Annotated in this window: 51 protein-coding genes and 2 pseudogenes (1 of these 53 running past the window's edge); 30 read left to right on the top strand and 23 right to left on the bottom strand. The window is 59.3% G+C overall.

The annotated features are described in order from the left end of the window. From ASD52_RS20250 to ASD52_RS20200, 11 genes are all read left to right on the top strand, one after another. A protein-coding gene (locus ASD52_RS20250) for a hypothetical protein (RefSeq protein WP_057221034.1) crosses the window boundary here: on the top strand, positions 1 to 1199 show its 3' portion. The gene continues 538 nt to the left of window position 1, outside the view; only the last 1199 of its 1737 coding nucleotides appear in the window; the start codon falls outside the window, past its left edge; its stop codon occupies positions 1197 to 1199. Further along, positions 1196 to 1906 (top strand): hypothetical protein, encoded by a 711-nt coding sequence (locus ASD52_RS20245; protein WP_057208252.1) that lies wholly within the window; start codon positions 1196 to 1198, stop codon positions 1904 to 1906. The genes ASD52_RS20250 and ASD52_RS20245 overlap by 4 nt, the downstream gene beginning before the upstream one ends. Before the next feature lie 11 nt (positions 1907 to 1917). After that, complete coding sequence (locus ASD52_RS20240; RefSeq protein ID WP_057208295.1) at positions 1918 to 2889, top strand: dipeptidase; 972 nt, start codon at positions 1918 to 1920, stop codon at positions 2887 to 2889. 101 nt (positions 2890 to 2990) lie between these two features. Then, complete coding sequence (locus ASD52_RS20235) at positions 2991 to 4064, top strand: extracellular solute-binding protein (protein ID WP_057208250.1); 1074 nt, start codon at positions 2991 to 2993, stop codon at positions 4062 to 4064. Between the two features lie 103 nt (positions 4065 to 4167). Continuing rightward, positions 4168 to 5019 (top strand): ABC transporter permease, encoded by an 852-nt coding sequence (locus ASD52_RS20230; RefSeq protein WP_057208248.1) that lies wholly within the window; start codon positions 4168 to 4170, stop codon positions 5017 to 5019. Then, positions 5016 to 5846, top strand: coding sequence for an ABC transporter permease (locus ASD52_RS20225; RefSeq protein WP_057208246.1), 831 nt, complete (start codon positions 5016 to 5018; stop codon positions 5844 to 5846). Before ASD52_RS20230 ends, ASD52_RS20225 begins: the two co-directional genes overlap by 4 nt. A 15-nt stretch (positions 5847 to 5861) precedes the next feature. Beyond that, positions 5862 to 6911, top strand: coding sequence for an ABC transporter ATP-binding protein (locus tag ASD52_RS20220; protein ID WP_057208244.1), 1050 nt, complete (start codon positions 5862 to 5864; stop codon positions 6909 to 6911). Between the two features lie 38 nt (positions 6912 to 6949). Next, a complete protein-coding gene (locus ASD52_RS20215) occupies positions 6950 to 8335 on the top strand; it encodes an aspartate aminotransferase family protein (RefSeq protein WP_057208242.1) in 1386 nt (461 codons plus the stop codon). Next, on the top strand, positions 8335 to 9810 hold the full coding sequence (locus ASD52_RS20210; RefSeq protein ID WP_057213565.1) for an NAD-dependent succinate-semialdehyde dehydrogenase: 1476 nt from the start codon (positions 8335 to 8337) through the stop codon (positions 9808 to 9810). Before ASD52_RS20215 ends, ASD52_RS20210 begins: the two co-directional genes overlap by 1 nt. Before the next feature lie 26 nt (positions 9811 to 9836). Then, on the top strand, positions 9837 to 10223 hold the full coding sequence (locus ASD52_RS20205; protein WP_057208238.1) for a RidA family protein: 387 nt from the start codon (positions 9837 to 9839) through the stop codon (positions 10221 to 10223). An 11-nt stretch (positions 10224 to 10234) separates the two neighbouring features. Then, a complete protein-coding gene (locus ASD52_RS20200) occupies positions 10235 to 10618 on the top strand; it encodes a RidA family protein (RefSeq protein WP_057208236.1) in 384 nt (127 codons plus the stop codon). Between the two features lie 179 nt (positions 10619 to 10797). Here ASD52_RS20200 and ASD52_RS40625 read toward each other — a convergent pair whose 3' ends face one another. Then, complete coding sequence (locus tag ASD52_RS40625; RefSeq protein ID WP_107028010.1) at positions 10798 to 10995, bottom strand: winged helix-turn-helix transcriptional regulator; 198 nt, start codon at positions 10993 to 10995, stop codon at positions 10798 to 10800. A 251-nt stretch (positions 10996 to 11246) separates the two neighbouring features. Here ASD52_RS40625 and ASD52_RS20195 point away from each other — a divergent pair, with 251 nt between their 5' ends. The 10 genes and pseudogenes from ASD52_RS20195 to ASD52_RS20140 all read left to right on the top strand — a co-directional run bounded on the left by ASD52_RS20195 (position 11247) and on the right by ASD52_RS20140 (position 26646). Continuing rightward, complete coding sequence (locus ASD52_RS20195) at positions 11247 to 11492, top strand: hypothetical protein (protein WP_057208234.1); 246 nt, start codon at positions 11247 to 11249, stop codon at positions 11490 to 11492. A 970-nt stretch (positions 11493 to 12462) separates the two neighbouring features. Then, positions 12463 to 14781, top strand: coding sequence for a rhodanese-like domain-containing protein (locus tag ASD52_RS20180; RefSeq protein WP_057208228.1), 2319 nt, complete (start codon positions 12463 to 12465; stop codon positions 14779 to 14781). 271 nt (positions 14782 to 15052) lie between these two features. Next, positions 15053 to 15521 (top strand): annotated as a pseudogene (locus ASD52_RS20175) (Lrp/AsnC family transcriptional regulator). A gap of 242 nt (positions 15522 to 15763) precedes the next feature. Then, a complete protein-coding gene (locus ASD52_RS20170) occupies positions 15764 to 16789 on the top strand; it encodes a helix-turn-helix domain-containing protein (protein ID WP_057208226.1) in 1026 nt (341 codons plus the stop codon). 284 nt (positions 16790 to 17073) lie between these two features. After that, complete coding sequence (locus tag ASD52_RS20165) at positions 17074 to 17703, top strand: outer membrane protein (protein ID WP_057208224.1); 630 nt, start codon at positions 17074 to 17076, stop codon at positions 17701 to 17703. A 238-nt stretch (positions 17704 to 17941) separates the two neighbouring features. Continuing rightward, entirely contained in the window at positions 17942 to 22237 is a 4296-nt protein-coding gene (locus ASD52_RS20160; RefSeq protein ID WP_082571851.1) for a putative Ig domain-containing protein, read from the top strand. A 491-nt stretch (positions 22238 to 22728) separates the two neighbouring features. Next, positions 22729 to 22923 (top strand): hypothetical protein, encoded by a 195-nt coding sequence (locus ASD52_RS20155; RefSeq protein WP_146160917.1) that lies wholly within the window; start codon positions 22729 to 22731, stop codon positions 22921 to 22923. Between the two features lie 215 nt (positions 22924 to 23138). Continuing rightward, entirely contained in the window at positions 23139 to 23264 is a 126-nt protein-coding gene (locus tag ASD52_RS38615; protein ID WP_107028007.1) for an exopeptide, read from the top strand. Between the two features lie 872 nt (positions 23265 to 24136). Further along, the gene (locus ASD52_RS20150; RefSeq protein ID WP_057208218.1) at positions 24137 to 24439 is read left to right on the top strand and encodes a DUF982 domain-containing protein; all 303 of its coding nucleotides are present in this window, start codon (positions 24137 to 24139) and stop codon (positions 24437 to 24439) included. A 1277-nt stretch (positions 24440 to 25716) separates the two neighbouring features. Next, positions 25717 to 26646: an MBL fold metallo-hydrolase gene (locus ASD52_RS20140; RefSeq protein ID WP_057208214.1), complete on the top strand. Its 930-nt coding sequence runs from the start codon at positions 25717 to 25719 to the stop codon at positions 26644 to 26646. A gap of 351 nt (positions 26647 to 26997) precedes the next feature. Here the strand turns inward: ASD52_RS20140 and ASD52_RS20135 are convergent, their stop codons facing one another. From ASD52_RS20135 to ASD52_RS20080, 12 genes are all read right to left on the bottom strand, one after another. After that, on the bottom strand, positions 26998 to 27645 hold the full coding sequence (locus ASD52_RS20135; RefSeq protein WP_057208212.1) for a hypothetical protein: 648 nt from the start codon (positions 27643 to 27645) through the stop codon (positions 26998 to 27000). Between the two features lie 144 nt (positions 27646 to 27789). Further along, positions 27790 to 28707 (bottom strand): MBL fold metallo-hydrolase, encoded by a 918-nt coding sequence (locus tag ASD52_RS20130; RefSeq protein WP_225906472.1) that lies wholly within the window; start codon positions 28705 to 28707, stop codon positions 27790 to 27792. Positions 28708 to 29135: 428 nt separating this feature from the next. Then, complete coding sequence (locus ASD52_RS20125; protein WP_057208208.1) at positions 29136 to 29501, bottom strand: response regulator; 366 nt, start codon at positions 29499 to 29501, stop codon at positions 29136 to 29138. Between the two features lie 29 nt (positions 29502 to 29530). Next, on the bottom strand, positions 29531 to 32134 hold the full coding sequence (locus ASD52_RS20120) for a PAS domain-containing protein (protein ID WP_244497494.1): 2604 nt from the start codon (positions 32132 to 32134) through the stop codon (positions 29531 to 29533). A 281-nt stretch (positions 32135 to 32415) separates the two neighbouring features. Further along, positions 32416 to 33009, bottom strand: coding sequence for a glutathione S-transferase C-terminal domain-containing protein (locus ASD52_RS20115; protein ID WP_244496087.1), 594 nt, complete (start codon positions 33007 to 33009; stop codon positions 32416 to 32418). Between the two features lie 51 nt (positions 33010 to 33060). Further along, the gene (locus ASD52_RS20110; protein WP_057208204.1) at positions 33061 to 34545 is read right to left on the bottom strand and encodes a mechanosensitive ion channel family protein; all 1485 of its coding nucleotides are present in this window, start codon (positions 34543 to 34545) and stop codon (positions 33061 to 33063) included. A 24-nt stretch (positions 34546 to 34569) separates the two neighbouring features. Further along, positions 34570 to 34959 carry a CBS domain-containing protein gene (locus ASD52_RS20105; RefSeq protein WP_244497493.1) on the bottom strand — a complete coding sequence of 130 codons (390 nt, stop codon included), beginning with the start codon at positions 34957 to 34959 and terminating at the stop codon, positions 34570 to 34572. 175 nt (positions 34960 to 35134) lie between these two features. Further along, a complete protein-coding gene (locus tag ASD52_RS20100; RefSeq protein WP_057225327.1) occupies positions 35135 to 35893 on the bottom strand; it encodes an SDR family oxidoreductase in 759 nt (252 codons plus the stop codon). A 290-nt stretch (positions 35894 to 36183) separates the two neighbouring features. Next, positions 36184 to 36579 carry a hypothetical protein gene (locus ASD52_RS40785; protein WP_057225325.1) on the bottom strand — a complete coding sequence of 132 codons (396 nt, stop codon included), beginning with the start codon at positions 36577 to 36579 and terminating at the stop codon, positions 36184 to 36186. Between the two features lie 341 nt (positions 36580 to 36920). Then, entirely contained in the window at positions 36921 to 37571 is a 651-nt protein-coding gene (locus tag ASD52_RS20090) for a response regulator transcription factor (protein ID WP_057225322.1), read from the bottom strand. 216 nt (positions 37572 to 37787) lie between these two features. Continuing rightward, entirely contained in the window at positions 37788 to 38327 is a 540-nt protein-coding gene (locus tag ASD52_RS20085; protein ID WP_057208198.1) for an Rrf2 family transcriptional regulator, read from the bottom strand. Positions 38328 to 38621: 294 nt separating this feature from the next. Next, positions 38622 to 39389, bottom strand: coding sequence for an alpha/beta hydrolase (locus ASD52_RS20080; RefSeq protein ID WP_057225321.1), 768 nt, complete (start codon positions 39387 to 39389; stop codon positions 38622 to 38624). Between the two features lie 151 nt (positions 39390 to 39540). Here ASD52_RS20080 and ASD52_RS20075 point away from each other — a divergent pair, with 151 nt between their 5' ends. Next, complete coding sequence (locus ASD52_RS20075; protein ID WP_057225319.1) at positions 39541 to 39987, top strand: MarR family transcriptional regulator; 447 nt, start codon at positions 39541 to 39543, stop codon at positions 39985 to 39987. Positions 39988 to 39996: 9 nt separating this feature from the next. Continuing rightward, on the top strand, positions 39997 to 40392 hold the full coding sequence (locus ASD52_RS20070) for a DUF2442 domain-containing protein (RefSeq protein WP_057221019.1): 396 nt from the start codon (positions 39997 to 39999) through the stop codon (positions 40390 to 40392). Between the two features lie 321 nt (positions 40393 to 40713). Here ASD52_RS20070 and ASD52_RS20065 read toward each other — a convergent pair whose 3' ends face one another. From ASD52_RS20065 to ASD52_RS20020, 10 genes are all read right to left on the bottom strand, one after another. Continuing rightward, entirely contained in the window at positions 40714 to 41457 is a 744-nt protein-coding gene (locus tag ASD52_RS20065; RefSeq protein ID WP_057225317.1) for an amino acid ABC transporter ATP-binding protein, read from the bottom strand. Continuing rightward, positions 41454 to 42428, bottom strand: a complete 975-nt coding sequence (locus ASD52_RS20060) for an amino acid ABC transporter permease (RefSeq protein WP_057225316.1) — start codon at positions 42426 to 42428, stop codon at positions 41454 to 41456. Before ASD52_RS20060 ends, ASD52_RS20065 begins: the two co-directional genes overlap by 4 nt. Before the next feature lie 61 nt (positions 42429 to 42489). After that, complete coding sequence (locus ASD52_RS20055) at positions 42490 to 43323, bottom strand: transporter substrate-binding domain-containing protein (protein ID WP_057225314.1); 834 nt, start codon at positions 43321 to 43323, stop codon at positions 42490 to 42492. Between the two features lie 139 nt (positions 43324 to 43462). Beyond that, entirely contained in the window at positions 43463 to 43852 is a 390-nt protein-coding gene (locus ASD52_RS20050) for a carboxymuconolactone decarboxylase family protein (protein WP_057225312.1), read from the bottom strand. After that, positions 43845 to 44654 carry an alpha/beta fold hydrolase gene (locus ASD52_RS20045; RefSeq protein ID WP_057225310.1) on the bottom strand — a complete coding sequence of 270 codons (810 nt, stop codon included), beginning with the start codon at positions 44652 to 44654 and terminating at the stop codon, positions 43845 to 43847. Before ASD52_RS20045 ends, ASD52_RS20050 begins: the two co-directional genes overlap by 8 nt. A 2-nt stretch (positions 44655 to 44656) precedes the next feature. Beyond that, the gene (locus ASD52_RS20040) at positions 44657 to 45733 is read right to left on the bottom strand and encodes an LLM class flavin-dependent oxidoreductase (RefSeq protein ID WP_057225308.1); all 1077 of its coding nucleotides are present in this window, start codon (positions 45731 to 45733) and stop codon (positions 44657 to 44659) included. Positions 45734 to 45768: 35 nt separating this feature from the next. Next, positions 45769 to 47283 (bottom strand): aldehyde dehydrogenase, encoded by a 1515-nt coding sequence (locus ASD52_RS20035; protein WP_057208175.1) that lies wholly within the window; start codon positions 47281 to 47283, stop codon positions 45769 to 45771. Between the two features lies 1 nt (position 47284). Beyond that, positions 47285 to 48271 (bottom strand): flavin reductase, encoded by a 987-nt coding sequence (locus ASD52_RS20030; protein ID WP_057208173.1) that lies wholly within the window; start codon positions 48269 to 48271, stop codon positions 47285 to 47287. Between the two features lie 178 nt (positions 48272 to 48449). Then, complete coding sequence (locus tag ASD52_RS20025) at positions 48450 to 50255, bottom strand: helix-turn-helix domain-containing protein (protein WP_057225307.1); 1806 nt, start codon at positions 50253 to 50255, stop codon at positions 48450 to 48452. A gap of 257 nt (positions 50256 to 50512) precedes the next feature. Continuing rightward, positions 50513 to 51853, bottom strand: coding sequence for an amidohydrolase (locus ASD52_RS20020; protein WP_057221018.1), 1341 nt, complete (start codon positions 51851 to 51853; stop codon positions 50513 to 50515). Positions 51854 to 52217: 364 nt separating this feature from the next. Here ASD52_RS20020 and ASD52_RS20015 point away from each other — a divergent pair, with 364 nt between their 5' ends. The 7 genes and pseudogenes from ASD52_RS20015 to ASD52_RS19990 form a co-directional block, all read left to right on the top strand. Further along, positions 52218 to 52820, top strand: coding sequence for an amino acid synthesis family protein (locus ASD52_RS20015; protein ID WP_057213534.1), 603 nt, complete (start codon positions 52218 to 52220; stop codon positions 52818 to 52820). 38 nt (positions 52821 to 52858) lie between these two features. Continuing rightward, positions 52859 to 53341 carry an Lrp/AsnC family transcriptional regulator gene (locus ASD52_RS20010; RefSeq protein WP_057221017.1) on the top strand — a complete coding sequence of 161 codons (483 nt, stop codon included), beginning with the start codon at positions 52859 to 52861 and terminating at the stop codon, positions 53339 to 53341. Positions 53342 to 53545: 204 nt separating this feature from the next. Continuing rightward, a complete protein-coding gene (locus ASD52_RS20005) occupies positions 53546 to 53986 on the top strand; it encodes a hypothetical protein (RefSeq protein ID WP_057213530.1) in 441 nt (146 codons plus the stop codon). A gap of 616 nt (positions 53987 to 54602) precedes the next feature. Beyond that, entirely contained in the window at positions 54603 to 56267 is a 1665-nt protein-coding gene (locus ASD52_RS20000; RefSeq protein ID WP_057225305.1) for an N-6 DNA methylase, read from the top strand. Further along, positions 56257 to 56580, top strand: coding sequence for a hypothetical protein (locus tag ASD52_RS40175; protein ID WP_244497492.1), 324 nt, complete (start codon positions 56257 to 56259; stop codon positions 56578 to 56580). The genes ASD52_RS20000 and ASD52_RS40175 overlap by 11 nt, the downstream gene beginning before the upstream one ends. Positions 56581 to 56756: 176 nt before the next feature. Continuing rightward, on the top strand, positions 56757 to 57287 hold the full coding sequence (locus ASD52_RS40170) for a hypothetical protein (RefSeq protein WP_234908014.1): 531 nt from the start codon (positions 56757 to 56759) through the stop codon (positions 57285 to 57287). A 135-nt stretch (positions 57288 to 57422) separates the two neighbouring features. Further along, positions 57423 to 57671 (top strand): annotated as a pseudogene (locus tag ASD52_RS19990) (helix-turn-helix domain-containing protein); the annotation flags it as partial.

Below are 57671 nucleotides of genomic sequence, written 5' to 3'. Positions count from 1 at the left end.
GCAACACCGGTCTCGACGGCAACGGCACGTTTGGAACGAAGAGTTTCCTTGCCTATGAAGCGGACCACCCACTGCGCTGGTCGCTCGCTGCGCAGATGCTGTGCGCCTACATGATGCGTGTCTTCGCTCAGGACCTGTTGCAGCATCTTGTCCGCCTCGGTTCGCCGCAGGCGCCGGACATGGCCAAGGACCTTCGCCGCTTCCTCGGCGTCGGCAACGGCTCGGCACTCGGCCTGATGCTATTCGTCAACAACCACCCGCGGCTGATCGAACGCTGGCTTTTCATTCGCGAAGAGGCCATTGCGCGCGCTAAGGCTGTACTCCCCGACGACGCGGGCTCACAGATCACCAAGCTGCTGACCCTCGTCGACAAGGCAATCACCTTCCGCACGCAGGATCGTGCTGCCTACGAAAACTTCACGCGTTCCGACGTGCTTGCGGAAGAATTGCAGATCATCCGGCGCGCTGTCGCCGACCTTCTGCAACGCTGGCAGGCGGGCAACCGCTTTGAGGCCGAGCCCTTCGCAGAACTTGCGGCCTCGCTTGAGGGGCGCGTCCATGCGGAAGCCATGGAAACTCTTCATTCGCTCCTGATCGAATTGGTGCCCGACGAGGCCGATGCCCTGGTCGACGGCCTGGTCATCGACGAGGAGTTGACGGGGCGACCGGAAATGCCGGTTCACCGACTGCGCGACCTGATACGCAACGATTACGCCTGGGCCTTCAAGCTTAATCTGGAGGTTCCGGCCTCCGAGCGCTACGTCTGGTACAAGTCCGTGACCGCCGAAGAACCGCGCCGCGGCCTTGCAACGGAGGTCGGTCAGAATGTCGTCAATCTCGGCCTCGACCTGCCACGTCTCGTCGTAGCCCTTGACCGCGACCTCTCGGCGGCCGACCCGAACCTCAGCACAGCCCGCTTCCTGTTCGCCCATCCACAGCACAGGGCCATCGTCACCCGTGTCCAGGCCCTTGCCGGCACCAGCCTGCATTCGCCCCATGCAGACATCATGAGCGGCTCCTTCACGCCAGCTCATATCACCCGCCTTCTCAATGTCGGTATCCACGGCATCGACAAGACACGCGACTTCCTCGATCGCAACTTGCGTGGCGTTCTGTTCCATGGCGCGCCCATTCCCGAAGACATTGCTTCTGGGAGCGCCGACGAGTTGTGGTTTTATCCTGCGGAGCCAAACCTGTGAGCACGTGCCAGTCTAATCTTGCGACCTCCATGACTGTCAGCCTGCGCGAGATGCGCATGGTGTTTGAGCGCCTGCTCCAGGTCACGCGCATCGAAAGCGGGCTCGTTCCGGCCCTTCGCGATTGCGCAGTCTACTCGGCCGCCCTCGGCGGCTTTGCCCGCTTGCCCGCAACGCTTGAGACGATCAGCAAGGCCACCCCCAGCGCACTTTCACTCGAGGGATCGGATGACCCTGTCATTCACTGCGGCGGCCAACATGCCTGGCTTGCCGCCGATGCCGCCCTTGAGCTGGCGGTCGAGATCCTGAAGACCGGCGGCCGTGGCATCGTCACCGTGCGCAACGCTGCGGACATCGGCGAATTGCGGGTCATCGAGGCGCTGGCGCAGCGCTTCGGCTTGAAGGCAATAGTCGCTGTTGGCGCCGATCGCGCGACGATCGCCGTCACGCCCGCAACTGATGCCGATGAAATCGCCCTGCTCGACAAGATCCGCCGCGACGGGGTCGATGTCGACGCCGCGCTCTGGTGGGAACTCTACCATCGCTCCGCAGAGGCGCTCGCACCCGACTCCTATCTTTCACGCCGCCATGCCGGACCGATCATCGTTGAGGCCGACGGCAAGGTCATCGGCCGCCAGGACGAGGACGAGACGGACTTTTCGTTGCTTCTCGCTGACGCGCCCAATAGCGCCGTTTCCGCCAACCATTGAACGGAATGACCATGATTATCGATGCTCTGCAATGCGGCCATTTCAACCGCGAATCCTTCGAAGCCCTGAAACGTGGCGGCTACAGCGCCGTCACGCCGACACTTGGCTTTTGGGAGGGGACGATGGAGTCGCTCGATTCCCTTGCTCGCTGGCGCGACATGGAACGTGAAAACGCCGACATCATCCTGATTGCCCGCACAGCCGCCGATATCGAGCGCGCCGGGCGCGAGAACAAGGTTGCGATCGTGCTCGGTTATCAGAACTCCAACCTCTTCGAAGACCGCATCGCCTATGTGGAATTCTTCGCCGAGCTCGGCGTGCGTGTCGTACAGCTCACCTATAACAACCAGAACGAACTTGGCGGCTCCTGCTACGAGGAGAATGACAGCGGTCTCGCCCGATTTGGCAGGGACGTTGTACGCGAGATGAACCGCGTCGGCATGCTCGTCGATCTTTCTCATGTCGGCGACCGCACGACGCTTGACGCCATCGAATGGTCCGAAAAACCGGTCGCCATCACCCATGCCAACGCGGACTCGCTCTTTGCGCACAAGCGCAACAAGTCCGACAAGGTGATCAAGGCACTCGCGGAACGCAGAGGCGTCATCGGCTGCGTCGCCTACCGCAACATTACGCCCGAAAGTGCCTGCGCGAGCGTTGATGGTTGGTGCGAGATGGTGGCGCGAACGGTCGACATTGCCGGCATCGATCATGTCGGCATCGGTACCGACATTTCCCACAACCACAGCCAGCGCGACTACGACTGGATGCGCAAGGGCCGCTGGACACGCTCCGTCCAGTACGGCGCGGGTTCGGCTTCAACTCCCGGCGCCGTGCCGAAGCCGGAATGGCTCTTGAAGCCGGAAAACCTTCAGGACGTGGCGCCCGCACTCAAGCGCGTCGGGTTCAACCAGCAAGAGGCAAACAAGATCCTCAGAGACAACTGGCTGCGCCTCTATGGCGAGGTCTTCCGCGCCGACTGATCGATCCGGAAACGGACTCCAACAAAAGAAGGGCCGCCGCCGGCAGGCGAGCGGCCACGAGGAACAGCAATCAACGACCGTTCGACTAAGGAGAACAACGAATGGACACGTTCAAGAAAGCATCGGCAATGCCGGTCTCGCGACGCGCAGTACTCGGTGCAGGCCTATTAGGGGCCGCAATGCTCGCATTACCTTTCGTGCGCCGTGCAAGCGCTGAAGAAAATGTACTCTATGTCAACACCTGGGGCGGCGACTGGGAAGCCTCCGTCAAGAAGTTCCTCTTCGATCCCTTTACAGCCGATACCGGTATCGAGATCCGCACGGTCTCGCCGATCTCGTTTGCCAAGCTCGCAGCACAGAAGACGACTGGCGTCTTTGAGTTCGACGTCACCACGCTCGGCGTTGCAGACGTCGCTCGTGCAAATGCCGCCGGCCTCTTGGAAACGCTCGGTGACCACGTCGACACCTCGAAACTGTGGCAGGGCGCGATCTATGAAAACGGCCTGTCGACCCACGGCTTCGCCACGCAGCTGGCTTACAACAAGGCGAAGTACCCGGACGGCCTGAGGAGTTGGACCGATTTCTTCAATGTCGAAAAGTTCCCGGGAAACCGCAGTTTGCAGCGCCATGCCGCCCGCATTCTCGCCATCGCGCTCCTCGCCGATGGTGTCTCCCCCGACCAACTCTTCCCCTATGATCTCGACCGCGCCTTCGCCTCGCTTGACAAGGTCAAGGACAACGTTCGCGTCTGGTGGACGGCAGGCCCGCAGGCCCGCCAGATCCTGACCGACGGCGAGGTCGACATGGCGGGCCTCTGGGACAGCGATGCTGCCGGCGCCAAGAAGGCTTCCAAGGATCCGATCGAGATCGTTTGGGATCAGGCGATCGTCGACCAGGCGTGCTGGATCGTCGCCAAGGACAGTCCGAGGTCCGAAAACGGCTTCAAGCTGATCAGCCATATCGGCCAGAATGCCGAGGGCCTCGCGAAGTTCTGCATCGCCGACCAGAATGGCCCGATGAACCCGAAGTCGTTCGATTTCATTCCGGCTGACGTGGCCAAGACCATGCCGACCTATCCAGATCACCTCGCCCGCGCTGTCATGCTCGACGGCGCCAAGCTGACGGCCCAGATCGACGAGCTGAGCAGCCGCTTCGAGAGCTGGGTCGGTCTTTGATCCAAACCTCCCGGTTCAGCAACAAGCGGAACCGGGAGGATCTGAAAACAGGTACGGCATGAGGATCGGGTTTTCCCGATTAGGGTACTGAGGGAGCAGTGACATGAAACAGAGATCGTTTTCGCCCATTGCGGAGGGGCCGATACCGCTGATGGCCCCGGCAGCGGTTTTCCTTGCGGGGTTGTTCCTGGTACCGCTTGCCTATGTGGGCTGGATGAGCGTCTCGCAGCCCGCTCTTGGCCTGCAGAACTTCGGCCGTCTCCTGCATTCGGGCCTGTTTGCGTCCGTCATTTACCAGACCTTCAGGACCGCCTTCCTTGTCACGGCCATTGCGCTTCTCTTCGCCTATCCTCTGGCTTATGCCGCCGCGAACGGATCGAAACGCTTCGCAACCTTCCTGCTGACCGTGGTCGCTCTGTCATTCTGGACGAGTTATCTCGTGCGCACCTATGCCTGGATGGTCATCCTCGGCAACCAGGGACCGGTCACAGCACTCCTTACCTGGCTCGGTTGGGATCCGGCGCCCAAGCTGCTCTTCACCACCTTTAGTGCAACGCTTGCCATGACCCATGCGCTCATCCCTTTTATGACCATGTCGCTTTTCTCGGTCATGAAGCGCATCGATCCTCTCCATGTCCGCGCTGCCGAAAGCCTCGGTGCGAGCCCACTTCGGGCCTTCGTTGCGGTCTACCTACCGCTCTCGGCACCTGGCATCGTCAACGGCTGCACGCTTGTCTTTATCACCTGCCTCGGCTTCTATGTGATGCCTGTCCTGCTCGGCAGCCCGCGCGACCAGATGATCGCCGGTATCATCGGCGACCAGATCGAGCAGACGCTCGATTTCGGTCTCGGCTCGGCGATCTCCATCGTCTTGCTCGGCCTCACGCTTGCCGTCTACGCGCTTTACAACCGTTTCTTCGGTCTCGACCGGCTTTGGGCAGGAGGCGGCCGATGAACCCGTTCCTCCGCGCCCTTGCGCTCCTCATCGCCGTCTTCGTTGCCGCGCCGATGTTCATCGTCATTCCTATGTCGTTCAGCTCGGCAGCCTCGCTGACTTTCCCGCCGCCGGGTTATACGCTCGCGAACTACATCAATTTCTTCTCCGACCCGAACTGGACAGAGCCGCTGGTCAACAGCGTCATCATCGGCATCGGTACGGTCTTCGTGACGCTCAGCCTTGCGATCCCCGCGTCTTTTGCTCTCGTGCGGCACATTTTCCTCGGACGTGGATTGTTCAATCTCTTGATCATGCTGCCAATGATCGTGCCAACCATCGTCATGGCGCTCGGGTACTACATGTATTTCGGTCAATTGCGCCTCGTGCAGAGCTACCTGGGCGTCATCCTGGCCCATAGCTGCATCGCCATGCCCATGGCGACGTTGATCCTGACCGCAGCGCTCAAAGGATTCGACCAATCCGTCGAACGGGCCGCCATGAGCCTGGGTGCATCGCCTTTCACGACGTTCCGGCTGGTCACCTTTCCGATCTTGCGTCCCGCCTTCACGGTTGCCGGCCTCTTTGCCTTTATCGCATCCTTCGATGAAGCCGTTATCGCGCTCTTCATCTCCGGCCGCGACAAGGCAACCCTGCCGCGCCAGATGTTCAATGCCGTCCGCCAGGAGGCGGATCCGACGATCTCGGCAGCCTCTTCATTCCTTTTCCTGCTTGTTCTGGCTGGCATCTCAATCTGGCTTGCACCGCAATTCCTGCGCCGCCGGTCCGGTTTCACGCGTCAGCCGCTCGAAAACGGCGCCACCAACACCGCTCCCGCGGCATCCTGATCAAGGAGCAAAGCCATGAACGCCCGTTCCCTCACACTCCGCAGTGTCAACAAGAGCTACGACGGCAAGCATATGGCGGCCGACGACGTGTCGCTCGACATCAAGGCCGGCGAATTTGTCTCCTTCCTTGGACCCTCAGGCTCCGGCAAAACAACCACACTGATGATGATTGCCGGTTTCCAGCATCCGACGAGCGGCGAAATCCGGCTCGGCGAGCGTGCCATCGACAAACTACCGCCGCACAAGCGCAACATCGGTATGGTCTTCCAGAACTACGCGCTCTTCCCGCACATGACGATTGCCGACAACGTCGCCTTCCCCTTGCGCATGCGGGGCGTGGAGAGGGCGGAGAAGGACCGCCGGTCGCGCGAGGCGCTGGCGAAGGTCGGCCTGCAGGGTTTCGAGAAACGTGTCCCCTCCGAGCTATCCGGGGGCCAGCAACAACGCGTAGCCCTTGCACGGGCGCTCGTCTTCCAGCCAGATGTCATTCTGCTCGACGAACCGCTCGGCGCACTCGACAAGGCGCTGCGCGAGCACATGCAGGTGGAGTTGAAGCGCATCCACCGCGATCTCGGCGTCACCATGGTCTATGTCACCCACGATCAGTCCGAGGCCATGACCATGTCGGACCGGATCGCCGTTTTCAAAGGGGGACGCATCGAGCAGGTCGGCACTCCGAACGAGATCTATTTCGCGCCGAAGAGCCGCTTCGTCGCCTCCTTCATCGGCGACAGCAACATCATTGCCGCCACTTCGCTTGGCGGTGGCCGTTTCGAGACGCCAGTCGGCGTCGTCGACACGAAGGCTGCAGGTGGCGACCGAAACACCAAGGCCGAGCTGCTGCTGCGTCCGGAAATGATCCGTCTCGCTGTCCGGGCGGAGGCTGGGCGCCAGGCGATGAAGATCGACAGCACCATCAACTACGGCGACAACCTTCTGGTCGTCGGCAAGCTCGGCACCCAAGCGATCCGCATGCGCGTGCCCGGCGTCGATGCACGAAGACTCGACGGCGCCTCGGAGTGCCACGTCACCTGGCGTAGCGAAGACGTGCACGTCATCGCCTGACAATCGCCAAGCAATTCAAGCATACCCTGGAGCTTGCCATGAACGACCGCCCCAATTCCCTCCACGCCCTGGACCGGCAAAACCTCGTCCATCCCTACACCAACCTTGCGGTTCACCAGGAGGTGGGGCCGCATCTAATCACTGGCGGCGAAGGGATCTACGTGATCGATGATGAAGGCAAGCGCTACATCGAAGGTCTCGCGGGCCTCTTCTGCGCCGGTCTCGGTTTCAGTGAGCAGCGACTGGTGGAAGCGGCGACGCGGCAATTGAAGACGATGCCATTTTACCATTCCTTCGCCCACAAATCGACGGAACCGGGCATCCGTCTCGCCGAGAAGCTGCTTGAAATGGCCCCAGTTGCGATGTCGAAGGTCTTCTTCGCCGGCTCCGGCTCCGAGGCAAACGACACGGCGATCAAGCTTGTCTGGTACTATAACAATGCGGTCGGACGACCTGAGAAGAAGAAGATCATTTCGCGCCGCAAGGCTTACCATGGCGTAACGGTCGCCACCGCCAGCCTCACGGGCCTGCCGTTCAATCATCGCGATTTCGATCTGCCGATCGCCAATATCCTGCACACTGACTGCCCGCACTACTGGCGGTTTGCCGAACCCGGCGAGAGCGAGGAGGACTTTGCGACCCGGCTAGTCGGCAACCTTGAGGCAATGATACTTGAAGAGGGCCCGCAAACGGTGGCGGCGTTCTTTGCCGAACCGGTCATGGTGTCTGGGGGAGTGATCACACCGCCGAAGACCTATTTCGAAAAGCTCCAGGCGGTCCTGAAGAAGTACGATATCCTTCTGGTCGCAGACGAAGTCATTTGCGGTTTCGGGCGTACCGGCAACATGTTCGGGTCAGAAACCTACGGACTGAACCCGGACATGATCAGTTGCGCAAAACAGCTTTCGGCCGCCTACATGCCGATCTCTGCGCTGATGATCAACGCGAAGATCGCGGACGTCCTCGTCGACCAGAGCCGCAAGATCGGCACCTTTTCGCACGGCTTCACCTATGGCGGTCATCCAGTCGCGGCCGCCGTCGCGCTGGAGGCACTGACGATTTACCAGGAAACCGACATAGTCTCCCACGTCCGCGCCGTCAGCTCGCGCTTCCAGCAGGGCATTCGCAAGCTTGGCGAACACCCGCTGATCGGTGAGGCCCGCGGTGTTGGTCTTGTGGCCGGCCTCGAATTCGTCAAGGACAAGGGAACGAAGGAGAACTTTCCGCCCGCCTGGCAGGTCGCCAACCATGCCGGCAAGTTCGCAACCGAGCGCGGCGTCCTTACTCGCGGTCTTGGCGACATGGTGAGCCTATGCCCGGCCATGATCATCTCTAAGATGCAGATCGACGATCTCATGACCCGCATGCAGCTGGCCCTCGACGACACGCTTTCGTGGGCGCGCAGCCAAGGCTACATCGCGTGATGCCGCAGATCGCCATCTCCAACCGTCCGCCACATTGTTATGAACGGCTCGGCATGCTGATCGACGGCCGCTGGATCTATGAGACCGAGCGGCGGGACGCGGTCATCGAACCTGCCAGCGGTACGCTCATCGGCCATTTGCCCCATGCTACTGACGTCGATCTCGCGGCGGCCGTCGCCTCCGCGCAGCGTGCATTCGATAGCTGGAAAGACCGCTCGCCGCTTGACCGCGGACAGGTTCTGCGCCGCTTCGCCGAACTCGCCCGCAAGCATGTCGAAGACATCGGCCGAAGCATGGTGATGGACCAGGGAAAACCGCTTGCAGAAGCAATCGGAGAGATTCGATTCGCGGCCGACCATGCCGATTGGCACGCGGAGGAGGCGCGACGCATTTACGGTCGCCTTGTCCCTTCGCGCGATCCGCGTGTGCAACAGGTGGTCACCCGCGAGCCCGTCGGCGTCTGCATTGCCTTTACCCCCTGGAACTTCCCTTTCAGCCAGGCGCTACGCAAGGTCGTGGCGGCCCTGGCTAGCGGCTGCACGATCATCCTGAAAGGCCCGGCGGAATCGCCCTCCTCCACGGTCGCGATCGGCCGGCTCATGCAGGAGGCGGGACTGCCGGACGGTTGCCTCAACATTGTCTGGGGATCGTCTTCGCATATTTCCGAGACGCTGCTGGCGGCCCCTGAGGTGAAGAAGATTTCGTTTACGGGCTCTGTCGAGGTCGGCAAGCTGCTCGCTTCGCTCGCCGGCCGGCACATGAAGCGGTCGACGATGGAGCTTGGCGGCCACGCTCCCGTAATCGTCTTCGACGACGCCGACATTGAAGCTTCTGCCGACGCGCTTGCCGTCCAAAAGGTCCGCAATGCCGGACAGGTCTGCGTCTCGCCGACCCGCTTCTACGTTCAGGCAACAGCGTATGACCGTTTCCTTGCACGCTTCGCCGACAAGGTGGCCGCAACGAAGGTTGGCAATGGCTTTGACGAAGGGGTGCAGATGGGACCGCTCTGCCACGCCCGCCGGGTGACGGCCATGGAAGGCTTCGTACAGGATGCTCGCGACCGGGGGGCCGAGATCGTGACCGGCGGCAGTCGCATCGGCAATACCGGCTTCTTCTATGCACCAACGGTCGTCGCCGGCGGCTGTGAGGCTCTGCAACTGATGAACGAGGAGCCCTTCGGTCCAATTGCGATCGTCACACCGTTTTCTGGTTTTGAAGACGTGATCCGCCGCGCCAACAGCCTTTCTTTTGGCCTGGCTTCGTACGTGTTCACCGCTTCGAGCAGTCGAGCCCGGCACACAGCGCAAGCGCTTGCCGCCGGGATGGTCAGCATCAATCACTTCGGTCTGGCGTTACCCGAAACGCCTTTCGGTGGCATCAACGACAGCGGCTATGGTAGCGAAGGCGGAGTTGAAACCTTCGACGGCTATCTCAACACGAAGTTCGTGACCCACTTCGAAGCGCGACCCGAATGAGGAGCCTTACTTCCTTGGAGAACAAAATGTTTGAAGCCATCGATACCGGATCAGACCCTTGCGACGTGCCAATCAGCGAAGTCGTGCGTGCCGGCAATCTCGTCTGGTCGGTCCACATATCGGAGGACCCGGTGAACGGCGACCTCGTCACCGGCGACATTGAAACCCAGACGCGCCGAACACTGGGAAATCTCGACATCGCGATCCGTGCCGCAGGCGGCACACTGGCCGATGTGGTGCAGGTTCAGGTTTTCCTCATTGAAAGATCGGATGCATCCGGCATGAACAAAGTTTACGCCGAGTTCTTCAGGGAGCCCTATCCGGTACGTGCGACCGTGGTGGTGAAGGAGCTACTTTCTGAAGGCCTTCGCATCGAAATCCTCGCCCACGCCGTTCTCAGCAACAAGACATAAGGGAGCGGATTGTGTTTGAGAAAGTCGAAACCGGCATCGCTGCGTCAAAGGCGCCTTTGAGCGCCACGGTCAAGTCGGGCCCTATCGTGCGCTCCGCCCATATTGCGAAAAACCCGACGACGGGCGAACTGATCACCGGCGACATCGAAACGCAGGCGCGCCAGGTGTTCCTCAATCTGCAGCAGGCGCTCGAGGCGGCCGGGGGCACGCTTGCCGATGTCGTGCAGATCCAGGCCTATCTCACAGACAAGGCCGACGCAGCCGGCATGAATCGGGTCTATCGGCAGTTTTTCTCAGCGCCCTACCCGATCCGTGCCACCGTCGTCGTCGATCTTCTTTCCGACGGAATACGTCTGGAGGTACTCGCCACCGCTGTCCTTTCCACCTCGGCGTGACGATCTATCTCCGTGTTTACTTCTGGCTGTCCAAACGGGCCAGCACGAGGGCCGAAGCGGTTCGCTACGTCTGACAGCCTACTCCCAGATTGCTGCACTGGGCGTCGACAAGCACTCGTGCCCGATGGTTCATGGCGTGGAGATACACGCCCACAGCGAGAAAGCTGCCCGCAAGCGGGTTAACTACTTGGTATCGTCGTAAGCGCGACGGAATCCTGGATGGTGTGCAGATTATCACGAACCCAAAAGTTGAACCTTTCAAGGGCGCGCAAAGCCCCGCGGCCAATCTCGGTCAGCTCATATTCGACACGCGGCGGCACTTCGGGAAAATAATGGACGAAGCCGTTACGCTCCAGATTGCGCAGTGTAAGTTTCAACGTTCGCTGGGTGACGCATCAATTTCTTTCTTAAGGGCTGAGAAGCGGAGCCGACGAGGGAAACAACTTTTGATTGCGCGCTGTAGAATCCGAAGGCGCCGCGGTGAGCGACAAAACGTCCAAGTGGCAACGAGCGGTGCGGCCAGGCTGCCAGAGCATCAGCCTGCCTTATCGTGAATTCGTGGCGGCAGTCGACAACCTGTCATTGTTTTGCTTTAATCTGACTTCCTCAGCCGGAGGTTTGCAACACGATGAATGGTTGGAACAAGGACGGGCGCGGCAGCGTCAGAGTATCACCGGTCGTCGGCTGGAAGGCCGCAACGCTGATCAACAACGAAGCCGACATCTTCCTTAGGCTCGAGTTCAGCGTCAATCCTGATAACACAGACGTATCTGCACTCCAATTTGCACTGACTGAGCATCAGGCTCGCGAAATCAGTGCCAAACTGAGAGCCCTTGCAGATACGATATCGTCTTACGCTCTCCAGCCCACTTGATGGCCGATCGTGTTCGGCTACCTCGATCCGAGCGAACGACGAATGCCCGATGATATTGCCGACCTGCACCGATACTTGTTCCTGGCGATCATCGATCAGCAAAGCGGATGGGCGGGTAGCTTCGCGTCGAGTCCGTGCTTACTCCCATTGGCGGCCCTTGGCCGCCGAAGGCGTGGTGATGTATTCTCAAGACCGAAGAAAACTGTCTTGAAACGATCAAATGGGGATGACAGTGATCAACATATCAAGATCCGCCATGGGAATAATGCTCACCGTTTTGATACTTGGTGCCGCCCAGGCGCAAACGACGTTCTGCTATGGAACGGAGTGCACGGTCGAGAACAGGGATGGGACATCTGAGACGTTATCCGTCAATCAAGTGAATGAACGAGCAAGGGCAGAAGCCCTTAGGCACATTCGAGAAATCGACTGTGCGTTTGCAGATAGTGCCTCGCAATGCCTCGAAGCGAAGCTCGTTTTGCGCCGACTCTTCTATTGAAAGAAGGGCTTGGAGATTTCTTCGGGTTGATGGCACAAGCCAACATCCAAATGTCAGATCATCGCACTGACAGCTGAACTTCCAGATATCGCGGAAAGCGCACGACGGGCCCCGATCGCGCCGTAGGACACGAGCGGATGCAGGCGCTTGCGTTTCCATTCGTCGCTGGAACTCAGGCCTTCGCGCCGTCGCTCCACGCCTCTGCGCCCGCCGACCAGCTTCCCGTCCGGCCGAAGAATGACGACCCGGGTCGCGCACTCCATGGCCAGCTGTCGAGGGTACCGATCTTGATGAATCGCGACTTCACAATCGGCCGGACGCGCAGACATGTCCCCGGCCCCGCGGCAGGCAATGGCTATCGCACGAACGATGAATCGGGAGTAGACTTCGCTCGACTGGGAGGCTGAGAAGTTTCCGTCTGGGACCAGACCCAACAGCGGGGCTTTCTTCGTCTTTCTGGAGAGAGTGGCCATGGGAGCAGATCATGCCGAGCGGCGGCTGGTCGCAATTCTCGCCGTCGATATTGTTGGTTATTCGCGCCTTATCGAAGCTAGCGAGGCCAGTACGCTGGCCGCGATGAAAGCGTTGCGCGCCGAAGTATTCGACCCGTTGCTGGCGGAATATCACGGACGGATCGTGAAGCTCATGGGCGATGGGGCGATCGCGGAATTTGGTTCGGTCGTGGATGCTGTCCTTTGTGCCGTGGATTTCCAGAGGCAAGTCGCAGCACGCCAAGCGGATATCCCGGGCGACCACCGCCTGCTCTTCCGCATGGGCGTTAATCTCGGCGACGTCGTGGTGGATGCGGATGATCTGCTGGGCGATGGCGTAAACATCGCTGCTCGCCTGGAGCAACTATGTGAGCCAGGAGGGCTTTTTGTATCCGGCACGGCTTTCGATCACTTGCAAGGCAAGCTCGAGCTGCCACTGGAATTTATGGGCGAGCAGCATGTGAAAAACATTGCGCGACCCGTGCGTGTCTATCGCGTCAAATTTGATGGAAATACGCGCAGTTGGTGGTTCAAGAACCAGCGCCATCGCAATCGGGGCATTACCGCCGCGGTTGCCCTGGTTCTTTTAGTGGCGACCCCTGTTTTATGGATAAGCCCCTGGAAGACCAGTGTCGGAACTGCGTCAGTCGCTCGGATGGCGCTTCCCCTCCCCGACAAGCCGTCGATAGCGGTCCTTCCGTTCGATAATCTCAGCTCCGATCCCGAGCAGGCCTATTTCGCAGACGGAATGACGGAAGACTTGATCACAGACCTATCGAAGCTGTCCGGCATCTTCGTCATCTCGCGGAACACCACCTTCGCCTATAAAGGCAAACCCGCGAACGTGCAGCAGGTAGCCGAAGATCTGGGCGTCAGATACGTCTTGGAGGGCAGCGTACGTCGCGACGGAAATCAGGTTCGAGTCAATGCCCAACTGATCGATGCCGTCGGCGGACATCACCTTTGGGCCGATCGCTACGATGGTGAAATAAAGGGGGTCTTCGGGCTGCAGGACAAGGTCATCAGCCAGATCGTGGCCGCGCTCGCGGTGAAGCTGACGAGTGCGGAACAGGTCACGGCGCGCGAAGCGGAAACCAGCAACCCGCAAGCCTACGATGCATTGCTCCGAGGATGGGATCATCTTCGCCATGACAACGAAGAAGAGACCCTGAAGGCGATTGCTCTCTTCGAGAAGGCGATAGAGCTCGATCCGGACTATAGCCGCGCCTACGCATCGCTCGCCGCAGCCAACTGGAGAATTAGCCTCTCGTTCTGGTTTTCTTCCGCAGGTGCTGGCTGGGAGCACGCCTACGAGAGCCTGAACAGAAACCTGGCAAAAGCAATGGAGAAGCCGACGTCGCTTGCCTACGCGATTTCATCCCAATTGCTTGCGCAGCAGGGAAGCTATGACGAGGCGTTCGTCGCCATCGATCGTGCGATGGAGCTTGCCCCGAACGATCCGGACAACCACATCAGCAAGGCGCGGATTCTCAACGCGACCGGGCACGCCGACGAGGCCGAACAGCAAGCGCGCCTGGCTATGCGCCTCGACCCCCGTTTTGCACCCGGAACGCTTCGCATGCTGGCTATCTCACTCTTCTGTCAAGAAAAATACGAAGATGCGGTCAACACGCTGAAGCGGGTGATGGAACAAGAGTCGGCCGTCCACGCGGACTACGCGACGCTGGTATCTAGTCTTGGGCACCTCGGCCGCACCGACGGCGTTGAGGCCGCAATCGCCAAATACAACGAGATCGCCCTGTCCGCCGCATACGATCCGCTCACGGTCCAAGAAAGCGCGTGGGACTGGTACGGCATCGCGTTCAACTATCATAGACCGTACATTGCACGGGTGCAGGAGGGCCTACGGAAAGCAGGAGTGCCCGAGGGCGCAGGGACCGATCTCGCTCTGGACGACTACGTCCAGTTCATGAGGATGACCCACGGCGAAGTAACTGTGGACGGCACAACGAAAGTTGACGCTGCGAAAGCCAAGGTGTTGCGTGACAGCGGGGTGCCTTTCGTCGACGTACGGGCCCCGCCAGACTACGCCAACGGCCATGTTCCTGGGGCCATCAATCTGTCCCTTGTCACTGATCTATCGAAGGAGAGCCTTGCCAAGGTGGCGGGCAAGCAGTCAGACGTTGCCTTCTATTGTCACGGCAAACATTGTCCCTATTCCGCATATGCATCCGCAAAGGCCGTTGCTTGGGGCTACACGCACATCTTCCATTTCGCTGGCGGGTTTCCGGAATGGCAGGACGCCGGTTATGCGGTCGCGGCTGCTCCCAAGCAGTAAAATGCCGTAGGAATGGCCATGAGGCACCGCGTCTCGCACCACAAGCAGCCTGCGATTTTCGCTGACGCTGCTGGAAGAGTTGGAAAACTCGTAACTTCAGGCGCTGCAGCTCTTTTTACGATTTCAGTTTCGATGAGCATGTGCCATGCCGACCATCGTCTACGCCACCGCTTGGATCTCGGTGGCATCCATCTGATCGAGAACTCTTCAAGAACCGTGTGCGGAGCGCCGCGGACACGGACACCAGCGCACGAGAAGACAACTGTAGGCACTGTGTAATCAGCCTAAAACTTGCTCCAACAATCGAAACAGCCTACCCAAATCGGGTTCAAGGGTACTTTGCGCCTTGCAATCCCACGGGCGTGCCTCTCATGCGGAACTGTCAGGTAAAGTCAATCTGTCGCGAAATGCTGTTCGCGTTCGGATAGAACGGCTTGAACGCGAAGGCTTCATCAAGGATTATACAATCGTCACTAACGGTGGCGGAAACGACAGCCACATCACCACCGCATTGATTTTTGTCTACCGCCAGGATCGCATGAAGGGTGGCGAGGTCATCCACGCTTTGCGAAAAATTCCGGTGGTCGTCGGTTGCGATGTGATGGCGGTCGATTTTGATCTGCTGGTACGGGTAGAGTCCCGCCGATCGTATCCGCCAGAGCTGGCAACTGATCTCTGAACTTCCGGGCGTAAGGGATACCTTTACGGCATTCGCACTCTCCTCTGTCGTTAGGAAATAAGCGGATGAGTTGGCACTTCATAACCAAAATGAAAAATTGGCAACAGAGCCATATAATCATCCGTGCCAAATGCTGACGGGGAAACTCGGCAATCGACAGGACTTGTAAGATGATCGATCTGCGACCTACAAATGGTTCTTTCCAAGACCCGTGAGACACTTGTAGGGCAATGCCGCGCAGATACCCTAGGATGTTGATGAAGACGTATTCTGATGCTGCTGTGGAGAGAAACTGGAAGAGCGATGACCAAAAAAGAGCATCCCACGCTTTTGTTCAAAACGGATACGCGCGCGATCCCTCTAAAGAAAGCTCTCGCATTCTGGGAAGAATCAGCCGGTTCGCTCTACGATTTCAACATTTTCCAGGCAAATGAATTTCATACCGCACATTGTACATTTCGCCTCGGAGACCTGTTGCTTACACACTGTGTTAGCGTGGCCCAAAAACTTAGTCGTTCCAACTATCGCATCGGCGCGGACGGTTACGACCACTTCGAAATACAGTTCTTCATCGATGGTCATTGGCGACGCCATGACGGACGAGAAGAAGCTTACGCCGGGCCGGGAGACATGATCGTTCATGACGCGGCGCAGGCCCATGCGGGATCAGCAAGCGATTTCTGCAATCTTACTCTCTTCGTCCCCCGCCCACTGCTGGCGCGATTGTTGATCAACCCCGATGACCACAATATGCGAGTCCTCGCGGCTCATGAGCCGATGGTCGGGTTGCTCCGCAACCACATCGACAGCCTTTTCCGGCTATTGCCGCAACTCGACGAGAAGCAGGCGGCGACGCTGGTAGCGCCGACGCTCGAACTTGTCGCCGCCACCCTCAATGGTGTCCCGAGAGAAGATACGATGCGCGGAATAGCCGGGGCGCAACTGGCAACGATCCGCCGTTATATCGATGCTCATGCACTGGATCCTGATCTGTCGCCCTTTCAGATTGCAGCACACTTCACGATGTCATTGCGCAAGCTCGCCTATCTCTTTTCAAAAGATGGCGGCGTTGCCTCCTATATTCAGGAGCGGCGCCTGGAAATGGCGCGCCGGGCCCTTCGCGATCCCGCTCAGGCACACAGATCCATTGGAGAAATCGGTCTCGAACACGGTTTTACCTACGCTCACAATTTCACGCGCGCTTTTCAGCGCCTTTACGGCATCACGCCGCGCGAGGCGCGGGCGGCCGTAGCGCAAAGATATCGGATGGCCGGGATCAGCGAATCGCAAAACTGGTTCGACCGAGCTTCCCAATGGGGACGTTGGTAGTTGCCGCATGCGCTCGCAGGCAGCCAGCTGACTTTTGCGTAATGTGATTATTTTGAACGGTGCCGTTTGCGCGCTGGGATAGATTTACGCGGCCGCTCTTTTTCATACTTACCATCAGCTCCGGAATATTGATTGTCTGGGCGCAATTGGCGCGGGCTGGAAGCCTTCACGCTGCCATCACCACGGGACGTCGCTCCTCGGCGACGTTAATTCACGATGGCTGCCTGCCAGTCCGGCGGGCCGTCAATTCAACGATAGTTTCGCACGGAATCGGAGCCGACCACATGAGAACATTCCTTCTACCTGCCATTCTTGTGCTCACCGCATCTACGGCAATGGCTGCTGATGTAGCTCCCGAAAATAGCGCACGGTCTGTTGCTGTCGATGCGTCGACTTTTGTGTGGTCGGGAGCATATCTCGGTGTTCAGGGCGGCGGCGGTTGGGCCAATGGTGAATTCTCCGGCTTCGGCATCGCCGGATCCGAAGATGCCAATGGCGGCCTCTTTGGTGGGTTCGCCGGCTATAATTATCAATTCGACAATAGGCTCATCATCGGCGTTGAAGGCGATCTCGAATACAACTGGAACGAACAGAAAATCTTCGGCGCAGATTTCGGCACCGATTGGGCAGGCTCGGTGCGGGGACGCGTTGGCTATGCCTTAGATCACGCGCTCATCTATGCCACAGCCGGTTGGGCGGCGACGCGTGGCTATGTCGATGTGCCGGGATTGGGCAAAGAGGAAGCAACGTTCAACGGCTACACGGTCGGCGCCGGTTTGGATTACGCCTTCACCAGCAACATCTTCGGCCGCGCCGAATACAGGTACAGCGACTACGGGGATAAAGACCTGCAGGGCATCAACGTCGATGTCGACCAGCAGACCGTCAAGATTGGTCTGGGCGTAAAATTCTAGTGGCGACGGACGGAGATGACGAAGGCGACGGAGGTTGAAAGAACGCCCCCTCGTAGGCTTGCGAGCATTATCAGGCTTTCAAGGCCGTCGGGTCTTGCCGGGTTGACGATCGCCGGCCGGCGGCAGGCCCCTGCCATGGTGGCGATCGTTGGTGGCGCCGGTTCGTTCCGCGGGGGCCACTCAAGTGCATCAATGAAGGCTGCGCTTCTTCTTATTTCCCACTGAGCTTCTTATTCGTATGATCCCGACTGAGACCTTTTTCTTTAAAAATCAAAGCCTCCATGGAGCGCGCTGGGATTCGGCACAGGCGTGGAAGACTCTGAGACGCGGCTGGTCAGTATTTCTGCTGGTAACGCTCATGCTATTGTGCGGCTCGCCAGCGCAAGCCGCCCCTCCTGCTATCACGCAGCAACCCCAGGACCTGACGGTAGCGGCCGGGCAAATCGTCACGTTTTCCGTCGCGACCAGCGCTAGCGATGCGACTTATCAATGGCAGGTCAGTACCAACGGGCATGATTTCTCGACAATTCCAGGTGCCATCGAGAGTACATACACCTTCAAGCCCGTCCGCGTCAGCGAAACCGGCACACGATATCGCGTTGTCGTCAGCAAGGACGGTGAGAGCGCCTATTCAAGGCCGGCGACGCTGACAATCACAAAGGCAATTTCGATCGTCTTGGTGGACGAACTGCCGAAAGGCAGAGTTTACGGCCAGACGGTGGAAATTAAGGCGCTCGTCATAAGGACGAGCGGCAAACCGAACGGCGAAATTGCCTTCATGGATGGAAATACAAGGATTGGCACAGTTTCGTTCGATACCAGCAATGGGGCCAGTCTAACGATCACCACCAATGAGCTTGGCGCTGGCCAGCATATCATCACCGCTGTTTACTCCGGGGACGAGAACCATGAGCCCGGCATCAGCAGTGGCGTTGTCATCGATATCGCCAAGGCCGACCAAAGCATCTATTTCGACACAATTCCACCTAGGCAGGCAATTGTCGGTCAGACATATGATGTGACCGCTCACGCGATGCGCGTAAGCCAGAGCGTGCCTGTCGAGGTCAAGGTGGAAAGCGGCGACATATGCACTGTTTCCAACGGTGTTGTCACTTTTCTGAATGCTGGTGATTGCGTGGTGAGCGCCCAACATATGGGAGACGCCAACTTCAACGACTCGCAAAAGGCTACACAGACAGTCCGGGTGATTGCGGCGCCCGCCCAGGACCACACGGTTTCCTGGTCATCCAACGGCCCGGGCCGTGTTATCAATGTCACCTTCAATGACGATCCCCAGACGACGATCAGTAGTCCTGTGGAAGTTTCCGAAGAGCGGATAATAGCATTCTGGAACGTCTCACCGGATGCGGCCGCGACATATCGTGAGCCCAGCGGATGCGGTATTCATGCTGTGGGCGCTGCATGGTACACCAATCCCATCACGTCGGATTGCTCGATTTCTTTCAGCTTTGAGGAAATTACCATTTCGCCTGCGACGTTGGTCAACGCAACAATCGGCGTCGCCTTCAATCAGACGATCGCCGCAACGGGCGGCAATCTGGATTTTGTCTATACGCTGACCAGTGGCACGTTGCCCGCAGGTGTGACGCTGGCCGATACCGGTGAACTGTCGGGAACGCCGACGGAAACGGGTAGTTTCACCTTCACCGTTCAGGCGGCTAACGCGCGTGCCCATTCGAAAGCGATGACCTATACGCTTATAGTCGAAGCAGCAGCTATGCGACCTGAGGTTATTTCAACCGGGGTGATCGGCGACCCTGCGTCCGGCGCCGTCAGCGTGACGTTTGATGTCACGTTCTCCGAAGCCGTCACGGGTTTTACCGGCTCCGACCTGGTGCTGACATCGACCGGCACCGCTATCGGGAGGCTGGCGTTAATCCAGACCTCGGACAACGTTCATTATACCGTCCGGGTCGACGATATATCCGGATCAGGCACCCTTCGCCTTGATGTTCTGGCAAATGCCATCAGCAACATAGCAGGAAATAGCAATCTGGCTTTTACCCGTGGAACACCTTGGAACGTTGCTCCCTCGATGATCCTCACGCCGCCCGACGGCTCGAACCTGTCGAATGGCTTGGTCGGTGCCGCGTACAACGATCGTTCGATTTCCGCGACCGGTGGTGCCGGAACCATTACGTACAGTGCCACCGGTCTGCCCTCCGGTCTGTCCATTGATCCTGCGACCGGTGCGATCACGGGAACGCCGACGGCCGATGGAACGTTCACCGTTGCTGTTACCGCAACCGGAGCAACCTCCGGCACGGCCAGCGTGAGTTATACCATCGTCGTCGCGGCGGCCCCACCGCCTGTATCCCTGACACCGGCCGACGGCTCTGCGTTGACCGCGGGCGTGGTCGGCACCGCGTACAACGATGGTTCGATCTCCGCGTCTGGTGGTGCCGGCACTATCACCTACGGTGCCACCGGTCTGCCATCAGGCCTGTCCATTCATCCTGAGACCGGTGAGATTACCGGAACGCCGACGGCCGCTGGGACGTTCACCCTTGCTGTTACTGCAACTGGAGCAACCTCGGGGGTCGCCGTCGCGAGCTATATCATCGTGATCGCGGCGGCCCCACTCCCTGTATCCCTGACACCGGCTGAAGGCTCTGCCTTGACCGCGGGTGTGGTCGGTGCCGCGTACAACGATGGTTCGATTTCCGCGGCCGGCGGTGTCGGCACCATCACGTTCAGCGCTACCGGGCTGCCAGCTGGCCTCATCATCGACGAGGCTTCCGGTAAGGTCACTGGAACACCAACCGCAGATGGTGCCTTCACCATCAACGTTACCGCGACCGCTGTAACCTCAGGCTCGGCTTCGGCCAGCTACACAATTGTTGTCGCTCCTGCTCCACCAAGCCTGACGGGGATTTCTCCTGCAACCGGTTCCACGAGGGGTGGAACAGCCCTCACGATCACCGGCAATCATCTCATTGGCACGACTAGCGTGATGCTCGGCAGCGTGGCAGCAGCCAGCATTGTGGTTGTCAGCAATTCCCAGATCACCGCCATCGCACCGGCCAATGCCGCGGGTTCAACCGATGTTTCAGTGACGGCGCCAGGCGGTACGGCCACTTTGCCTGCCGCTTTTACCTATATCGCACCCACCCTCACCTTCTCGCCGGCGTCAGGCTCAATTCCAGGAGGGGTCGCCGGCGTCGAATACACCCGGGCTGTTTCCGTATCAGGCGGCACGGCACCCTACAGCTACTCGGCAACCGGACTGCCGGAAGGGATGGACATCGAAGCGCGCACGGGCACGATCCACGGCTTGCCGACTACACCGGGGAACTACACCCTCGTCCTCACGGCTCGCGACCAGAACGGGCTGACCGGAACGGCGACCTACAGTCTGGCGCTTGGCGGCATTTATCGCCCCGATCCGTCGCAGGATGCGGAGGTGATCGGCCTCATCAACGCACAGGCACAGGCTGCTCAGCGTTTTGCCACCACCCAGATCAGCAATTTCAACGATCGCCTGGAGCGGCTGCACGGCGACGAGAGCCGACATGCGCAATCGCTCAATATTCGCATGGGCGTCACGCAAGACGCCGACCGGGCCGAACCTATGAGAGCTGAGGAGGAAAGACCAGGCAATGATCGCGTTGGTCGCACCATGGGAGGGCCGCAGAAAGAACCAGATGCGGAAGCTGGGAACGCAGTGGAGCCGATAAACGCCATGTTTGGCGACACGGCCTTCTGGACTGGCGGGGTCGTCAATTTCGGGACCAGTGAACGCGGGAACATCGATCTCGGGCACACCCTCGTCGGCGTCAGCGGCGGCGTCGATCATCGGTTTGCGCCGGACATGGTCGCCGGATTCGGTTTCGGTTACGGTCGCGACAGGACCGACATCGGTTCAAGCGCCACAACAAGCACCGGACAGGCATTCAGCGCCGCGCTCTATGGCAGCTATCATCCCACACCGTTCTATCTCGACGGTCTGCTGGGGGTGAGCCGTCTCGACTTCGACAGCACGCGCTATGTGACCTCGACTGGCGACTTCGCCACCGGAAGCCGGGATGGTACACAATTCTTTGGATCACTGTCTGCCGGCTATGAACACAGAAACAACGGTCTGATGTTCTCACCCTACGGGAGGATCGAGGCCGCCCATACCCGCCTCGATGGCTTTACCGAGACGGGGGCAGGACCGCATAGCCTGTCCTTTGGTGATCAGACGTTCGATTTGCTGGCGGGGGTTATCGGCATGCGCGCCGAACACGCAAATCCGATGGAGTGGGGTGTGCTCAACACGCGCGGGCGGCTGGAGTACACCCACGACTTTTCTGGATCGAGCCAGGCCAGCATGGGATATTCTGATCTCGGCACCATGCCTTACGCGCTCGAGCTAGACCGTTACATGCGCGATTACCTGACGGTCGGGCTTGGCATCGACGCCAAGTTCAACAACGACATGACGCTCAGTTTCGACTATCGCACTGCTTTCGGCTTCGACGGCAATGCGCAGAACCACACATTCGGCGTTCGTATCGGCGGCAACTTCTAGGCCACGACCTGACGGGCGGCGACGGGCTACGGCGTCAATCAGTTCGGTTTCCCTTGGTCCTACTGATTTTGCTGTGATCGCTGCCGCGATTGGTGAGCCTACGGTGCTCGCAAGGCATTTGAGAAGGCTCTTCCTTCGAGGCAATCCGCGACGGCGCTTCGGCATAGACGGCAGTCTCGGCGCGGACGACTCGACTACCTGAAGAGTGCAAAAATGCTCTTCGACTCATCGTTGGCGATGTTGAGTGCCTGACTCGCCAACTGTTCCTGGACCGGAGCGCTTTCCAGCGCGCGGAGACATCGTTCATGTCAGGATCGACCAGACGGCCGACGCCTTGATGATAGTTTTCATCATAGCCGCCACGAAATCAGTCTGCGGTTCGACCTGTGATCCAAGTTGAAGCTTCCAATACTGATTTCGAGAAAATTGAAAGTTTGCACGCTCCCGAGATTGTCGCTGGATCGGAAGGCCAGCGCTTAATGGAGGCACCAATGGCCGACGATGATGAGCGCCTGCTGGCGGAGCTAAACGCCCAGGCGCAAGCAGCCGACGAGCACCGAGACATTCTCGCAAACCTCCGGGCTCTCGCGCTGGCCCTTGCCGCAAAGTACCGCACCGCTCCCCCGATGAAATTGAACGTCAGGCAAAAATCATGTGGCGCGCGCCGCCTGCACTGGAGAGAATGAGGACTGGTTGCAGGCCTGGGCATGGACCCGGTTCTTCGTGGTCATGGGCCACGCGACTTACCGTTTGTCCTGCCTGCGGAAATTGTTACGGGATTCATCCACCTCTCGGCGCGAGGCAAAGGTCACCACTACCATGGCGCTGGATCTGGAAGCGGACGCCCTGCTCTGATCACGCTCTGCCACGAATTGCTCGCATTCTGAGCCTGAAGTGAGCGATGGACAAATCCGGCCTCATCTTCATCGTGCTGCTCTGCATTCTCGTGGGGATCGTGCTTGGCATCATGGCGTTTGAACCGGAATTCGGATCAGAAACAGCGCCGACACCACCAATCACCCGCTAAACTAGGTGGTGCGCCTTCAAGCTAAATCTAAAACGCGAGAACGAGCAGCGAACATCCACAGGACATACCGCGCATGTCTAAGCTCAATTAGCTCGTCCGGAGTAGGAACAAATTGAGATCAATTCCCATGAAAAAAGGCCGGGGCGAAACCGCACCGACCTTCCTCATCATCGCTTGCCAACCAGTGCCAGTACATCCGTGGTCAAAAGTCTAAAGCGACGAGGCATTTGCGAGCGGCGAATCATTCAGCGCTCATAGCAATGCCAACGACGAGGTATAGGAGGCCAATGTGTTCGAAACAAGTCGCTAACCACCTGGAGGCGTCGCGGATCGCGGAACGGTCGAAATACGACACCTGCCTTATGTCGCCGTCTCCGCAATAGTCCTAGGCCAAAGTCTCCCGCAATCCTTGGCGGGAGGTTCGAACCTAGGAGACTACCGATGAAGATCATGATTACAGCTGTGGCATCCCTCGCTTTTGCCTCAGGCCCGGCGAGTTTTCCCTCTAATCTACGTCCGCAATAAACTTGCTAGTATAGTTTTCCGTTCGGCCGTCTCGTCGAAGCCGGCGAACGGGGCGGGCTTTCGAGGAGCGCTCGCCGCGGACCGCTGGCAAACGGGTGGGCCGAGGCGATCATGGTCCATCTTCATGTTGATGAGGCACGTCTTCCTTGATGTTCAAAGCGTCAGGGATGGTGATTGCGTCGGGACCGTATTTGGCGTAGGCGCCAAGGAGGGTCTGGCGGCACTGATGGCGAGATTTGGCGAAAAAACGCGCTAGACCTCTTGAACTGGCGCGGCGTCGAAAATAAATTTTCGTCGAGCGCAAAGCGCTTTCCTTGTTGAAAAACAATCAGTTCAGTGAGGTAGAAATGCAAACGAAGATGTTTGATCGACCAGTTTACCTGAGTGAAAGGAAGGACCTGGTCATCGAGATTACCAACCTGGCCGACGCGATCGACTTCCTTGAGGAGTGGTCCGAAGGAGATCAGGATGTTATCCACGATGCGACCTTGAAGACGTGCTACCTGGCTCACGACGGGCTGAAGCCCATCAGTGTCGCGCGCGATACGCTCTGTGCGTTTGCGAAGAAGAAGGGGATTCTTGTTGAAGCGCCCGCGGTTCTGCCGTGGATGCTCAAGGGAACGTCTGGGGGTGGCCGCGTATCTCCGTGACATGACCATAAAGAGGGGCTGCGATGGCGGCCTCTCTGGTCCCACCGGCACGGATGGGAAAGATTTCTCATGCTGGTTCTTCGTCAGGTTTATGGGCGCGCTTTCGCTACGCGCGAACCGCGACATCCGCGTAATCCGGGTTGAGCTCGACTAGGATACTGCGCAAGATGCTTGCCGAGCGTATGGCGGTGGACGACGCAATATGAGCCCGACGGCACCTTGGCATGGCCTCAATGCGAGCCCGACGCACATGGTGTGGCCATCGAGCATGAAGCGGGGTCGGCGCTCATGCCTCGCCTCCCTGCTTGCGGAACAAAAACGGCGCGGTATCAGTTGCCCTCCTGAGGAGGAGTCCATCGTGAGCACGAAACCTACTGAACCAATTCCGATGCCCGGCCCGGCAGGCCTGACGCCCTCGGAGCCCCAGGTTGTTACCGTCCCAGGCCCCAGAGACCCGAAAAGGCCCGAGGAAGTTCCACCAGATACTCCGCCCGATTCGCTGCCCGACCCAGATCGCCCAATTGAGGAGCCGGGACCTGATGATGTCCCGGAAGAAGCGCCCGACATTACCCCAGTACCGGGCGAGGAAATTCCGGCGAAGATGAGCGATTGAACTGATCATGCCAGTATCTCCGCGGTTTGGCAGCGCGGTCAGGGACCGATTGCAGCGGTCACGAAGACGGGTGATCACTGCGGCTGTGTAGCTTCAGCCGTTGTCCGACATGTTCATGCTAGACTTGAGACAGAAGACTTCGAGTTCGGCTATCGCTTCGCGCAGGGGTCGATGACCGTGATTTGGGTTGCCTCGCGACTCGACGAGTTGCTGGCAGTTCGCCGCGACGGTGGCTGCCGGAAACAGGGGGAATAGAGTTGCCCACGCCGAAGACCTGAACGAGAACGGGCATCCGTCGGCATTGAGCCGCCGCGTTATCTCCGGAGCAGTCCTTCCGCGCCGACGATTGATCGTCCGTATCGATCCTCAAAAAACGAATCTTCCTAGGTCCGTTTTCCTACATCGCTGGTCACCCGCGTTCTCGTATCGACATCCATCAACATGCACGAGGAGGCGAGACTACGCCGCGGTTCCGCTCCGGTTCCGGTCGGAAGATTATGAGATTTCGGACGCAAACCAGGAGACCTGGCTGTGTTCCTTGAGTCCGGGCGGGATGAGCGTGACCGCCCCATACTCATGTGTAGGTCGACTGCTAAAACGCTCCAAACTAGATTCCCTGATGTAGCCCGACCGGCACGTATGAATTGCGAAAACAGGAGCGCATATGTCGAAAGCAGAAATCAGCCCCCGAAAAATCATCCAGCAGGAAAGACCGACGCCGGACGAACTGGTTCCGTCACGCTACGCGGTTCAGGTGGGTGAGATCGAAGTGGTGGTTATCAGCGATGGGATGCTGACACCTCCAGCCGAGTCAATGGCCACCAATGCCAACCCAGCCGAACGTGGAGCGTGGCTAGACGAAAGGTTTCTATCGAAGGAAGCCTTTGACTGGGCGTTGAACGCCGTGGTGGTACGTAGCGGCGACCAGACGATTCTCATCGACAGCGGTATCGGCGAAGAGTACCCCGACTTCCCCCGAGCCGGACAGTTTGGCCATCGTCTGGAAGCCGCCGGCGTCGATCTTGAATCCGTGACCGACGTTGTATTGACGCACATGCACTTCGACCATGTTGGCGGGCTGCTCGTCGAAGGCGTGAAAGAGAGGATGCGTGCAGATCTGCGCGTCCATGTGTCCGCGGCAGAAGCCAAATTCTGGAAGTCACCCGATTTCTCGCTTACGGCCATGCCACCGGCACTTGCGGATCTGGCACGCAAGGCGTCGCTCGAGTTCATGGACATGTTCGGCAGTCATTTGCGCACCTTTGATGAGCAGTCCGAGGTGGCGCCGGGGGTGGTTGTCGCACGCACCGGCGGCCACACCCCAGGGCATAGCGTGGTCCGGATCTCGTCTCGCGGCGAACGGCTTATGTTCGGGGGCGACGCCCTATTCCCGGTTTCCTTCGACCATCCTGAGTGGCATAACGGCTTTGAACACGACCCAGAGGAAGCAACCCGCGTCCGGCTCCGTCTTATGAAAGAGCTGGCGGAAACCGGATCTTGGCTGGTGTCGACGCACATGCCGTTCCCGTCGGTCGGTCGTGTGGCAGCCGCCGGCGACCTTTATCGCTGGGTCCCGGCTTGGTGGGACTACTGATCCCTACGGCGATTAGGATCCGACCTAAGGCGTTGGGTTGACTGACCGGTGGATCCTAGGGCGGTATGGCCCTCGATCCACCGGTCAATCGAAACGAGAACATTTGGAGCCTATCCTGCGCGACCCTTCACGCTAAACGGCTGTGCACGAAGGATGAAGGTGGCCACGCCGCTTTGCCCCGTAAAGCCGACGCACTCCAAGATTTTCCTGTCGTCCGATCTGTGGTGGCGACTACTCAAACGTGCGGAGAAGCAGGAGACGAGAGGCCACATCAACTCTGGGCCTTTGAGGCGCCTGCTACGCCCCTGCCGGTTTTTAGCATCGGCATCAATGATAGCCGATATCGCTGCATCATTCAGCGAAGGGGGCTTCGGCGATGAGATCGACCGAGGAAGGGACACTGTAACCGGGAACCAGGCGCTCGCCGAAATCCCGGACAAAATTGTCGTAGGTGGTTTCGGGCTGCGTTTTGGCGATGTGGCAAAAACATGCGGTCATTTTTTTCTTCATCCCAAGCCGGGGAAACTCGGCAATGATCGCCCGCACTTCGGACGAGGGAATGAGGCTGTATTTGAGGCCCACAACATCAAAGCAGATTCCTGCCGTGCAAAGTGCGATCTCCGCTTCCTTGTAGAGCCCGATCGAGGGGGTCGAGTTGAGGGCGACGCTGTCCCAGATCAGCTGGGCACGCCGTCCATCGAGTCCGGCTTCCGTCGCGAACTTTCGAGCCAGATCGGCGGCTTCCACTTCGAAACGGCGGGGCCCTGCAAATCGCTCATTCAGGGTGATATCATGCAACAGCGTGCCGACTGCGAGCACCTCGGCGTCGTGCGTTATGTTCTGCAGCTCGGCGATCTTTGCGGCAAACAGCCAGGATCGCATGACGTGATTGAAGAGATAGGGCTCACAAGCCTCCCGCGCATAATCGATCGCTCGGCCGACGAGCGGCGTTCCCGGAACCGAAGTGCCGGCGACGATGCGTGCTTCCATGGCAATCATGTCACAACCTCTTCCTGACTGCTGCAGGGCAAAAAATTGGGGAGAGCGCGGCGCATCAGCACCGTGCCGCGAAGAACCGCACGCGATCTCCAAGGATGTCCGATCGCATGCGGTCGCTTGATTGGCGGCTAGGTCAATATTCGGTTAATAGTCCCAGAAAACCGGCACCCAACGAAAGGCGTCGCCGTCAACCGCAACGTGCCCGACCGACGGGAACGGCATATGAGTAGCTACCAGCAGTTCCCCAGTCGCCGCCAGCTCTCGCAAAAGCCGGACCCTAACACGGGCAGCTTCCTCAGGATCGTGCTCGAAGCCGTTGAACCAGTCGGGGTGCTCGAAGCCAACCGCGAACACGGCGTCGCCGGCGAACATCAGCCGGTCGTTCCCGGACGCAACGCGGACCACGCTGTGCCCGGGGGTATGGCCGCCGGTGCGAGAGACGACGACGCCCGGAGCCACCTGGTGTTCCTCATCGAACAGCCGCAGCTGGTCATGGTATTCCTTGGCGAACCGTTTGGCGGCCGCACGAAGTGCATCCGGAAAGCCGGCAGGCATGTTGACATGCGTGAAATCGGGCGCCTCCCAGAACTTAACCTCGGCGGCGGCAACGTGAATGCGCAGGTCCGGACGCAACCGATCCTTGACGCCTTCGACGAGCAGCCCGCCAACGTGGTCCATATGCATGTGGGTCAGTACGACATCGGTCACGGACCCGAGGTCGATGCCGGCACTCTCAAGTCTCTTCACCAATTGCCCGGCCCGCGGCAGGTTCAATTCCGGATCCAGCCCCAGACCGGCGTCGATAAGGATCACCTGCACGCCGCTGCGCACCACCACCGCGTTCAGCGCCCAGTCGAAAGCTTCCTGCGGCAGGAACATATTGTCCAGCCATGCGGCGCGTTCCGTCGGGTCGGCATTGTGTCCCAACATCGCGGTTGGAAGGGGTAGCACTCCATCGCTGATCACCAGCACTTCAATTTCGCCGACCTTCACCGCGTAGCGCGATGGAACCAATTCTTCGGTTGCCGATCGGCCGCCACGTAGGGTGTTATCCAAGCTCATGATTGTCTCCTCCTGCCCCATCGTACGGGGATTTGCTTCTGCCTGCGTCATGATGCGCTCCTGTTCTGCGGGGTTGGAACGTGCCGGGCACGGCCCATGCGGCTGAGTGTATTGGGGGGCATCTGAGCAGTCGATTGGGGTCAAGGGAGAGGATAGGCTACACTAGAGAATAGGGTAGGCTGGCTTGTTCGTTTACGAACGCGAGGATTCAGTGTTGCTTGAGCTGGCATTTAAAAGGGCGTCCCGAAAATAGGGCGTGATTGCGATTGATCAAAACAGACGGCCGCGTTGAGCGTGTTGCGCTCCCACGCGAAACTCTGCGACCGGCGTTGTAAACAGACATTTGCGCCCCCTCCACCCGGTTGGTTGTTTGATAAGACAGTCGCGATGCCCGGGCGGACGGAGCTATGCCAAAGCGTGGATTCTGATCAGCACTGTCGATCGTCCAGGGCATCGCGAACGGCCGCAAGCAGGGTGTGCCCTGCAAAAGGCTTTCGCAAAAACCCGTCAATGCAGCGTGCGCGGTCCTGATCGGCGATTTCATGGCGCCCCGTGATCAGGAATACCGGCAGTTGCGGGTTCTGCTGCCGGGCAAGATCTCGGAGTTCGAATCCATCAGTACCGGGCATCCCGATATCGGTAATCAACACGTCAACGCCCTTAAGCCCGGAAGCGAGCAACGCCTCGCCCGAGAGGAAGCTGCGGGTTTCGTATCCCGCCGATTCCAGGAGTTCCGCCAATGAAGCAAGCACGCTCGGGTCGTCGTCGACGAGCGCTACCACAGACTTGTTCATACCGTTCCTCCCTATGGCAGGCTATTGGTTCATGGCATCTTCGCCACGTCGAGCGGCAGGGTGAACACGAAATTCGCGCCGCTCGGTTCATTCTTTTCTGCCCATAACTGACCGCCATGCGATTCTACGATCGAGCGGGAAATTGCGAGGCCCATGCCCATGCCCTGATCTTTGGTTGTAAAAAACGGCTCGAAAATCTTGTCGGGGAACTGGACGCCTCGCCCCCTGTCCTTGACCTCAACGCGCACCATATCCCCCGCCCGGAAGGCGCGGATCTGGACAACACGGTCGTTCGAAACGGAAGCCATCGCATCCATGCCGTTGCGCATGAGATTGACCAACACTTGCTGAATCTGCACCCGGTCGAATGGGACGAGCCGGAGACCGCTCTCGCCTTCGATATCCATCCTGATGCGTCGCCGACCCGCCTCCTCTGCAAGCAGGTCACGCGCCTGCCTGACGACGGCGCCAAGCTCGGAACTGTCACGCTTATCCGTCGACTGCTTGAAGAGGGCGCGAATGCGGCTGACGACATCTGCTGCGGAATTGGCGCTATGAACTATGCGATCGAGCGTTTTCTGGGCGCGTTCGATATTGGGCGGCTCGGCGGTGAGCCAGCGCTGGCAGGCGCTGGAATAGTTCATCACTGCCGAAAGCGGCTGGTTCACCTCATGCGCGATTGAGGCTGATAATTCTGCCAGGCTGGCGGCCTGACTTGAGCGGGCGAGATTTTCCTGGGCACGGCTCAACTCCTCTTGGGTCTGGACCTGATCGTCGATATCCAGGCAGATGCCGTTCCACTGAACGATTTCGCCGTCACCATTGCGCATTGCCGAAGCACGGGTCTCCACCCAACGGTACACGCCGTCAAAGCGCCTTAGGCGATGTCGTAGCAAATAGGGCTCGCCGGTCGCTAGCGAATGGGCATACCGTTCCTTCACGGCAGCTAGATCGTGCGGATGGATCACGGCGTCGAGCGTGCCTTCCAGTCGGGATTTTCCGAGACCATCCGTTTCCTCGAGATTGAAACCGAGATATTGGCGGAGCCGCTGGCTGCGATATATCGGCTTGCCATCCGGCAAGGCGCAGTAGACCAACGCGGGCAGCGTTTCGACGAGTTGCTGGAGGTGTTGCTCGCTCTCGCGTAGCGCTTCCTGGGTGGTTATGAGGTCGTGGATGTCGGAGCTCACGCCACACCATTGGACGATCGTGCCCAATTCATCCCGCAGCGGTTCGGCCCGCGTCTCGGTCCAGCGATAGTCACCGCCGGCACGGTGTTGACGGTATCTTTGAATATACGGGATGCCTGTCGCGACCGAATGTAGGAAAGCCTCTCGCGCCGCCGCCCTGTCCTCGGGGTGAACGACGCCGAGCGAAGCCGATTGATCCGGCGCGATCATATCTTCGAGCGTGGCCCCGGTGACTTCCGTGAAGGGTTTGTTGACATAGGTCGGAGCTCCGTTGGCCATCGCGCTCCAGATCAGCGCCGGCACGGTGTCGATAAGCTGCTGCAGTTGCCGTTCGCGCTCGCGGAGTGCAGCCTCGGTTCTCTTATACACGTCGATGTCCAATGCAGTTCCATACCACCCGGTAACACGTCCCTGCCTATCACGCGTCGGGCGGGCTGCAGCCCAGTGCCAGACATAAGCGCCGTTGGCACGCAGGATCCTGCATTCGAAGTTCCAATGCTCGCCTGTCCTGAGCGCGTGTCGTACTGTCTCTCCCATTCTTTCGCTATCGTCGGGATGCGTGCCGCGCTGCCAGCCCTGACGCCCGCCTTCCAGGAAGGATTTGCCATCCAGCAGAAGGTTGAGATCCTCAAGCGTCATCGCGATAGAGGTCTGCACCGCTGGAGTTGCATAGGTAAATTGTCCGGTGACGTCGATCGCCCAAGCGCCGCCATAGAGCTTTTCGATGGCAAGAGCGGCCTGGACCGCATCAGCCGTCTCACCGAACGAGCTTGCGGTCATCCAGGACTCGGCCTGGCGTGCCACAGCCGGATCGACTTCGATGCTGATCCCGTGATCCGGCTCCACACGAAACGCAACCCGCTCGTAGCTGCTATCCGCCTGAAGCTGGCGGTAGCTTCTGATCTGGGGGATGCCGTGAAAGAAGGCTCGCGCAGCCGCCTGCTCGTCGGTTAGCCTGTCGTGCGGATGTACCGTGTCCATCGACAAAAGGGGGTCCCGAGCGGGTCGACCGGCATGCGGGCTATCGGTGTCTTCGGGGAGGGCGATGTCGCTTAGCGTGCCGTACCATCCGGCGATTGCGCCCTCCCCGTCACGGATCGGCTGCCCGGTGCTGCGCACCCAGCCATAGATTCCGGTCGCACGCAGCGTTCGGTGCTCGACAGTGTATTGCTCGCCCGTCTGCAAGCACCGGCGCCATGCGACAGCGGCTGCATCGTAATCTTCCGGGTGGATGACCCGTCTCCAGTCGAACGTATTCTTATCCGGCTGCGAATTGAGGCTTTCCGGGCTTGCGCCGAAAAAGGCGAGCGCGGCCGGTGTCACATAGATAAGTTTGCCCGCGGCATCGGCGGCCCAGGCATTGCCGGTGATCCGCTCGACCAGCTTCGCCGCCTGTACGGCATCGATATCGGGTGGGCCTTGCGATCCACCACTACTATCCATCCCCGACGTTCCGGCGGAGTTCGACATGCCTCAACCCGACCCCATTGCACTAGGAATTGCCATGGTGCGTCTTAGAGCGAGACAGCACTACGGCCTATTTTATGAGAAAGGTATATGGGAGCTTGCGACAAAAACACCTGTTCCGAAGGATAGGGCGAAGATTCGCAAGGCAATTTTGGCCTTAAACGCGGCTGAGGCGTACCCACTATGAGCGCCGGACAGACGTCCGCCGCTGACGCGGAGGAGCCTAAAAGGCCTGTCTGGAGAGACGCGGGCGGTTGTCAGGTGGCGAGCCCTTCACTCCTCAACGCGGCCTGGACCGAAGGCCGCGCCAGCAGGCGCCTATCGAGCGCAAGCAGCGGCGCCGGGATTTCGACGCCGAAGATCTTGGCCCAGCTCATCATCACGAACAGATAGAAATCGGCCACGCTCGGATGATCGCCGAACAGGTATTCGTCACGCATATGGTCGGCGAGATACTGAAGGCGATAGGTGATGGAGGCGCTAGTTTTGGCGTGTTCCTTCGTGTTGGCACCCAGAAATAAGGATTCGAAGCTCTTGTGGATTTCCGTGGAGAGATAGGCTAGCACCTCGATAAGCCGGGTACGGCCCAACTCGCCGCTGACGTCGAGCGCCGGCAGTTCTCCCGCTAGATAAGCCAACACCGCAACATTTTCGGTGACGACTTCGCCACTGTCGAGCATCAGCGCCGGCACATATCCCTTGGCGGTCACCGCGCGAAAATCATCCCCCGACGCGGTAATCTTCGTTTTCAAATCGACACGTTCGGCTTCGAACTGCATGTTTCCCTCGATCAGGCAGATGTGGCTCGCCAGGCTGCAGGCGCCCGGCGCGTAAAAGAGTTTCACGCCCATGGTCTCGTCCTTCTTTGGTGTTTTCGATGGTTTTCGGCCTGCGGCCGACATTCAGGTGCTGAAGATCGTCCGGATCGACTTCAAGAAAGCGGAGGCGCTCCGTTCGTGTTTTGCCGCTGCCATCGGAAGCTGGCTGTTGTCGCCGGAACATGCGGATAGCATCGCCGCGACCTCCTCGGCAATCGCCGGACGGTCGGCGATCAGGCGCGCGAAACTCTTCTGGTCGATCTCGTAGGCGGCGATCCGCGTCAGCGCTTGCAGCGTGTAAGCTTCGTGCATTCCCGCGAGGAGCCCGGTTTCACCAAAGAAGTCGCCCGCCGAAAGGCGCCGCTTTTCCTGCTGGTCATGCTGCATCGATACGACGCCGGTGCGGATAATCGTCATCGAGGGCAGCGACTGTCCTTGGGAGACGATGACATCCCCCTTGCGATATTCACGCTCTATGCCCGATTGGGCCAATTTTTCTCTTTCGGATCGCGTCAGTCCGGAGAAGATTGGATTTTCATCGATGACCTCCTGCAGCGTCACATCAGGTGGCCTGGCTGTTTCATTCGACGGGGTTCCATTGATGGTGGCCATGGGCGGCATCGCAAGCTGGATACCGGCGGATCGGCAATGTCGGTAGAAGCGGTCGATCACCTCGTTTTGCGCCTTCATCCTCAGCATCGGATTGCTCACCCGGAAAAACAGATGAATTTCCAGCGCGGTTGCATCCACGCCGCTCAGCGAAACCAAGGGCGGCGGCTCCCGCATGATGGAATTGCAGCCCGCCAGAACCGTCAGCATGGCCTCCTCGATAATCGAAGGAGCGTGCGTCGGTACCACCCGCACCGTCATCTTGAGAAGATGCGTCTCATCCGGCCGGCTGACATTAGTCAGCTTTAGCTTCGCAAGGACGCTGTTGGGCAGGACCACGATATTGTTGGCGCCCGTTAGAATCTGCGTCGAGCGCCAGGTACTTGCAATGACGCGTCCTTCCGTGCCGTCCTCAAGGAGGATCCAGTCGCCCAGCACATAGGTGTGCCCGAGATTGAGAGCGACACCGGAAAATACGTCGCCGAGTGTGTTCTGAAGAGCAAGGCCGAGCGCAATGGCTATGACGCCGGAAGTCGCAATCAGCGTTCCAACAGGGGCGCCGAAAACGAAAGCGAGGGCGGCGAGCGTGACGCACATGTAAACCGCGCCGACGACGATATCCTGCAGCAAACGGGCCTCGCGTGGCCTACCTTCCAGAACCAGATAGATCCGCACGAACCCGATGACGGCCCAAGAGAGATGGAGCCACCACAGTAACTGGGCGAAGACGATGAAAGCCGCCTGCTCGTCGCCAATACCCAGGCCTTGCGATTGACCAAGCGGAATATCTGCGAGAACGATGACGGAAGTCATGGCCGTAAAGAAGATGATCTGCACCACAAGCCGCAGATTGGAGCGCGTCGGACCGATGAATTTCCACACGGCTATTCCGGTCAGGCCAAGAATGATCAGCCATGCCAGCGGCGCAGCGGCGATTTCAATCAGATATGCTTGAAACATGACGATCGTCCCAAGATCCGGCGATTAGTAACCAATGCCAGCGATGTAGTTCGCCAACATATGTTCCTGCAGTTGTTCCTGCTCGAAGAGCAGCACTCTCAGCGCGTCGCGGATATCCAGGACACCGAGCGGTTTCGCATCGTTGCCGAGGACCGGCATGTTCTGGATGCGGTTTTCCATCATGACCTGCCATGCGGCCTGCAAATCGTCGCCCGAGCTGCAGGAAATGATGTTGCGACTCATCAGCGAATGAGATCGGATTTGCTGAGCACCCCCGCCGCCTTGCCGCCTTCCTCGCTGACGACGGCCAATTCGATCCCCGGATTGGAAAGCGTCAGGGCAGCAGCCTGCAGCGTCGCGGCGACATCGATCAACATCAGCCGACGTCATGGGATAGAGTTTTTCAATGCGCATGGATTCCTCCTGACAGCGCTCGTCGGCACAGCCGGGTATCTCGGTGTTGGTTAGAACCGCTATGGCGCCGGCCACCGGTGCCATAGCGTTGTCGATGCCAGACAAGGGCTGCGGTTAGGGTCGGTGAGCAGAGGTCTGCCGGGACGGCGAACCCAAATGGAATATGCGCGGGCGCTTACTTCTTCTGGGCGGCGGGGGACTGTAGCCAATCCTCGAAGTGGATCGCGCCGAGGCGGGCGCTGTCGTCCGGAACCAGTGTCCGGTCATTGATCTCGATCTCGAAATAACAGGCGTTAGGGTCAGCGACGAGGGTGCGCGGATCGTTGGTAGCCTTGAGGTAACGCGCGATGAACTCGTTCATAGGGGCTAGCTCCGGACCGGCGATCTCGATTACGCCGTTTACCGGCTCGGCCAGAGCGGCATCGGCCATGGCATCGGCGACATTGTCTGCTGCTATCGGCTGGAAAGCGCCCGTGGGCGCGCGAACATTCGTTCCCTCGGTCGCCGATTGAGCGATGGCCCCCACGAACTCGAAGAACTGCGTCGCGTGGACGATCGTGTAGGGAATGCCGGAATTCCGGATGTGCTCCTCCTGGCGCAGCTTGGCGCGGAAATACCCCATCGCCTGCATGCGGTCGGTACCGACGACCGACAGCGCTACGTGATGGCGAACGCCTGCAGTCTTTTCTGCAGCGAAGAGGTTGCGGCCGGCCGCTTCGAAGAATTCCATGGCGACCTTTTCTTCGAAGCTTGGCGAGTTCGCCAGGTCGATCACGACCTGCGCACCGGCCAACGCTTCGACGAGGCCTTCTCCGGTAACTGTGTTTACACCCGAATTCGGAGAGGCAGCCAACACCTCGTGGCCACGCTTGCGAAGCCGTTCAACGGTCTTCGAACCAATGAGGCCTGTGCCTCCGATGACGACGATTTTCATGTTCAATCTCCTGGTTTAGCTTGATGTCGGGTTTGCGGGTTGCTCGCCGGCGTTACTTCGCGGAGGCTGCTTCCTCGATAGCGAGGCGATGGATGCGAGACCGTCAGGGCATGTGACCCGCCCTGAATGCTAAGGGTCTTCAAGGTAAGCGCACACTTCGCCATAAATCTCATTGCCGCCGGCGGGATGTTGCGATCTGCGGAACCGCAAATTGCGTGGAAGGCAGCGTCTTCACGAGGCGACGCCCGACGGTTCGGCGACCTGTGCCACGGGACGTTGAGGAACTGCCATCAGCCGCGCCGCGCATTCGGGCACATCGGCGGCAAACTGATCGTGGAACCGGTCCGGCCGAATGTAGAGATCTTGCCGCCCTCCGGCAGCGTAGTCGTCGTTAACGCGTCGGCCAGCGTGCTGCCGGGAAATTCTCCCGAAAGGCTTACGCTGGATTCACCTGCCTCCGGAGCGACGGCGGCGAGGTCGACCGAGGCCGTCACGTTCGCATTTCCGCTGGCTGTTTCGGTGTTGACCGCCAGTGCACCGATCACGTCGTTCGCGCTCGACTCCGCAAACGCGCCATGCACCAGCACGATCGTCGGCTTGTCCTGGGAATCGGCTGCTTGTGCGAACGCGGTAGCTATGGTGCCCACCGCTGCGGCGAGCGCGAGAGCTTTGATGATATCGCGCATCTTCCGTCTCCAGTTAGAGCCTTTTCGGCCGGTCAGGAGAATGCATCACGGCGGCCCGCCGGCCTATCGAACACATGCATCGGCCATCTAGTCCCAGAGTACAGGTATGATAGATCGGGTGATTAGGATGCGCCCTGACTGAGTTCACCGCAATCGCAGTTCGTTAAGAGCAACGGCTTCAGCTCATGATCGGCTGCACAAAGTTTTGTAGCGAATTCGCAGTCTTCACGTATCTGGCGAAACAGTGAAGTACGACATCGCGCGGCGCTGTGCGCCGCGACTAAACATTTTTTTAAGAAATGAGAATGGACGTAAAGCGGCGCGACGCCGCCGCCGTAAGCTCACGCTTGCGGCTTCTCGCGCAGGCTGGAAGGCAGTGAATCCCATGCACGGATGAGTTCTCCGACGGAAATAGTTCGCATCTTGCGCATCATATTGCTGCGGTGGAGCTTCACGGTGATCTCGCTGATGCCGAGTTCGAAAGCGATCTGCTTGTTGAGGCGCCCGCGCGCCACTTCTCGAAGAACTTGCCGCTCGCGTGGGGTAAGGGTCGCAAATCGGGTGGAATGCTGGTGGATGTTTTCTGCCTGTGCCCTTTGCTCCACGTCCCGCCGAATACCGGCAATCACGGCGTCGAGCAGCGTCTGGTCGCGCACGGGTTTCGTCAGGAAATCGACGGCCCCGGCTTTCATGGCCTGCACGGTCATCGGTATGTCCCCGTATCCCGTGAGGAAGATGATGGGTTTCGTTACCCCACGCGTCGAGAGTTGGTGCTGCAGATCGAGGCCACTCGCGCCCGGCATGCGGACGTCGAGCACCAGACACCCGGGCCGGTCGGGAAGGCCGGCGCTCATCAGTTCGCGGGGCGAAGGGAAACAGGCGACGTCGAGGCCGACCGATTCCATGAGTTCCTGCAGGGAGTTGCGAACATTTTCGTCATCATCGACTACAAGAACCAGCGGACTATCCGCAACGACAGCTGGGGTGCCCATCTCATCAACTCCGGCAGATTGTAGGCGCTACCATGCGCAGCGCGCTAACCTTGCCGCACTGCGACCGAATACGCGCCGACGAGTGAAGGGTGCCGTTGCCGGCCAAGATGAATATATCCTTCATCACTCTAAATCCTCATCTGCCCGAGCCGGCCGCATCTCTGCCAGCCCCGGCTGCAATTGCCAGCCGCAACCCATGTCCGCTTTTCCAGCCCGTCAGGACAATGCTCCGTCTTCTATTGCACCGCTTCGGGTTCGGCCCTTCGTCCTGTCGGCAAGCCATTTACGGACTTCGTCAGAAAATTCCGGCGGCGCCTTGCGGCTTAAGTCGCCGGCAATGTCGGCCAACGTCTCGCTTCCAAGAGAATCCCGCATGGCCTTTTCCGCGCGCAACATCACCGCGTGGATTGCGCATACGCCTTTCGTTGCCCATGACGGCGGCCGCTCCCGATATACGGCGCAGCGACCACGGATCTCCTGACAGTCGAATAAGGGCTTCCTACCTTCGATCGCATCAACAACCTCCAGAACCGTGATATTTCCAGGCTGCTTTGCGAGCAGATATCCCCCTTTGATACCCTCGGAAGCGGATACGATCCCCGCTTTTTCCAGCTTCGGAAATATCTTCGCCAGAAAACTAGGGGAAATTCCCTGAAAATCCGCCAGGTCGCGGTTGCTCAGCGGCGTTCCGGGCGAACTTGCCAACCACAGGAGACAATGCAGCCCGTATTCCACACCTGCCGTCATATGCGCCATAACGCGGACTATAATTGTCCGCGTTATGGCTGGCAAGCACTAATTTGAACCGCCGGCGAAGCGGTACTGTCGCGGTACAAAATCAGCGACCGCCGGAGACAGGAACGTCTCTCAATTCCGCTAAAGCCATCATCGGAGTTCGGCAATTGGCAGATTTGGGTGAGTTGCGATTGGGCATGCCGCACATCCTGACACCGATGGATTTTCGCGAACGTGACTGGTTGAGCCGTGCTCTTACGGCAAAGCCGCCACCCTTCCGGATGGCGGCCTTTGATCACCAGCAATTTGCAAAGATTACTGTGCAGCCTCTTCGATTAGGTCCGCGACTGCCTTGGGCTGCGACACCATCACCACATGGGATGCACCATTGATAACGACAGTGTGCTTTGAGCCTGCCCGTTCGGCCATGAAGCCGAGTGCCTTCGCAGGGATGTTCTTGTCGCCATCCCCATAGATGAAGTAGGAGGGCAGCGTCTTCCAGGCCGGCGAACCGGACTTTTCCGTCAAGGCGGCTTCGGTGATCGGGCGCTGGCCGGCGGCCATCAATGCCGCATCCTCAATCGAAACGTCGTGGGCGAACTGGTCATGAAACTTCACCTGGTCGATGGAAAGATCGACGCCGCGATCTGCCAGCTTGACCGGAGCGGCGAGCGCTTGGCCAAGCGTTCCGCCCGGGAACTTACCGGCGAGATCGGCAGCTGCTTCCCCTGCTTCCGGAGCAAACGCTGCCACATAGACCAGCGACTTGACATTGTCCTTGCCATTGGCAGCGGTCGAGATCACCTGGCCTCCGTAGGAATGCCCGACCAAGACGACAGATCCTTTGATGCTCGAGATGATGTCGGAAACATAGGCCGCATCGCCGGCGACACTGCGCAGGGGATTGGCCGCGGCAACGACTGTGTAACCGTCCTTCTGAAGGATCTTCGTCACACCATTCCAGCTGGAGGAGTCGGCGAAAGCGCCGTGGACGAGAACGACAGTGGGCTTTGCAGGCTGGGCGAGTGCACTGCCGGAAAGGAGGGCGGCGGCAAAGGCAACGGTGGCGGCGAGTTTGAACATGACGACTTCCTTCGTGGTTCGGATCTCGGTTTAGGTTTTATTTATTTGTGTGCAATTCATTTGTGTCCAATCTATTATGCTGCCGAAACGTGGTTGTCAACCGCTTGCAAATAAATCGTGCACGATTTATTTGTTTGGAAAGGAGATCGCCATGACGAAGCCAGACGACCATCCCGGGGTCGCCGGAATGCTCTGCTTTTCCCTCTATTCCGCAAGCCACGCATTCACCCAGCTTTACCGGCCGTTGCTGGACAAGCTGAGCCTGACGTACCCGCAGTACTTGGTCATGGTGTCGCTCTGGAAACGCGACGGGCAGAACGTCAAGGAGCTGGGTAACAATCTCTTCCTTGATTCCAGCACGCTTACGCCGTTGCTCAAGCGCCTGAACATTGCCGGGTTCATTACGAGAACGCGCAACCCCCAGGACGAACGCGAGGTGCTTCTGCACCTGACGGAGAAAGGCCGCGCCCTGCAGGGGCAGGCCGATCATGTCATGCATTGCATCGGCGATGCGGTTGCGCTGGACGCGAAGGCCCTAGATACCCTCCGCGAAACGATCGACGATCTACGCAACAGGCTTCAGGCAGGGGCGGGATAGTTCGAAAACATGCTCACAGCGACAGGCCGAGAAGCTACCTCGAAGGGGGACGCAGAGCGTGCACGCGCCCCGATCCCATCGTCGGTCCGTTTCGATGAACCTTCCAGCCGCATTGTCGTGGATTTCACAAACGGCGCAGCTTTCATGGTGCCTGCCCGATCGATACAAGGCCTGGAGAATGCAACGCCTGCCCAGTTGGCGGAAGTCGAGCTTTTGGGCGAAACTGGCTTGCATTGGGAAACCTTAGACGTGGATTTCACCATCCTCGGTTTAATGAAGGGCATATTCGGAACTGCGAAGTTCATGGAGGCTCAGCGCCGAGGAGGGCAATCTCGGTCTGCCGCGAAGATCGAGGCAAGTCGAGCCAACGGCGCGAAGGGCGGACGTCCCCGGAAGATCAGCTAGCTGGCCAATCGCCGCAGGGCGCTGAAGTCGATCCATTTCGAAGCAAAAAATGAGAACATCGGATGTACAAGGAGGTCGCCTTCGGCGGAAGCAGGGCGTTTCTGTCCCGTACTGACTTTATCGTCTTCTTAGCAGCCTTAACCCTAATCGCACCTGTACTCAGGCAGAGCGAGAAAAACGATCCTGGCCACTTGCTGTGATGCCGACAGACAGCGTGCCGTCATCACGTAGCTGCTGAAAACCCTCTGGCGTTTGTAAGTGCGATGTAAAACAGGCATCTTTCTGTCGCGTAGAGTTGTATCGATCGATGCTATTTCACGCTCAATGCTTGAGGATCTGGCTAAGAAACAGCTTCGTACGTTCATGCTGAGGGTTAGTGAAGAACTCTTCCGGCCTCCCCTCTTCGACGATCTGGCCCGAATTCATAAAGATCACCCGGTCAGCAACAGCTCGGGCAAACCCCATTTCATGGGTAACGCAGACCATCGTCATGCCGTCCCGGGCAAGACTTGTCATTGTGTCGAGAACCTCCGAAACCATTTCAGGATCGAGTGCGGAGGTCGGCTCGTCGAACAGCATCACCGCCGGTTGCATGCAAAGCGAGCGTGCGATTGCCACGCGCTGCTGCTGGCCGCCGGAAAGCTGCACAGGGTACTTGTTGGCCTGTTCGGGGATACGCACCCGCTCCAGAAACGTCAACGCCCGCGCCCGCGCCTCTGCCGCCGGAACACCGTTGATCCACATCGGCCCAACCATGCAGTTCATCAGCACAGTCATGTGGGGGAAGAGATTGAAGTGCTGGAACACCATGCCGACATTGCGCCGCACTTCGGAGACATTGCGCATCTTGCTGTGCAGGCTGATACCGTTGACGACGATCTCACCCTCCTGGTGTGCCTCAAGGCGGTTGCAACAGCGGATGAGGGTCGACTTGCCGGAGCCGGAAGGGCCGCAGACGACGATGCGCTCGCCCTTGCGGACCGTCAGGTTGATATGCGTCAGGACCTGAAAGGCACCGTACCATTTGGAAACGTTCCTGACGTCGATGATAGTCTCAGCACTCATCGGACCTTGCTCCTGGCGTAATGACGTTCGATGCGGGACTGGATGAGTTCGAGGCAGATGGACATGATCCAGTAAAGCATCGCGGCGGATATGAGCATTTCCATGTGCTGGAAGCTCTTTTGCCCCAGCGTGCGGGCGAGGAACATAAGTTCCCAGACACCGATGACGGAGACGAGCGAACTGTCCTTCAACATAGAGATGAACTGGTTGCCGGTCGGCGGAATGATGACGGGCAGCGCCTGCGGCAGGATGACCTTGCGCATGGTAAGCCCGAAGCCAAAGCCGATGGAACGCGAGGCTTCCCACTGGCCGCGGTCGATGCTTTGAATGCCCGATCGAAAGATTTCGGTCATGTAAGCGCCGTAACAGAGCGAAAGCGCCAGGATGCCAGCTGGAACCGCATCGATGATGATGCCGAGTTGGGGTAGACCCAGATAGATCAGATAGACCTGCATCAGAAGCGGCAATCCGCGGAAGAATGATGTGTAGAAGCTTGCGATCGCATAGGCGAAACCGTTGGTCGAAAGTTTCGCAACCGCGCCAAGGATTGCGATGAGCGAGGCAATCACGATCGAAACGGCCGAGACATAGACGGTCGTCACAAGGCCTTGCGCGATCAGGAAAGGCAGCTTCTCCTCGATAAAGGGCAGGCTTAGGTGGAAGGTCTGGAAGAAGGCGAGAAACAGCACCAGAAGCTCCATCCAGACGATGGCGATCTGCAGCCTGAGACTGGCGAAGCCGATGAGCACGATGTTCAGGCAGAAGAGCGCCGCCACGACGAGAGCAATGGCGAAACGTCCGTAGAAGCCGCTCTCCAGCGGCTCGCCTATCACCGGGCGCATCAGTTCGCCCATCGTTGTCCCGGTCAGATTGAAAGCCATGAAGACGACCAGGACGGCTGCGAAAACCGACGCCACGAACGAAGGCTTGTGGACGAGAATTTCGGAGTCAACGGTATCCGGATAGAGCATGTTAGTCCCTCTGGACAAAAAGGCGATCCGGACCAACCCGGACCGCCAGACGTAGACAAGCCTACTTCACGACCGTGTAGTCGACGCCGTACCACTTTTCCGAGAGCTTGCTCAGCGTGCCGTCGGTCTGCATCGACTTGATCGCTTCGGCGATCTTGTCGTTCAGCTCCTTGTCACCGTGCTCGATGGCAACGGCCAATGGCTCATAGAAGACCGGATCGCCGACCTGCTTGATCGGATATCCGGCCTTGATGGCATCGCGAATACTCGGCAGCGACGACACCACCGCATCGACGCGAACGCCGTCGCCGAGGCGCAGGTCGTCGAAGGCCGTTGTCGAGTTGGCGTATGACTTCACTTCCTTCGGCTTGAACGCGTATTCGAAGGCGGGAGCCCCAGCGGCATCTAGCGTCAGTTCCTGCTTCGCGTAGGCTTCGAAGGTCGACGTTGCCGTCGTTCCGACGACCTTGCCGTCCAGGTCGATCAACGTGACGGCGAGACTATCGTTGTGCACAGCGACCGCCGCCGGCGTGTAGTAGTAGACGGCCGGGAAGTCGAATATCTTGGCCCGTTCCTTGGTCGGCGTCATCGAGCCCACATGCATGTCCCAGCGGCCCTGCCAGTTGCCGGCGGTGATGATATCCCAGCCTGGGGTGACGAACTCGACGCCGACACCGAGGCGCTTGCCGATTTCCTTGGCAACATCGATGTCGAAACCGTCCATCTCGTTTTTGTCGTTCATGAAGGACTGCGGCGCCCAGCTGGCGTCGGTTGCAACCTTCAAGGTCTTTGCGTCGAGCACGCGCTCGAGCAAGGCGCCGGCATTGGCCGGAAGCGCCGTGAATGATATGGCCATAGATGCGGCCGCCGCTGTCAATCTGGCGAAAGTGTTCATTCGGTCGTTCCCTCTTGTCGTTCTGGTTTGGGCAGGGTCCTCTTCCTGCCATAGGGGTGATCTTGAGTTCTCAAACGCCCTTCTGTCTTCCGGCGATACGAGGCAGCGCGGAGCCGCCCTTTCCTAATAACCGTGGAAGTCAGCGCTCTTCTTTCTTGTCCATCTCGTCACGCACAGTCCGCGCGATCCGGAAGGTTTCGACGCCCGCGGGAATGCCGCAATAAATCGCGATCTGGACGAGTGCCGCACGAAGTTCCTCGTCGGTCAGGCCATTGCGGATCGCGCCGCGGAAATGGATGGCGAATTCATGCATGCGGTTGAGAGCCGCCAGCATACCGAGGTTGAAGAGGCTGCGCTGCTTGAGATCGAGCCCCTCGTCCGTCCAGGCTGTCCCCCAGCAATACTCATTCAAAAGATCCTGGAAGGGACGCGAGAAGGCGTCGCTGTTGCCGATTGCCCGATCGACATAGTCGTCGCCGAGCACCCTACGCCTCACGGCCTCGCCCTTCGCCTGCAGCGCTTCATCCATCGACTTTGTCCCCCTGTCTCAGAAAATCGGCCATCAACGTCGCTACGAGCTCCGGCGCTTCGACAAGAATGGAATGGCGCAGGCCCGGCAGTATCCGGAGTGCGGACCCGGGGATGCGCTCGTGCATGTACCGGGCCATCCGAGGATTGGAGCCTGCATCGTCCTCACCGGTTGCGATCAGCGTCGGGCAACGGATCTGGTCAAGGAAGCCGCCGAAATCCGTCTCGGCGAGCACCCGGTAAGCGGCGACATAACAATCCGGATCGTTTTCGGCATCGCGTGATCGTAGCCTCGCGATGATCTCGGGATTGCGCTCCTGGAAGTCTTCGGTCAGCCAGCGCGACAGCGACGCGTTGTGGTGATCAGCGGGCGTGCCCGCCCTGAGTGCCGCCAGGCGTTCAAGCACGCGCTCCCGTTCCGCCGACGTTCGTCCGGCAACCGTCGAAAGCAGCGTAAGCCGGCGCAGTCGGCCGAGATGGGTCAAGGCAAGACGCTGGGCGATGAGCCCGCCGAGTGAGAAGCCCGCGAGATTGAAGGTGGAGAAGCCCGCCTGATCGGCCAGAGCCAACGTCTCATTGACGAAGTCGTCGATCTCGTATCGCCCCTTGACCCGGCTTGACTGGCCGTGGCCACGCAAATCGAAAGTCAGGATCGTAAAGCGATCCTTCAGCCGTTCGACTACCCCCGACCACGCCTCCAGATAAGATCCGACGCCGTGAATGCAGATGAGCGGCTCGCCCTCACCGTCGATACGGTAATTGAGCGTAACCTCTCCGATGGTATGGCGTTGGGTCCCCGCCATCGTCAGCGCCCCACCGCGACGTGCTTCTGCTCGTTCTCGCGCGCCGCAAAGAACGGCATGATTTCCGAGATGAACAACTCCAGCGTCCGCTTCTGCAACTCGAACGGCAGGTTGAAGGTCAGGCCAAGACAATATTGGTCGACGCCAGCCGCTTCATAGGCCAGCAGCTTCTCAATCGCTTCGTCCGGTGTCCCAAACATCAGGTTTTTGCGGATGTTTTCCGGATTGTAGTTATCCTTGCCCTTGACCGCTTCATAAGGCACGGCTTCCGGAAAGCCGTCGCGCACCGCGCCGATATTCTGCATGAGGTTTTCGAAGGCGCGGCCGTAGTCCATGCTGTGCTTGACGGCGAGTTCCCCACCATCCGGCCTGTCGTAGACGCAGGTGCGGCGCTGCATCATGAAGCGCGGTCGCGGAACTTCCGGGTGATCAGCGACCGCTTTGTGAAACTTGTCAGAAAGCACCTGGATTTCAGCAGCCGGCGCAGAGAGCGGCGTCGACAGAATGCTGGCACCGTTCGCAATCGCCCAGTCGAATGTCCCGGGATCGCGCGCCGCAACCCAGATCGGCGGATGCGGCTGCTGTAGCGGCTTGGGCACGGCCGCCGTCCGAGGGAATTTCCAGTAGTGCCCTTCATGCGCGTAGTCGCCGGACCACAACTTCTTTACGGCCGGGACGATCTCCTTCATGTAGGCGACGCCTTCTTGCTGCGGCATACCGCCGGCCATGCGATCGAACTCATACTGGTAGGAACCGCGCGCAATGCCGAATTCCAGGCGGCCATTGGTCAGATGGTCGCAAAGCGCCGACTCGCCCGCCAGCCGGATCGGGTTCCAATAGGGTGCAACCAGCGTGGATGTGCCTAGCCGAATCCGATCCGTGTGCTGTGCGAGCCAGACGAGCGTCTGGAACGGGTTCGGAGAAATCGTGCATTCAAGCGTATGATGCTCGGCGGTCCACAGCGCCTCGAAACCGCCTTCATCGGCAACTCGCGCGAGCTGAAGCAGGTTGCTCTTCACCCGCTCCATCGGTACGTCCGGAGAGAAGCGTTCCATCGTGAGGGAAACTGCGAACTTCATGGTTTTCTGCCTTTCGTGTGCCGGTGCGTTTGTCGTTACTTCAAGCGAATGACGAAGGGGTCCTGCATCGCGCCGGAGTAATCGACGATGACGTTCTTCAGCCGCGAGAACTCGTGCATGACCTCGAAGCCGCCACGCCGGCCGTAGCCGCTTTCCTTGAAGCCGCCATTGGCGGACATGAAGGAGGCGGATCGATAAGTGTTGATCCACACCGTGCCGGCGTCGATCCGATTGGCGAAGCGCAGCGCCCGATCGATGTCCTTGGTCCAGATGCCAGAGGCGAGGCCATAGCGCGTGTCGTTGGCGAGTTGGATCATCTCCTCCTCGTCGCGGAACGGCATGACCCCGACCACAGGGCCGAAGAGTTCGTCGCGCATGAAGGTCATGTCGTTCTGCGCGTCGATCATGACGGTCGGCTCGAAGTACCAGCCTCCTTCAGCAAGTCCTTCTCGCTGGGGTCGGCGGCCGCCTGTGGCGATCTTCGCGCCTTCCCTGACGCCGGATGCGACGTAGCCCTCCACTTTCGTAAGTTGGTCGGCGAGCGCGAGCGGGCCGATATCCGTGTCGTCGGCCGTCGGCAGGCCGACGCAGATCTGCTCGGTCCTGGCGACGAGCGCGTCGATGAACCTGGCGTAGGCACCCGCCTCGACAAAGCAGCGTGAGCCTGCCACGCAGGTCTGGCCGGCAGCCGCGAAGACGCCGGAGACGACGCCATTTACGGCATGTTCGATATCGACATCCCCGAAGACCACATGGGGCGACTTACCACCAAGCTCCATTGAGCAGGGAATGAGGTTCTCAGCTGCATTGCCCGCGATCCGTCGACCGGTGGCTGTGCTGCCCGTAAAGACATATTTCGCGACACCGGGGTGGCGCGTCAGCGCCTCCCCGGCGCTTTTTCCCGTACCCGTTACCACATTGACGACGCCGGCTGGAAAACCCGCCTCGTGGATCAGCTCGGCAAGCGCCAGCGTGGAAGCAGTTGCATGTTCCGAAGGCTTGATGACGACCGTGTTGCCGATCGCCAGGCATGGCGCCAGCGTGCCGGTCAGCAACATCAGCGGCGAATTCCACGGCGTGATCATTCCGATGACGCCCAAGGGTTCGCGAAGATTAAAGTTCAAGGTGTCGAGCCGGTTGATCGGGATCGTCTCGCCCTGCAGCTTGTCGGCCATGCCGGCGAAGTAGTGGTAGCTGTCTGGCATGGCGCGCATCTGCGCCGTGGTTTCCTTGAGCAGCTTGCCGTTGTCGCGGGTCTCGATTGCTGCAAGCGCATCGGCATTCTGACGCACGAGCTCGGCGAGACGGCGCATCAACCCGCCGCGGTCGGTCTGTGTCATGCGCCGCCACGCCGGGTTGCGAAAGGCGGTGCTGGCGGCCGCAACGGCGGCGTCGACATCGTCCGCATCGCCATCGGCAAATTCGTACCAGGGCTTGCCCGTCGTCGGGTCATAGCTTTGGATATACGTGCCGTTTCTGGGCTTCACGAACTGCCCATCGATGAACACGAGCTGGCGCGATCCTTCGATGGAGGTGACTGTCGTCTTCATATCACTGTCCTTGGTCTTGGGAGGCTTGAAGCCAGGCACGGGCCTCGCCGTCGATCATCGCGACGCGACCGCCGTCATCGGAATCCATGTAGATGCCGAAGCGCCCCGCCTGCCGCTCGCGCACATAGCGCCGCAGCATGGAACGCAGTTCATGGGTGGCGATCGCGTCATAGGGCAAATCGTCGATCGGGAAAAAGCGAAGATCACCAGGCAGGCTGCTCCCCTCGCCGGCCAGGCGGGCGCGGTAAACAAGATAACCCGGATCGCTGTCGGCAACGTCGAATACGGAATAGAGAAACGTTTCTTCCGGTACGAGGCGAAGCGCATCGCCGCCGTCGACGACGAGCTGGCTATCCGCCTTTCGACGCCGTGCCGATGGCAGCACCCAGCTGCCCTTGCCGTCCGAGCGCAGCAGCAGACGATCGCCAGCTTCGATGAGATAGCCGATGATCATGCCATGAGAAGCAAGCCAGCCATTCGGCAGCGGATCCTTCACGCTGGCGTAGCGCCCCCTGCAGAAGCCAAGCGGCGCAGTCGGGCTGGTGCCGAAGGCGCGAACCTCACCGATCAAGATCGCATGGTCGCCGGCGTCAACCGTGTTTGAGGTGGTGCAGTCGAACCAGGTCAAACTGTCTGTCAGCACCGGCGCACCCGTGTGGATGTGGTCATGTGTCACCGATTGGAACTTGTCCTGCGACTTTGAGGCGAAGATCCCGGAAACATCGACCTGTCCCTCATGCAGAACGTTGACGGCAAAGCATCCGGCTCTGGTGAAGGCGTGGTAGCTCGATGCCGACTTCGCCACGCAGACGAGCAGCAAAGGCGGGTCCAACGAAACGGAGGTAAAGGAGTTTGCGGTCATGCCGCGCGGCGTGCCGTCCTCGTCACGCGTCGTGATCACGGTAACACCGGTCACGAACGTGCCGAAGGCGCGACGCAGCGCTATGGGATCGATAGGCGCGTCGGTCGATGCGGCTGTCTCGGTCATTCCTCAATGCCTCCTCTCCATCAGGTTGAGTAGAGGCTATCCCCGAGTTACCGACCATTCTTCCACGCCTTCGTAGGAGCAAAGGGAAAACGTCTCCGCCGATCCATAGGAGCATGAAGCAGGCCGAGAACGAGCGCTGCGATCGCCGCGCAACATGTGGTCAGACCAGGAGGAAAAATCAGCCGCGGGCGGCGGAGCGATTGTCGATGACGCCGTTGAGGCGGATCGCGAGCTCAACGGCGAAACGCTTCTCCGGCGTTTCGACATCTATGCCGAAAAGCTCCTGAATGCGCGACAGCCGGTAACGCAGTGTTGTCACATGCAGGCCCATCGCATCGGCGCAGGCCTGACTGCGACAGCCCTCCTGCAAATAGACCGACAAGGTTTCCAGGTAGGGCGTTCCGTTCTGGCGGTCGTGGTCGGCAATGGCGCCTATGCTTTCTTCTACGAAGCCTCGGACATCGCCGGCCTCGCAAGCAGCGACCAGCATCGGAAGCGGACCGAAGTCTTGGGCTGCGAGCGATCCGGTCAAGCCGAAAGAGCGGCCGATCCGGATCATGCGGGCGCAGCGCTCCCAAGCGGCCGGATAGTCGGCGAGCGCCGCGCAGCGATTGCCGGCCACCACGATCGGCTCCTCATCAAAATATCGGCCCAACTCCTCCGCAATGCGGCGTGTGAGCTTTACCAGGCGCTCCTGTCGCTTGCTGGCGTCGTAAGGGACCAGGCAGACGGCACCACCAGCGATGGCGACCAGACCCGCCGGCAATGACGCCTGCTGCATGATGCGCGAAAGCGTGTGCTCGACATCGACGGACGCGCCGCCGAAAGCCTTGGTCTTGTCGGGAAAATCGATGACGATCATCTGCTGAGGCACGGAGAAACTAAGCCCAAGGCGCTGAGCACGCTGGGAGATATCATTCGCGTCGCGCCAGCGGCCCTCCACCACCTCGAAGAAAAGCTCAGTCTGGGTTCGCGTCTCAAAGCGGAAGCGAATGAAGCTGCGCATCATCTGTACACTCAACGCAAATTTGGCGCTATCCAGCATCATCAGATCCAGGTCGCTGAATTCCTGTGGTGAAGGGAAAATGATCAGTGCGCCGACCAATTGCATGTCGACCATGAGCGCTTCGACGCGCGCGGAAATCTTGAAACGGTGATTGCCGAGATCGAGAAACAGACTTGTCTCTTCGCTCGCGCCCATTTCGGCCGCATCACGCGCCGCCTTCATCAGCGCACGGGCGAGCAAAGTCGAGGCCGCATCCTGCCAGCCATTGTCATCGATCAGCGTCGGCTTCGGCGACCTGCCGGCCATGACGTGGTTTGCCGTGAAATCGACGACAACCGTTGGGTTGGGTATCATTGCGCCAACCATCGCTGAAAGCGATGACACCGATCCGTCGCTCAACACATGCTCCAGAAGCGAGGTGTGCGCCTTGAGCGTCCGCTCCAGACGCTGCGCAGACACTTTTTGTGCCTCCAGCTGATGTTCGCGCTCGACCGCAATGGCACCAAGGTGGATGATCGACCCGAGAAAGGCGAGATCATCCTCTGAGACCTCCGTCACCTGCCGCGCAATGACACTGAGCACCATAGGGCGGCCCTCCGCGTCCCTGCAATTCATCGGCATCACGAGAACGGTGCGATAGTCGCGCTCGAAGGCTTCTTTTCGATAGCCTGGAAAGTCGACCGTTTCCCGCGCGTCACGAATATAGACGGGCTCGTTGCGCTGGAGCGCGATCAGTGACGGGCTCGTCGCCAGTTCCCATTTGTCCGGCAGTTGCCGATCAATCAGCGTGGGATCGTGGCGCACGATCACATGGGCGTAGCCGTGTGCCGCATCGATGCCCATGATCGATCCCAAGGCCCAGTTGGCATGGCGGCAGGCGGCGGCGATGAGCTGCTGCAGTACGGTCCGCAAGTCGCCGCCGCTGTTGATTTGGCTGGCGACGTCGCGGAGCGACAATATCCGGGACTTCTGATCCAAATCGGCTCGCCTCTTGACTTCCGTCAACTACCATGCGCGCACAGACCGTATAAATCCACTATCTTTCATAGGAAAATTTGGACGGTTGATCCGACGAAACATAGGAACCAAAACCTGGCTTCCGCAGGTGCAGACAATCAATCTCCGGCGTACTTATCCGAGCCCGCATCCAGCACGTGTCATGCGAGTGTATTCAGACCTCGTGGCCACCGGGCTCCCTATGACCACGAAAGCTGGAGTTGTTGCCGAACTATGTCTTAGTCCACGGCCGCCTTCTGGAGCACAGAGATCGCAAGGATCTTTGCACCGGTCTTGATGGACGTCTCCGGAGCCGGCGCAAAGAAGGGCGAATGGTTGGAAGCAACAGGTCTGTTTTCATGCAGGGCTTCTTCGATCTGTTCGGGAGAACTCCCGCCGATCCAATAAAAGATCGAGGGCACGCCCGCCTCGATGAACTCGGGATAGGTTTCCACTCCAAGCGTTGGCTGCACGGCGGCTGGTACATACACGATATCTGCGAAAGACCTATCCAATGCCGGCTTGATGTCACCGATCAGCTGCGACGAATTTGTGCCGGCCACAGCGCCGCCGCCGATGCGCAGCAATTCCGGCTCCGGGGCCTTGGCCGATTGTGCCGTCGTGCCGGCCACCCTATGCATTGCTTCAAGCAGCAGCTTGCGGGTCTCTGGCGTGGTCGAACGCATCGTCAGCTTGAGCTTGGCCTGATCAGGGATGATGTTGCCGGCTGTCCCCGCCTGAAAGCTGCCGATTGTGATCACACCGGGCTCGCGTGGGTCTTTCTCGCGACTGACGACGGCCTGGATATCGGTGACGAAGCGGGCGCCCAATACGATCGGGTCGATCGAAAGGTGTGGTGCGCTACCGTGCGCCCCTCGGCCTTTGAAGGTCAGGTCAAACGTATCGGAGTTTCCGCTGAAGGCCCCGTCCTTCACGGTAATCTTGCCGGCAGGCTCGCCGTTCACATGCACCGCGAAACCGAAATCCGGCTTTGGGAACTTCTCGAACAGTCCCGCCTTGAGCATCGCCGTCGCGCCGCCGCCGATTTCTTCGGCTGGCTCGCCGACCAAAAGGAGCGTGCCGCGCCAATGATCCTTCATGTCGACCAACAATTGCGCAGCCCCGAGCCATGACGCCATGTGGATATCGTGGCCGCAGCTGTGGGCGACAAAAACCTTTGCGGCGTCGGTGTTCCCGGGCCACTGGGTTGCCGGCACCTGTACCCGGCTAGCATAGTCAAGTCCGGTCTTTTCCTCCATCGGAAGGGCATCGAGTTCGGTGCGAAGCATAATCGTCGGTCCGTCACCATTCCTGAAGACGCCGACGAGAGCGGATTCGACACCGAGGCCTGCAGTTACCTCGAAGCCGAGCTTGTGAAGTTCAGTTGCCAGCAGCTTTGCCGTCCGAGTTTCGTGAAATCCGAGTTCGGGATTGGAATGGATATCCCGGTAAACCCTTTCAAGTTCAGAATATTTTTGTTCGATGAGTGCGTCTAGTTTTACGGTGTCCGCAAGAGCCGGACTTGCAGAAACCTGCAGCGCGAGAAGCAGAGCGCTCGAATTGGCCAGTATCGTCTTCATTTGGGTCCCCTTCAGTCTCATTACGTTTCTTGACGGGACCATGATGAGGAGCACCGGCAGCGGGGGCATTCTCCTATACAGAGGAAAAGCAGCGGCAATTTTTCTCGCCACTGATCTAAAGTCTGCAATCTGGGCGCCAAAAGGCAGGCATTTCAGAGATCGATTACTTGAGGGCCGCAGCGATCCAGTCATCAGGAGAGATGGAACCTGCCGGCCCCCATCAGCCTTGGACGCTGCCGGCCAGCACATTGGTCTGCTTTCTTTCGCAGGATCGTTCGAAGCATCTCTTCATCCGAACATAGGAAGAATTCACCGGGCATCGCGGTAGGTTGTCGCAAGTTTCCACTATCAGCGGCTTCAGAAAATGACCCTCGGCATCAGAAAAATTTGCACTTTCCTGGAAGAGACCTTCGTAGAAGGCGGCAAGGCGGCCTCCCGTCCCGTCAATATCGTTGTCGTGGCAGCGGTAATCCGTAACCCTTGGGCCGGGCGAGGCTTTGTCGACGATCTCCGGCCGGAGATCATCCGCATCGCCGGCGAACTTAGCCATGAAATGACCGACCGGCTATTGCGCCAGCTGGCGCCGGAAAGGATCGAGGCTTGCGGCAAGGCAGCCGCGGTCGGGATCAACGGAGAGATCGAACATGCCTCGGCGATGATCCATACTTTGCGGTTCGGCAATCCCTTCCGCGAAGCGATCGGCGGCACCAACTATCTGGAATTTGCCAATACCCGCAATGCGCCAGGTGCTCTTCTGTGCCTGCCGATGATGCACAAGAGTGAGAACGGCAAGCGATCGCATTTCCTCACAGCCAATTTCCAGATCGCCGATGCGCCAGGCCCGGATGAGATCATCGTTGCCATCGGCGCTTCCGATAGCGGTCGTGCCCATGCACGCATCGCCGACCGCTTCCAGGACATCGCCGAAATGGAAGCCGAAAAAATGGCCTCGCTCAGCAGGGCCTGACCAAGGCAAGCACGCGGATACCGGCGCAGGAGTTTGCCATGAGACTTGACGCGATTGACCTGCGCATCCTTGACGCCATCCAGCGGGATGGCCGCATCACCAAACTCGCGCTCGCCGAAAAGGCGGGCCTCTCTCCAACGCCGTGCTGGATGCGACTGCGCAAGCTGGAGAGGGCCGGCATCATCAGCGGCTATCATGCACGCCTGTCGCTGCGACGCGTCGCCCCGGTAGCCAGCCTGGTGGTCGAGATCACCCTGGCCAACCATCGCCAGGCCGACTTCGACCGGTTCGAAAGGGTCGTCCGCGACATTCGCGAGATCGTCTGCTGCTGGTCGGTCGGCGGCGGCGTCGACTATATCCTGAAGGTGGTTGCAGCCGATATCGATGCCTACCAGCGCCTGATCGACGCGCTTCTCGACCGCGAACTCGGCATCGCCCGCTACTTTACCTACATCGTTACCAAGACCGTGAAGGAAGATCCAGTCGTGCCCGTTTCTGTGCTCGTGGCCGATGGAGCCTAAGCAGCCGAGCGTTGGCTGCCACCGACCCTGCCACCGAGACTATGTGTGCCATCCACCTCGTTTCGTGGCGGCCTTGTTCCAGACGGATTGAGGCCGCGTGCCTGGAACTAATGACGGGCGAGACGGTTTGAGCTGTGACTCTTTGGCATGACGCTGACGTGCCCTCCTGGCTGGGTAAGCCTCGATTTTGAGGAGATTTGCATAATGAAGATTTCGTCCAGATTTCGTTCAGTCGCGGCTGCGGTTATCGCTGTAGCAGGAATCAGCTTTGCCGGCTCCGCGCATGCCGACAGCGGTACGATCAGCTTCTCAGTCTACAAGGCTGCCTTCTTTGTGGGTGGCTCTGGGGGCGAGGGCACGCTGACCTTCCATGGTCGCCGCTATCCCATCTCTGTCGGGGGCCTCTCGGGCGGCCTCGCCTTCGGGGCTTCGAAGACCTATTTCCAGGGTACGGTTAGCCACATTCGCCGCGCCCGGGATGTGACGGGGGTCTACGGTGCGGTGGGCGGTGGCGGCGCGCTCGGCAAAGGGGCCCAAGTAATCGTCATGACCAATGACAAGGGCGCCCGACTCGAACTCTCAGGCAAGCAGGTAGGCCTGCAAGTCAACGCCGATCTCAGCGGCATTGCCATCACGGTGAAGTAAGGGCCGTCGCTCCGTTCGTCGTCCCTGCAGTCGGTCCACTACGCTGAATACAAAGGCCGGCGCTGCCATCTAGGAAGCGGCCGTTCCACTTCGGCCCCGAACGCAACGTTAGAGGATTCGATTTGGTACTCCCGGCGCTCCTTGTTCGTTCCCGATGGCTAGTCGAACCGCAAAGTTCCACCGACTGAGACGATCGGAAGCTGGCAATATGCACCAGTCGGCATGTTCGATGTTGAGAGGATTGATGCCGTGTTCTTTGACCTTATAATCCATGGCAACCGATAGTGTCGGGTGCCTCCGCAGCGCGTGTCGTCAACCAGAGGAGCGTGGAAGCCGGTATCCCGCGCATCGGCCGCAACGATCAGCGACGATCGCCTTGAAGGATCCGAACGGTCGACCCCAGAGCGCTAAGCGCCTGATTTTGAGGGGCTGCACCCACCCATAGGCGCACTACAGTTCTGGATGGAAGTGGGCATTGCTGCGCAATGTTTTGCCGCAATTTTTCCGCTGGATCGGCAGATTGGAAATAGAACAAAGAGTAGACAGAAATTCATCTGTATAGGATAGGTAACCGGCAAGACAGCGAACCCATGCGTGCACGATTCGGGAGCTAGCCGTGACTTTCGTTACCCATCGCGACCCTATCGACACTCCCGTTCTCCGCAAGGAAAGAGGCGCATTCTTCACGCCTCCGGCGATTACCCGTTTCATTTCGAAATGGGCCATTCGCGCGCCTGACGATCGCGTGTTGGAGCCTGCCGCTGGCGACGCTGCATTCTTGGTTTCCGCGGTCGATCGCCTTCGTGAACTCGCTCCCGGCCGGCGCTCGTGCCCGATGGTTCATGGCGTGGAGATACACGCCCACAGCGCGGACGTTGCCCGCAAGCGGGTCGCTGACGCCGGGGGCGAGGCCAATATCCAACTGTCCGACTTCTTTGCCGTCACGCCTGATCAAGCGTTCGACGCCGTCATCGGAAATCCTCCCTATATCCGATACCAGGACTTTACCGGGGAAGCCCGCGCCCGTGCCCGGGAGGCGGCTATCAGGGCCGGCATTTCCCTGACCGGGCTCGCGTCGAGTTGGGCAGCATTCACCGTGCACTCGGCATTGTTCCTGAAGAAAGGTGGCCGCCTGGCCTTCGTGTTGCCCGCCGAACTGCTCTCAGTGAACTATGCCGCTCCCGTCCGCAAGTTCCTGTTCAATCGATTCCGCGACGTGCAACTCGTATTGTTCGACGAGCAAGTGTTCCCCGAAGCGGAAGCGGATGTCGTACTTCTCCTTGCGGACGGCTATCTCGGCGGACCGGCGGATTATGCAACCATCAGTCAAACAAAGAACGCCGCAACGCTCGATACTCTAGGTCCTGGACAGAGCTGGACACCGGCCGACCCAGCGGCCAAGTGGACCAGCAGTCTCGTCGATGCCGACGCGATGCATCTTTTGCAGACGCTCTCCGCAACTGGCCTCTACACGAACTTGGAAACCTGGGGCGATACGACGCTCGGGATGGTAACGGGAAACAACAAATACTTCACCCTTTCCCCCCAGCGTGTAGCTGAGATTGGACTGCTCCCGGACGAGTTGCTCAGCCTTTCACCGCCCGGAAGCTCTCATTTGCGGGGCCTCTCTCTTTCGAATGCCCAGCTAAAGAAACTCGGTGAAGAGGGGAACGCAATCCACCTCTTCTATCCGAGCGATCCGCCTTCCGCGGCCGCGGCAGCATACATTGCAGATGGCCATAGGACAGGCGTGGACACCGCCTACAAATGCCGGGTCCGCAAGACTTGGTATCGTGTGCGACTGGTTTCCCCCGCCGACCTGTTGCTAACATGCATGAACGCGGACACGCCTCGGATCACGGAGAACGCAGCACAAGCCCGTCACCTTAATTCCGTGCATGGGGTCTATCTCAACGATGCACACGGGGTCCTGGGCCGCGAGCTCCTCCCTGTCGCCAGCTTGAACTCCATTACGTTGCTGCATGCCGAAATGGTCGGTCGCGCCTACGGAGGCGGAATCCTGAAAATCGAGCCGAAGGAGGCCGACGTCTGGGCCATGCCCTCGCCTACCTTGGTTACCTGTCGCGCCGACGGGCTTCGCGAGGTCAAAAGGAGCGTGGCAAAACTTCTGGACAAGGGAAGGCTGCTGGATGCCGTCAAGATCGTCGACCAGGTACTGCTAAGCGAGGGCGAGGTTTCGCCCGCACAAATGGCAGTCGTCCGGCATGCGCGCGCGGAGTTCGTAAAGCGTCGCAACTTGAGGGCGGCAAGTGGCCGCTAAACCCAGTTCCAAAGCAGAAGCCTGGGAAATTTTTGACCACATCGTTGCGGTTGCCGCACCTGACGGGGAACACACCAATCCTTGGATTCTTGGATCGGACGGCCAGCCGTACTTCCGTCCAGACTACGAGACCCTGGCGCTGCTGCTTGGGGTTCCGCTCCACCTGAAAGCGGGAACCCAAACCGGAGTTCCTGCCCTCGCTCTCGATGTCTGGCTCAGCTATGAACTTCGCAGGGCTGGTTTCGGCATGGACCAAGTCTGGCCAAGGCCATCAACCCACGCGTTCTTCCCGCGCCTGTCGCCGCATTCGTGAAGTCACTTCCGACGGCGATTCGAGCCAAGGCTTAATCCCATCTGATATCGAACACGTCCATTCCCAGCGTCACCTCCTCCTCGGCTTCGATTCTCGGCAAAAACTACCTGAAACAGGTTGACGTCATCATCACCGATTGGGTGACCGGCCCGGAATTGTTGATTTCGACGAAGCGAATGGATTCTTCCTATGGAAAGAATGCGCCGAACCGCATCGAGGAATCATACGGCGACGCCAAGAATCTTCGCTTGCGCCACCCGCTCGCGGCTCTCGGGTTCTTGTTCGGTCTGAGGTCTGACATCCTGGACAAGGAGCCCAAGACGGCCGAGTGGTTGTTCGACCTCTTGGCCAAGCTTGGGCGGGAGGACGACGCGTATCACTCCACCTGCCTGGTCTTGATGGATTATTCAAGCGATACAGCACGGCTGGCAACCGTCGAGGAGGAACCCAGCGAGGGCATACTGGAGCCGGGTCCGCAGCCGATAACCGATCCAGCCGACGATGCGATCGCGCACCTTGCCGTCAGTACGGTCCAGAGCATCGTCAACGCGCTGCCCAAGGTATCGATCCTCGAAAACCACACCCCGGATGACGTTTCCCCGGCCCGTTTTCTTACGTCGCTGGTCACCCGCGTTCTCGCCGCGACACCCGTCAACATGCACGAGGAGGCGAGGCGACGCCGCGGTTCGGTATTGGCAAAAAAATAGAATTCCGGGGTCAGTTCGCTGTGTGCAGCGCCGTTCCGGTCGATACATTATGCAACTTTTGTATGTAGCCGGGTACATTCTAGTTCGAAGCGCGACATGCCAATGATTTCAATGTTTCCCCTTGGAGATTTTGGGATGTCACGAAGCTATTCGCAGCTGAATCTGGCGGATCGCCGCCGCCTCTATCACTTGGTCGAACGCAAGGTGCCGATCAATGAAATGGCGCGCCAACTCGGTCGTCACCGTTCCACCATCTATCGCGAGATCAGGCGCAATACATTCCACGATCGCGAACTGCCCGAATATCGCGCTATCGCGGCTACTTCCCAACAGTTGCTGACGACATCCGCAAAGAGCGGCGGCAGCGTTTGAGGAAGCTTGTAC

The sequence above is a fragment of the Ensifer sp. Root142 genome, from assembly GCF_001426785.1.
Lineage (GTDB): Bacteria > Pseudomonadota > Alphaproteobacteria > Rhizobiales > Rhizobiaceae > Ensifer > Ensifer canadensis.
Note: the sequence above shows the minus strand (reverse complement) of the source record. Positions and strands in the feature narration are given on the sequence as shown.

Excerpts from the sequence above, each read along its gene's own strand:
- ASD52_RS20060 (WP_057225316.1), bottom strand. The coding sequence starts at position 42,428 with ATGCTCTATCCGGATACCGTTGACTCCGAAATTCTCGTCCACAAGCCT.
- ASD52_RS20105 (WP_244497493.1), bottom strand. The coding sequence starts at position 34,959 with ATGCGCATTGAAAAACTCTATCCCATGACGTCGGCTGATGTTGATCGA.
- ASD52_RS38615 (WP_107028007.1), top strand. The coding sequence starts at position 23,139 with ATGGACAAATCCGGCCTCATCTTCATCGTGCTGCTCTGCATTCTCGTG.
- ASD52_RS20100 (WP_057225327.1), bottom strand. The coding sequence starts at position 35,893 with ATGAAAATCGTCGTCATCGGAGGCACAGGCCTCATTGGTTCGAAGACC.
- ASD52_RS20210 (WP_057213565.1), top strand. The coding sequence starts at position 8,335 with ATGCCGCAGATCGCCATCTCCAACCGTCCGCCACATTGTTATGAACGG.
- ASD52_RS20050 (WP_057225312.1), bottom strand. The coding sequence starts at position 43,852 with ATGGATGAAGCGCTGCAGGCGAAGGGCGAGGCCGTGAGGCGTAGGGTG.
- ASD52_RS20135 (WP_057208212.1), bottom strand. The coding sequence starts at position 27,645 with ATGATTGCCATGGAAGCACGCATCGTCGCCGGCACTTCGGTTCCGGGA.
- ASD52_RS40170 (WP_234908014.1), top strand. The coding sequence starts at position 56,757 with ATGGATTCTTCCTATGGAAAGAATGCGCCGAACCGCATCGAGGAATCA.
- ASD52_RS20085 (WP_057208198.1), bottom strand. The coding sequence starts at position 38,327 with ATGGCGCATATGACGGCAGGTGTGGAATACGGGCTGCATTGTCTCCTG.
- ASD52_RS20195 (WP_057208234.1), top strand. The coding sequence starts at position 11,247 with ATGAATGGTTGGAACAAGGACGGGCGCGGCAGCGTCAGAGTATCACCG.
- ASD52_RS20220 (WP_057208244.1), top strand. The coding sequence starts at position 5,862 with ATGAACGCCCGTTCCCTCACACTCCGCAGTGTCAACAAGAGCTACGAC.
- ASD52_RS20045 (WP_057225310.1), bottom strand. The coding sequence starts at position 44,654 with ATGGCGGGGACCCAACGCCATACCATCGGAGAGGTTACGCTCAATTAC.
- ASD52_RS20055 (WP_057225314.1), bottom strand. The coding sequence starts at position 43,323 with ATGAACACTTTCGCCAGATTGACAGCGGCGGCCGCATCTATGGCCATA.
- ASD52_RS20160 (WP_082571851.1), top strand. The coding sequence starts at position 17,942 with ATGATCCCGACTGAGACCTTTTTCTTTAAAAATCAAAGCCTCCATGGA.
- ASD52_RS20010 (WP_057221017.1), top strand. The coding sequence starts at position 52,859 with ATGAGACTTGACGCGATTGACCTGCGCATCCTTGACGCCATCCAGCGG.
- ASD52_RS20205 (WP_057208238.1), top strand. The coding sequence starts at position 9,837 with ATGTTTGAAGCCATCGATACCGGATCAGACCCTTGCGACGTGCCAATC.
- ASD52_RS20040 (WP_057225308.1), bottom strand. The coding sequence starts at position 45,733 with ATGAAGTTCGCAGTTTCCCTCACGATGGAACGCTTCTCTCCGGACGTA.
- ASD52_RS20235 (WP_057208250.1), top strand. The coding sequence starts at position 2,991 with ATGGACACGTTCAAGAAAGCATCGGCAATGCCGGTCTCGCGACGCGCA.
- ASD52_RS20165 (WP_057208224.1), top strand. The coding sequence starts at position 17,074 with ATGAGAACATTCCTTCTACCTGCCATTCTTGTGCTCACCGCATCTACG.
- ASD52_RS20240 (WP_057208295.1), top strand. The coding sequence starts at position 1,918 with ATGATTATCGATGCTCTGCAATGCGGCCATTTCAACCGCGAATCCTTC.
- ASD52_RS20090 (WP_057225322.1), bottom strand. The coding sequence starts at position 37,571 with ATGGGCACCCCAGCTGTCGTTGCGGATAGTCCGCTGGTTCTTGTAGTC.
- ASD52_RS20130 (WP_225906472.1), bottom strand. The coding sequence starts at position 28,707 with ATGAGCTTGGATAACACCCTACGTGGCGGCCGATCGGCAACCGAAGAA.
- ASD52_RS20170 (WP_057208226.1), top strand. The coding sequence starts at position 15,764 with ATGACCAAAAAAGAGCATCCCACGCTTTTGTTCAAAACGGATACGCGC.
- ASD52_RS20035 (WP_057208175.1), bottom strand. The coding sequence starts at position 47,283 with ATGAAGACGACAGTCACCTCCATCGAAGGATCGCGCCAGCTCGTGTTC.
- ASD52_RS20120 (WP_244497494.1), bottom strand. The coding sequence starts at position 32,134 with ATGGATAGTAGTGGTGGATCGCAAGGCCCACCCGATATCGATGCCGTA.
- ASD52_RS40785 (WP_057225325.1), bottom strand. The coding sequence starts at position 36,579 with ATGCGCGATATCATCAAAGCTCTCGCGCTCGCCGCAGCGGTGGGCACC.
- ASD52_RS20020 (WP_057221018.1), bottom strand. The coding sequence starts at position 51,853 with ATGAAGACGATACTGGCCAATTCGAGCGCTCTGCTTCTCGCGCTGCAG.
- ASD52_RS20230 (WP_057208248.1), top strand. The coding sequence starts at position 4,168 with ATGAAACAGAGATCGTTTTCGCCCATTGCGGAGGGGCCGATACCGCTG.
- ASD52_RS20110 (WP_057208204.1), bottom strand. The coding sequence starts at position 34,545 with ATGTTTCAAGCATATCTGATTGAAATCGCCGCTGCGCCGCTGGCATGG.
- ASD52_RS20015 (WP_057213534.1), top strand. The coding sequence starts at position 52,218 with ATGACCCTCGGCATCAGAAAAATTTGCACTTTCCTGGAAGAGACCTTC.
- ASD52_RS20155 (WP_146160917.1), top strand. The coding sequence starts at position 22,729 with ATGGCCGACGATGATGAGCGCCTGCTGGCGGAGCTAAACGCCCAGGCG.
- ASD52_RS20150 (WP_057208218.1), top strand. The coding sequence starts at position 24,137 with ATGCAAACGAAGATGTTTGATCGACCAGTTTACCTGAGTGAAAGGAAG.
- ASD52_RS20080 (WP_057225321.1), bottom strand. The coding sequence starts at position 39,389 with ATGTTCAAACTCGCCGCCACCGTTGCCTTTGCCGCCGCCCTCCTTTCC.
- ASD52_RS20070 (WP_057221019.1), top strand. The coding sequence starts at position 39,997 with ATGCTCACAGCGACAGGCCGAGAAGCTACCTCGAAGGGGGACGCAGAG.
- ASD52_RS20065 (WP_057225317.1), bottom strand. The coding sequence starts at position 41,457 with ATGAGTGCTGAGACTATCATCGACGTCAGGAACGTTTCCAAATGGTAC.
- ASD52_RS20125 (WP_057208208.1), bottom strand. The coding sequence starts at position 29,501 with ATGAACAAGTCTGTGGTAGCGCTCGTCGACGACGACCCGAGCGTGCTT.
- ASD52_RS20005 (WP_057213530.1), top strand. The coding sequence starts at position 53,546 with ATGAAGATTTCGTCCAGATTTCGTTCAGTCGCGGCTGCGGTTATCGCT.
- ASD52_RS20140 (WP_057208214.1), top strand. The coding sequence starts at position 25,717 with ATGTCGAAAGCAGAAATCAGCCCCCGAAAAATCATCCAGCAGGAAAGA.
- ASD52_RS20215 (WP_057208242.1), top strand. The coding sequence starts at position 6,950 with ATGAACGACCGCCCCAATTCCCTCCACGCCCTGGACCGGCAAAACCTC.
- ASD52_RS20030 (WP_057208173.1), bottom strand. The coding sequence starts at position 48,271 with ATGACCGAGACAGCCGCATCGACCGACGCGCCTATCGATCCCATAGCG.
- ASD52_RS20115 (WP_244496087.1), bottom strand. The coding sequence starts at position 33,009 with ATGGGCGTGAAACTCTTTTACGCGCCGGGCGCCTGCAGCCTGGCGAGC.
- ASD52_RS20180 (WP_057208228.1), top strand. The coding sequence starts at position 12,463 with ATGGGAGCAGATCATGCCGAGCGGCGGCTGGTCGCAATTCTCGCCGTC.
- ASD52_RS20075 (WP_057225319.1), top strand. The coding sequence starts at position 39,541 with ATGACGAAGCCAGACGACCATCCCGGGGTCGCCGGAATGCTCTGCTTT.
- ASD52_RS20225 (WP_057208246.1), top strand. The coding sequence starts at position 5,016 with ATGAACCCGTTCCTCCGCGCCCTTGCGCTCCTCATCGCCGTCTTCGTT.